The 57,177-nt window shown below is 55.0% G+C and carries 54 protein-coding genes and 1 tRNA gene (2 of these 55 cut by a window edge); 28 read left to right on the top strand and 27 right to left on the bottom strand.

The genetic code is table 11. The annotated features are described in order from the left end of the window. Both fabA and fabB read left to right on the top strand, forming a co-directional pair. Positions 1–471: the 3' portion of a bifunctional 3-hydroxydecanoyl-ACP dehydratase/trans-2-decenoyl-ACP isomerase gene (gene fabA / locus ACNQ6O_RS02980; RefSeq protein ID WP_418051750.1), read on the top strand. The gene continues 39 nt to the left of window position 1, outside the view; the window shows 471 of its 510 coding nt (coding positions 40–510); the start codon falls outside the window, past its left edge; the stop codon is at positions 469–471. An 11-nt stretch (positions 472–482) separates the two neighbouring features. Further along, on the top strand, positions 483–1,694 hold the full coding sequence (fabB, locus tag ACNQ6O_RS02975; RefSeq protein ID WP_418051749.1) for a beta-ketoacyl-ACP synthase I: 1,212 nt from the start codon (positions 483–485) through the stop codon (positions 1,692–1,694). Here the strand turns inward: fabB and ACNQ6O_RS02970 are convergent, their stop codons facing one another. Continuing rightward, positions 1,695–2,051 (bottom strand): helix-turn-helix domain-containing protein, encoded by a 357-nt coding sequence (locus ACNQ6O_RS02970; protein ID WP_418051748.1) that lies wholly within the window; start codon positions 2,049–2,051, stop codon positions 1,695–1,697. A gap of 320 nt (positions 2,052–2,371) precedes the next feature. Between ACNQ6O_RS02970 and sufB the strand changes: the two genes are divergently transcribed. The 7 genes from sufB to ACNQ6O_RS02935 are packed head-to-tail and all read left to right on the top strand — an operon-like array spanning position 2,372 to position 8,581. Next, a complete protein-coding gene (gene sufB, locus ACNQ6O_RS02965) occupies positions 2,372–3,820 on the top strand; it encodes a Fe-S cluster assembly protein SufB (RefSeq protein ID WP_418051747.1) in 1,449 nt (482 codons plus the stop codon). A gap of 51 nt (positions 3,821–3,871) precedes the next feature. Next, entirely contained in the window at positions 3,872–4,633 is a 762-nt protein-coding gene (gene sufC / locus ACNQ6O_RS02960; protein WP_418051746.1) for a Fe-S cluster assembly ATPase SufC, read from the top strand. 15 nt (positions 4,634–4,648) lie between these two features. Then, on the top strand, positions 4,649–5,935 hold the full coding sequence (gene sufD / locus ACNQ6O_RS02955) for a Fe-S cluster assembly protein SufD (protein ID WP_418051745.1): 1,287 nt from the start codon (positions 4,649–4,651) through the stop codon (positions 5,933–5,935). A 4-nt stretch (positions 5,936–5,939) separates the two neighbouring features. After that, positions 5,940–7,193, top strand: coding sequence for an aminotransferase class V-fold PLP-dependent enzyme (locus ACNQ6O_RS02950; RefSeq protein WP_418051744.1), 1,254 nt, complete (start codon positions 5,940–5,942; stop codon positions 7,191–7,193). A 12-nt stretch (positions 7,194–7,205) separates the two neighbouring features. Continuing rightward, positions 7,206–7,562, top strand: a complete 357-nt coding sequence (locus ACNQ6O_RS02945) for a HesB/IscA family protein (RefSeq protein WP_418051743.1) — start codon at positions 7,206–7,208, stop codon at positions 7,560–7,562. A gap of 18 nt (positions 7,563–7,580) precedes the next feature. Next, positions 7,581–8,123 carry a putative Fe-S cluster assembly protein SufT gene (sufT, locus tag ACNQ6O_RS02940; RefSeq protein ID WP_418052261.1) on the top strand — a complete coding sequence of 181 codons (543 nt, stop codon included), beginning with the start codon at positions 7,581–7,583 and terminating at the stop codon, positions 8,121–8,123. Further along, entirely contained in the window at positions 8,120–8,581 is a 462-nt protein-coding gene (locus tag ACNQ6O_RS02935; RefSeq protein WP_418051742.1) for a SufE family protein, read from the top strand. The genes sufT and ACNQ6O_RS02935 overlap by 4 nt, the downstream gene beginning before the upstream one ends. A gap of 2 nt (positions 8,582–8,583) precedes the next feature. Here the strand turns inward: ACNQ6O_RS02935 and ACNQ6O_RS02930 are convergent, their stop codons facing one another. Both ACNQ6O_RS02930 and ACNQ6O_RS02925 read right to left on the bottom strand, forming a co-directional pair. Further along, positions 8,584–9,795: a flagellar assembly protein T N-terminal domain-containing protein gene (locus tag ACNQ6O_RS02930; RefSeq protein WP_418051741.1), complete on the bottom strand. Its 1,212-nt coding sequence runs from the start codon at positions 9,793–9,795 to the stop codon at positions 8,584–8,586. Between the two features lie 33 nt (positions 9,796–9,828). Continuing rightward, positions 9,829–10,371 carry an LPP20 family lipoprotein gene (locus ACNQ6O_RS02925; RefSeq protein WP_418051740.1) on the bottom strand — a complete coding sequence of 181 codons (543 nt, stop codon included), beginning with the start codon at positions 10,369–10,371 and terminating at the stop codon, positions 9,829–9,831. A 244-nt stretch (positions 10,372–10,615) separates the two neighbouring features. On the opposite strand from ACNQ6O_RS02925, the gene traF reads away from it, so the two are divergent. The 4 genes from traF (at position 10,616) to trmL (ending at position 14,953) form a co-directional block, all read left to right on the top strand. Beyond that, positions 10,616–11,941 (top strand): conjugal transfer protein TraF, encoded by a 1,326-nt coding sequence (gene traF / locus ACNQ6O_RS02920; protein ID WP_418051739.1) that lies wholly within the window; start codon positions 10,616–10,618, stop codon positions 11,939–11,941. A 145-nt stretch (positions 11,942–12,086) separates the two neighbouring features. Then, the gene (locus ACNQ6O_RS02915; protein ID WP_418051738.1) at positions 12,087–13,190 is read left to right on the top strand and encodes a multifunctional CCA tRNA nucleotidyl transferase/2'3'-cyclic phosphodiesterase/2'nucleotidase/phosphatase; all 1,104 of its coding nucleotides are present in this window, start codon (positions 12,087–12,089) and stop codon (positions 13,188–13,190) included. A gap of 114 nt (positions 13,191–13,304) precedes the next feature. After that, positions 13,305–14,483, top strand: coding sequence for an acetyl-CoA C-acetyltransferase (locus ACNQ6O_RS02910; RefSeq protein WP_418051737.1), 1,179 nt, complete (start codon positions 13,305–13,307; stop codon positions 14,481–14,483). Positions 14,484–14,488: 5 nt separating this feature from the next. Continuing rightward, the gene (trmL, locus tag ACNQ6O_RS02905) at positions 14,489–14,953 is read left to right on the top strand and encodes a tRNA (uridine(34)/cytosine(34)/5-carboxymethylaminomethyluridine(34)-2'-O)-methyltransferase TrmL (RefSeq protein WP_418051736.1); all 465 of its coding nucleotides are present in this window, start codon (positions 14,489–14,491) and stop codon (positions 14,951–14,953) included. Between the two features lie 65 nt (positions 14,954–15,018). Here trmL and secB read toward each other — a convergent pair whose 3' ends face one another. Together secB and ACNQ6O_RS02895 are read right to left on the bottom strand one after the other, a co-directional pair. Next, entirely contained in the window at positions 15,019–15,516 is a 498-nt protein-coding gene (gene secB / locus ACNQ6O_RS02900; protein ID WP_418051735.1) for a protein-export chaperone SecB, read from the bottom strand. A 137-nt stretch (positions 15,517–15,653) separates the two neighbouring features. Further along, the gene (locus tag ACNQ6O_RS02895; RefSeq protein ID WP_418051734.1) at positions 15,654–16,070 is read right to left on the bottom strand and encodes a rhodanese-like domain-containing protein; all 417 of its coding nucleotides are present in this window, start codon (positions 16,068–16,070) and stop codon (positions 15,654–15,656) included. A gap of 162 nt (positions 16,071–16,232) precedes the next feature. Here ACNQ6O_RS02895 and gpmM point away from each other — a divergent pair, with 162 nt between their 5' ends. The 4 genes from gpmM (at position 16,233) to ACNQ6O_RS02875 (ending at position 21,246) form a co-directional block, all read left to right on the top strand. Next, the gene (gene gpmM / locus ACNQ6O_RS02890) at positions 16,233–17,780 is read left to right on the top strand and encodes a 2,3-bisphosphoglycerate-independent phosphoglycerate mutase (protein ID WP_418051733.1); all 1,548 of its coding nucleotides are present in this window, start codon (positions 16,233–16,235) and stop codon (positions 17,778–17,780) included. A 20-nt stretch (positions 17,781–17,800) separates the two neighbouring features. Next, complete coding sequence (locus ACNQ6O_RS02885) at positions 17,801–18,937, top strand: murein hydrolase activator EnvC family protein (protein WP_418051732.1); 1,137 nt, start codon at positions 17,801–17,803, stop codon at positions 18,935–18,937. Positions 18,938–19,033: 96 nt separating this feature from the next. Then, a complete protein-coding gene (locus tag ACNQ6O_RS02880) occupies positions 19,034–20,428 on the top strand; it encodes a S41 family peptidase (RefSeq protein ID WP_418051731.1) in 1,395 nt (464 codons plus the stop codon). Positions 20,429–20,463: 35 nt separating this feature from the next. Continuing rightward, positions 20,464–21,246, top strand: a complete 783-nt coding sequence (locus tag ACNQ6O_RS02875; protein ID WP_418052260.1) for a divergent polysaccharide deacetylase family protein — start codon at positions 20,464–20,466, stop codon at positions 21,244–21,246. Here ACNQ6O_RS02875 and hisF read toward each other — a convergent pair. From hisF to ACNQ6O_RS02850, 5 genes are all read right to left on the bottom strand, one after another. Next, entirely contained in the window at positions 21,243–22,016 is a 774-nt protein-coding gene (gene hisF / locus ACNQ6O_RS02870) for an imidazole glycerol phosphate synthase subunit HisF (RefSeq protein ID WP_418051730.1), read from the bottom strand. The two genes, ACNQ6O_RS02875 and hisF, sit on opposite strands and share 4 nt — an antisense overlap. A 9-nt stretch (positions 22,017–22,025) precedes the next feature. Beyond that, complete coding sequence (gene hisA, locus ACNQ6O_RS02865) at positions 22,026–22,763, bottom strand: 1-(5-phosphoribosyl)-5-[(5-phosphoribosylamino)methylideneamino]imidazole-4-carboxamide isomerase (protein WP_323751740.1); 738 nt, start codon at positions 22,761–22,763, stop codon at positions 22,026–22,028. A 20-nt stretch (positions 22,764–22,783) separates the two neighbouring features. Beyond that, positions 22,784–23,425, bottom strand: a complete 642-nt coding sequence (hisH, locus tag ACNQ6O_RS02860; protein ID WP_418051729.1) for an imidazole glycerol phosphate synthase subunit HisH — start codon at positions 23,423–23,425, stop codon at positions 22,784–22,786. A gap of 29 nt (positions 23,426–23,454) precedes the next feature. Next, a complete protein-coding gene (hisB, locus tag ACNQ6O_RS02855; RefSeq protein WP_114334469.1) occupies positions 23,455–24,048 on the bottom strand; it encodes an imidazoleglycerol-phosphate dehydratase HisB in 594 nt (197 codons plus the stop codon). A gap of 109 nt (positions 24,049–24,157) precedes the next feature. Then, positions 24,158–24,619, bottom strand: a complete 462-nt coding sequence (locus ACNQ6O_RS02850) for an SRPBCC family protein (protein ID WP_418051728.1) — start codon at positions 24,617–24,619, stop codon at positions 24,158–24,160. A gap of 192 nt (positions 24,620–24,811) precedes the next feature. Here ACNQ6O_RS02850 and ACNQ6O_RS02845 point away from each other — a divergent pair, with 192 nt between their 5' ends. From ACNQ6O_RS02845 to ACNQ6O_RS02830, 4 genes are all read left to right on the top strand, one after another. Next, a complete protein-coding gene (locus tag ACNQ6O_RS02845; RefSeq protein ID WP_418051727.1) occupies positions 24,812–27,031 on the top strand; it encodes an AsmA family protein in 2,220 nt (739 codons plus the stop codon). Next, on the top strand, positions 27,031–28,095 hold the full coding sequence (gene mutY / locus ACNQ6O_RS02840; protein ID WP_418051726.1) for an A/G-specific adenine glycosylase: 1,065 nt from the start codon (positions 27,031–27,033) through the stop codon (positions 28,093–28,095). Before ACNQ6O_RS02845 ends, mutY begins: the two co-directional genes overlap by 1 nt. A 49-nt stretch (positions 28,096–28,144) precedes the next feature. Next, the gene (locus ACNQ6O_RS02835; protein ID WP_418051725.1) at positions 28,145–28,417 is read left to right on the top strand and encodes an oxidative damage protection protein; all 273 of its coding nucleotides are present in this window, start codon (positions 28,145–28,147) and stop codon (positions 28,415–28,417) included. Positions 28,418–28,535: 118 nt separating this feature from the next. Further along, positions 28,536–28,611, top strand: a tRNA-Phe gene (locus ACNQ6O_RS02830). Positions 28,612–28,716: 105 nt separating this feature from the next. Here ACNQ6O_RS02830 and ACNQ6O_RS02825 read toward each other — a convergent pair. From ACNQ6O_RS02825 to ACNQ6O_RS02810, 4 genes are all read right to left on the bottom strand, one after another. After that, positions 28,717–29,622, bottom strand: a complete 906-nt coding sequence (locus ACNQ6O_RS02825; RefSeq protein WP_418051724.1) for a LysR substrate-binding domain-containing protein — start codon at positions 29,620–29,622, stop codon at positions 28,717–28,719. Positions 29,623–29,763: 141 nt separating this feature from the next. Then, entirely contained in the window at positions 29,764–31,260 is a 1,497-nt protein-coding gene (locus tag ACNQ6O_RS02820; protein ID WP_418051723.1) for a CoA-acylating methylmalonate-semialdehyde dehydrogenase, read from the bottom strand. Between the two features lie 76 nt (positions 31,261–31,336). Further along, positions 31,337–32,494, bottom strand: coding sequence for an iron-containing alcohol dehydrogenase (locus ACNQ6O_RS02815; RefSeq protein ID WP_417536927.1), 1,158 nt, complete (start codon positions 32,492–32,494; stop codon positions 31,337–31,339). 71 nt (positions 32,495–32,565) lie between these two features. After that, entirely contained in the window at positions 32,566–34,194 is a 1,629-nt protein-coding gene (locus ACNQ6O_RS02810; protein ID WP_418051722.1) for a BCCT family transporter, read from the bottom strand. Between the two features lie 341 nt (positions 34,195–34,535). On the opposite strand from ACNQ6O_RS02810, the gene ACNQ6O_RS02805 reads away from it, so the two are divergent. Next, entirely contained in the window at positions 34,536–37,049 is a 2,514-nt protein-coding gene (locus tag ACNQ6O_RS02805) for a CoA transferase (protein ID WP_418051721.1), read from the top strand. A gap of 62 nt (positions 37,050–37,111) precedes the next feature. On the opposite strand, the gene ACNQ6O_RS02800 is transcribed toward ACNQ6O_RS02805, so the two are convergent. The 8 genes from ACNQ6O_RS02800 to ACNQ6O_RS02765 all read right to left on the bottom strand — a co-directional run bounded on the left by ACNQ6O_RS02800 (position 37,112) and on the right by ACNQ6O_RS02765 (position 45,068). After that, complete coding sequence (locus tag ACNQ6O_RS02800; RefSeq protein ID WP_418051720.1) at positions 37,112–38,347, bottom strand: aromatic amino acid transporter; 1,236 nt, start codon at positions 38,345–38,347, stop codon at positions 37,112–37,114. Further along, positions 38,344–39,012, bottom strand: coding sequence for an alpha/beta hydrolase (locus tag ACNQ6O_RS02795; RefSeq protein WP_418051719.1), 669 nt, complete (start codon positions 39,010–39,012; stop codon positions 38,344–38,346). Before ACNQ6O_RS02795 ends, ACNQ6O_RS02800 begins: the two co-directional genes overlap by 4 nt. Before the next feature lie 103 nt (positions 39,013–39,115). Further along, complete coding sequence (locus tag ACNQ6O_RS02790) at positions 39,116–39,487, bottom strand: thiol-disulfide oxidoreductase DCC family protein (RefSeq protein WP_418051718.1); 372 nt, start codon at positions 39,485–39,487, stop codon at positions 39,116–39,118. Positions 39,488–39,513: 26 nt separating this feature from the next. Next, positions 39,514–40,710, bottom strand: coding sequence for a multidrug effflux MFS transporter (locus ACNQ6O_RS02785; RefSeq protein WP_418051717.1), 1,197 nt, complete (start codon positions 40,708–40,710; stop codon positions 39,514–39,516). Positions 40,711–40,787: 77 nt separating this feature from the next. Further along, the gene (locus tag ACNQ6O_RS02780; protein ID WP_418051716.1) at positions 40,788–41,219 is read right to left on the bottom strand and encodes a DUF4124 domain-containing protein; all 432 of its coding nucleotides are present in this window, start codon (positions 41,217–41,219) and stop codon (positions 40,788–40,790) included. A gap of 105 nt (positions 41,220–41,324) precedes the next feature. Further along, positions 41,325–42,533, bottom strand: a complete 1,209-nt coding sequence (glcF, locus tag ACNQ6O_RS02775; protein ID WP_418051715.1) for a glycolate oxidase subunit GlcF — start codon at positions 42,531–42,533, stop codon at positions 41,325–41,327. A 2-nt stretch (positions 42,534–42,535) separates the two neighbouring features. Next, positions 42,536–43,603: a glycolate oxidase subunit GlcE gene (gene glcE, locus ACNQ6O_RS02770; RefSeq protein WP_418051714.1), complete on the bottom strand. Its 1,068-nt coding sequence runs from the start codon at positions 43,601–43,603 to the stop codon at positions 42,536–42,538. Further along, positions 43,596–45,068 carry an FAD-linked oxidase C-terminal domain-containing protein gene (locus ACNQ6O_RS02765; protein ID WP_418051713.1) on the bottom strand — a complete coding sequence of 491 codons (1,473 nt, stop codon included), beginning with the start codon at positions 45,066–45,068 and terminating at the stop codon, positions 43,596–43,598. Before ACNQ6O_RS02765 ends, glcE begins: the two co-directional genes overlap by 8 nt. Positions 45,069–45,321: 253 nt before the next feature. Between ACNQ6O_RS02765 and ACNQ6O_RS02760 the strand changes: the two genes are divergently transcribed. The 5 genes from ACNQ6O_RS02760 (at position 45,322) to astE (ending at position 49,645) form a co-directional block, all read left to right on the top strand. Continuing rightward, positions 45,322–46,092 (top strand): ABC transporter ATP-binding protein, encoded by a 771-nt coding sequence (locus ACNQ6O_RS02760; protein ID WP_418051712.1) that lies wholly within the window; start codon positions 45,322–45,324, stop codon positions 46,090–46,092. Between the two features lie 88 nt (positions 46,093–46,180). Then, the gene (locus tag ACNQ6O_RS02755; RefSeq protein ID WP_418051711.1) at positions 46,181–46,927 is read left to right on the top strand and encodes a transporter substrate-binding domain-containing protein; all 747 of its coding nucleotides are present in this window, start codon (positions 46,181–46,183) and stop codon (positions 46,925–46,927) included. A 50-nt stretch (positions 46,928–46,977) separates the two neighbouring features. After that, on the top strand, positions 46,978–47,682 hold the full coding sequence (locus ACNQ6O_RS02750) for an ABC transporter permease (RefSeq protein WP_418051710.1): 705 nt from the start codon (positions 46,978–46,980) through the stop codon (positions 47,680–47,682). Positions 47,683–47,685: 3 nt separating this feature from the next. Further along, positions 47,686–48,408, top strand: a complete 723-nt coding sequence (locus ACNQ6O_RS02745; RefSeq protein WP_418051709.1) for an ABC transporter permease — start codon at positions 47,686–47,688, stop codon at positions 48,406–48,408. 184 nt (positions 48,409–48,592) lie between these two features. After that, positions 48,593–49,645, top strand: a complete 1,053-nt coding sequence (gene astE / locus ACNQ6O_RS02740; protein ID WP_418051708.1) for a succinylglutamate desuccinylase — start codon at positions 48,593–48,595, stop codon at positions 49,643–49,645. Positions 49,646–49,671: 26 nt separating this feature from the next. On the opposite strand, the gene ACNQ6O_RS02735 is transcribed toward astE, so the two are convergent. Together ACNQ6O_RS02735 and ACNQ6O_RS02730 are read right to left on the bottom strand one after the other, a co-directional pair. Next, the gene (locus ACNQ6O_RS02735; protein ID WP_418051707.1) at positions 49,672–52,698 is read right to left on the bottom strand and encodes an efflux RND transporter permease subunit; all 3,027 of its coding nucleotides are present in this window, start codon (positions 52,696–52,698) and stop codon (positions 49,672–49,674) included. Further along, positions 52,698–53,783, bottom strand: a complete 1,086-nt coding sequence (locus tag ACNQ6O_RS02730; RefSeq protein ID WP_418051706.1) for an efflux RND transporter periplasmic adaptor subunit — start codon at positions 53,781–53,783, stop codon at positions 52,698–52,700. The genes ACNQ6O_RS02735 and ACNQ6O_RS02730 overlap by 1 nt, the downstream gene beginning before the upstream one ends. A gap of 167 nt (positions 53,784–53,950) precedes the next feature. Between ACNQ6O_RS02730 and ACNQ6O_RS02725 the strand changes: the two genes are divergently transcribed. Continuing rightward, complete coding sequence (locus ACNQ6O_RS02725; protein WP_418051705.1) at positions 53,951–54,571, top strand: TetR/AcrR family transcriptional regulator; 621 nt, start codon at positions 53,951–53,953, stop codon at positions 54,569–54,571. A 7-nt stretch (positions 54,572–54,578) separates the two neighbouring features. Here ACNQ6O_RS02725 and astB read toward each other — a convergent pair whose 3' ends face one another. The 3 genes from astB to ACNQ6O_RS02710 form a co-directional block, all read right to left on the bottom strand. Then, positions 54,579–55,919 (bottom strand): N-succinylarginine dihydrolase, encoded by a 1,341-nt coding sequence (gene astB, locus ACNQ6O_RS02720; RefSeq protein WP_418051704.1) that lies wholly within the window; start codon positions 55,917–55,919, stop codon positions 54,579–54,581. After that, on the bottom strand, positions 55,900–56,997 hold the full coding sequence (gene astA, locus ACNQ6O_RS02715; protein WP_418051703.1) for an arginine N-succinyltransferase: 1,098 nt from the start codon (positions 56,995–56,997) through the stop codon (positions 55,900–55,902). Before astA ends, astB begins: the two co-directional genes overlap by 20 nt. Before the next feature lie 64 nt (positions 56,998–57,061). Then, on the bottom strand, positions 57,062–57,177 hold the 3' end of the coding sequence (locus ACNQ6O_RS02710; protein ID WP_418051702.1) for an aspartate aminotransferase family protein. The gene runs 1,099 nt beyond the window's last position; the window shows 116 of its 1,215 coding nt (coding positions 1,100–1,215); its start codon lies off the right edge, out of view; it ends in the stop codon at positions 57,062–57,064.

Here is a 57,177-nt window from a genome sequence, read left to right as displayed (position 1 = left end):
TGCGGTAAGGGCGAATTGTTCCCCGGCGACATGCGCCTGCCCCTCGACGAAATGTTGATGGTTGACCGCATCACCCACGTTGGCGCTGAAGACGGCCTGTATGGAAAAGGCAGTCTAGTGGCTGAGCTGGATATCAATCCGGATCTTTGGTTTTTCAAAGTTCACTTCCAAGGCGATCCGGTCATGCCTGGTTGTCTGGGGCTGGATGCCATGTGGCAGCTAGTCGGATTTTACCTCGCTTGGGGCGGCGGTGAAGGCAAAGGCCGGGCACTGGGCGCCGGTGAAGTGAAATTCTTTGGTCAGGTGCTACCTAGCAACAAAAAGGTCACCTATTATCTGGATATTAAGCGTCTGATTCGCCGCAAACTGACAATGGCGATTGCGGATGCCCGAATGGAAGTGGATGGTCGTGAAATTTACACCGCCAAAGATCTGCGGGTTGGCCTGTTCACCTCCACTGACGACTTTTAGGAGTTAGCAAGATGCGTCGTGTTGTAATCACTGGCATGGGAATAGTCTCCAGCCTTGGAACCAATCAAAAAGAAGTTGCGGAGTCTCTGCGTGAGTCCCGTTCCGGCATTGCCCTGAGCGAAGAAGCTAGGGACAACGGCTTGCGCAGCCACGTTTCAGGCCGTATCGACCTGAATCTATCCGAGCTGATTGATCGCAAGATCTGGCGCTTTATGTGCCCGGCGGCTGGTTATAGCTATCTGGCCACCAAGGAAGCCATTGAACAGGCAGGCCTGACTGACGAACAAATTCGCGCTAACACCACGGGGGCCGTGTTTGGCACCGGCGGCGCCTCTACCGTAGAGTTACTGGATGCCATCGACACCCATCGAGACAAAGGCATTCGCCGGGTTGGCCCGTACCGCGTTCCTCGCACCATGGGCAGCGCCATCAACGCGTCCATCACCACGGCCTTTGGTATTACTGGCATCAACTACGGCATCACGTCCGCTTGTGCTACCAGTGCTCACTGTATCGGCCACGCAGCCGATCAAATTGCGCTGGGTCGCCAGGATGTCATGCTCGCCGGTGGCGGCGAAGACATTCACTGGACTCTGAGCCTCATGTTCGATGCCATGGGTGCGCTATCCACCAAGTACAACGACACACCGGAACTGGCCTCTCGTACCTACGATGCAGACCGCGACGGCTTCGTAATCTCTGGCGGCGGCGGGACCTTGGTTCTGGAAGCGCTGGAACACGCAGAAGCACGCGGCGCAACTATCCTGGCCGAGCTGGTTGGTTTTGGTGCCACTTCCGACGGCGCCGACATGGTCGCACCGAGTGGCGAAGGCGCTATTCGCTGCATGCAACAGGCGATGGCCAATATCGATGGTGAGATTAACTACATCAACACCCACGGCACCAGCACACCTGCCGGTGATATCACGGAACTGCAAGCACTCAGAAAAACCTTTGGTGACAAGATTCCGCCCCTGAGCTCAACCAAACCTCTGTGCGGTCACGCTCTGGGCGCGGCGGGTGTACACGAAGCCATCTACTCTCTGATCATGCAAAGAGAAGGCTTTATCGCACCATCGGCCAACATCCAGAATCTGGACGAAGGTGCGGAAGGCTTCCCGATTGTCCGTGAGCGCATGGACAACCAGAATCTGGATTTGGTGATGAGTAACAGCTTCGGTTTTGGCGGCACGAACGCCACTCTGATTTTCAAAAAAGTCTGATCAGGACATTTTAAGCGAGCGATATTCAGCCGGCGGCGTTCCCATCCAGCGTTTGAACGCCCGGCTGAATGCGCTCAATTCCGAAAAACCAAGCTGTTCGGCAATCTCTACCAACGGCTTGGACTTATCCTTCATGTAAGTGATGGCCTGTTCTCGCCGAACCTGCTCCAGCAATGCCGCAAACGTTAGCCCTTCCTGCCGCAATTTTTTGTGCAACGTGTAACGACTCATATTCAATTGCCCCGCAACGGTTTCAACACCGACTTTCCCTCGCGCTAATTGAATCTTAATCAACGAACTGACACGCCCACCCAAAGATCTCATTGATGCTTCCGGCACCAGATTTTCAGATCTCATATTACTCCCTCCCGCTACCCGTTTAGATTTGAGCATAGTACATACTCGTCAGCGTACACATGTTAGCCGAAAAGGATCAATAAGACCTTTGAGCAAGATCAATAGAAAAGGCCCCGGAACCGTCATGCGCGCAGCTCACCTGTAGGGCTGCACGCACGATTAAGGTATAATCCTTACACGACCGATTTAATACCTGACTAAATTAGTCTGGTATTGTATAATCATTCGCCAGAAGCGATGGGAGGAGCCCTTTTACATTCGGCCCCCCGGCGAAACACAGGGCACCATGCCCCAGATGAGAGAATTACGGAGCGACGATCATGGCGACCACCGACAATGAGGTGAAAGAGCTGATCAAACGGGAATACGAACATGGTTTCGTAACCGAAATTGAATCAGACACCTTCGAACCCGGCCTCAATGAAGATGTAATCCGCCGCCTGTCAGAAATCAAGCAAGAACCTGAATTCATGCTTGAATGGCGCTTGAAGGCCTATCGTCGTTGGCTGGACATGGAAGAACCCGAATGGGCCCACGTCGATTTCCCGAAGGTGGACTACAACGCCATCTCCTACTATTCGGCGCCCAAGAAAAAAGAAGACATGCCTCAGAGCTTGGACGAAGTCGATCCGGAGCTGCTGCGCACCTATGAAAAACTGGGCATTCCGCTGCACGAACGCGCTAAATTAGCCGGCGTTGCGGTTGATGCGGTTTTCGACTCGGTTTCTGTAGCCACCACGTTCAAAGAACCCCTGGAAAAAGCCGGCGTTATTTTCTGCCCGATTTCCGAAGCGGTGCACAAGCATCCCGAGTTAATCAAAAAGTACTTGGGCAGTGTGGTTCCTGCCGGCGATAACTACTTCGCCGCGCTGAACTCTGCAGTCTTCTCCGATGGCTCCTTCGTGTACATTCCGAAAGGTGTCCGCTGCCCCATGGAGCTGTCCACCTATTTCCGGATCAATGCTGCTAACACCGGTCAGTTCGAGCGCACCCTGATCGTTGCCGAAGAAGGCAGTTACGTGAGCTACCTGGAAGGTTGTACCGCCCCCATGCGGGACGAAAATCAGCTGCACGCAGCCGTTGTCGAAATCGTTATCCTCGACGACGCCCAGGTTAAGTACTCCACCGTACAGAACTGGTACCCGGGCGATGAGCACGGTAAAGGCGGCATCTACAACTTCGTAACCAAGCGCGCCGCCTGTATTGGTAAAAACTCCAAGGTGTCCTGGACTCAGGTCGAAACCGGCTCTGCCATCACTTGGAAATACCCGAGCTGCGTACTACGTGGTGATAACAGTGTCGGCGAGTTCTACTCCGTCGCCCTGACCCACAACTACCAGCAGGCTGACACCGGCACCAAGATGATCCACCTTGGAAAAAACACCAAGAGCACGATCATTTCCAAAGGTATCTCTGCCGGCCGCAGCTCCAACGCATACCGCGGCTTGGTGAAATTCGGCCCTGCAGCCGATGGCGCGCGCAACTTTACCCAGTGTGATTCGCTGTTGATCGGCGACCGCTGTGGCGCTCACACCTTCCCGTACATCGAGAGCAAGAATAAGTCGGCCATCGTGGAACACGAAGCCACCACCTCCAAGGTCAGCGACGAGCAGATGTTCCTCTGCCGCCAGCGCGGTATCGACCCGGAGCAGGCCGTTTCCATGATTGTGAACGGCTTCTGTAAAGAGGTATTCAAAGAGCTTCCGATGGAGTTTGCGGTAGAAGCCGGCAAGCTACTGGAAGTTAGCCTCGAAGGCTCTGTTGGTTAAGTACGACGGCAAACACAAAGAATTCAGACGGTTAAAAGAGAGAAGCAACAAATGCTGAGCATTAAAAACCTGCACGCATCCGTTGAGGACAAAGAAATCCTCAAAGGCATTAACCTGGAGATCAAACCCGGGGAAGTTCATGCCATCATGGGCCCCAACGGTTCCGGTAAGAGCACCCTGTCACAGGTTCTGGCAGGCAATGAGGCATTTGAAGTCACCAGCGGTGAAGTCACCCTGAACGGTGAAAACCTGCTGGACCGCTCCATCGAAGAGCGTGCCCGAGACGGCGTTTTTCTCGCCTTCCAATACCCGGTAGAAATTCCCGGCGTGAGCAACCTTCAGTTCCTTCGCACCGCCGTTAACGCCATGCGCAAGCACCGCGGCGAAGAAGATATGAACGCTGCGGAATTCATGAAGCTGGCCAAAGAAGTGTCCAAGCAGGTCGATTTGGACCCGTCTTTCCTCAAGCGCGGTGTTAACGAAGACTTCTCCGGTGGTGAGAAAAAGCGTAACGAAATCATGCAAGCCTTGCTGCTTCAGCCGAAGCTGGCAATTCTGGACGAAACCGACTCCGGCCTCGATATCGACGCTCTGCAAGTCGTTTCCAACGGCGTTAACGCTCTGCGCGCTGAAGACCGCGCCATCCTGATGGTCACTCACTACCAGCGCTTGCTTAACCACATCGTGCCTGATTACGTGCACGTACTGGCGGGCGGCAGGATCGTTAAATCCGGCGGCCGTGAACTGGCACTTGAACTGGAAGAACGCGGTTACGGCTGGTTGGGAATCAAAGACGAAGACACCAGCAACTGATCAGGAGGCCGCGGAATGAAACAAGCACCAATGCTTTCCAGCGCCTTCCTGCACCCGGCTGGGCAGTCTCTGCCTGAGCCGTTGCTGGCGCTGCGCAAACAACGGGCAAGCCTTTTGGTCGACATGCCATTGCCAACCCGTAAAACCGAAAACTGGAAGTACTCCAGCAAGTATTTGAAGCTATCTGACGAGATGACCATTTCCTTGCCGGCTGAAGGCAAAACCGGCAACAGCTTGGCTGTACCCGGTTATAAAGTGGTCTTCCGTAACGGGATAATGATCCCTGAAGCCAGCGAGTACCCGGATCTCGACGGTATTACCATCCAAAGCTTCAGTGACCTGAACAACGAAGAAGCGGATGTTCTCGCCCTCCTGCTTGGCTGCACCCTTGACCACGATCAGGCGCAATTTGCCCGTTTGAACGGTGCACGCTTTGATGACGGCCTACTGGTACGCCTTGCGCCCGGTGCGGTTCTGGACCAGCCGCTGTTCATCATCCATGAAACAGCAGCAGACGCCAGCGGCTCCGCGTTCCCGCGTATTTATGTAGAAGCCGGAGCAAACAGCCAAATCACTCTGGTGGAAGAGTACACCTCCAGCGGCGAGGCCCCCGCGTTCGTCAACACCGTCACGGAAATCAGCCTCGCCGATGGCGCAAACGTCACCAGCGTTCGCCTGAATATGGAAGGCGAGTCGGTTCAGCACATCGGCGCGACCGGCGTTGTTCAAAACCGCGGTTCACGCTTTGAAAGCCACTGCGTTGGTTTTGGTGGCCCGCTACGCCGACACGACCTGCAAGTGCGTCTGGTTGGCGAAGAGGCCGAAACCAAACTCAATGGCGTTGTGGTTACCCAAGGCAAGCAGCACTACGACAACCACACCTCCATCGATCATGTAGCGGCCCATTGCAACAGTGAAGAGACCTACCGGAATATCGCGGCGGATCAATCCCACGCGATCTTCAACGGGCGCATTCATATTCACCAGGACGCGCAAAAGTCCTTCGCGGATATGAACAACAAAAACCTGTTGCTGAACAACGGTGCGGAAATCGACACCAAGCCGGAACTGGAAATTTACGCGGACGACGTAAAGTGTGCTCACGGCGCCACCATCGGCCAGTTGGACGAAGAATCCATTTTCTACCTGCTGTCTCGGGGCATTGGCCGCCGCGACGCAAACGTACTGCTCACCATGGCGTTCATCAACGAATTGGTTAGCCAGATACCGGTAGAAGCCGTGCGGGAAACAGCCCAAGTTCGGTTGAACGAATTCTTCGAGCAAACCTTCCAGGAGATCTGAAGGCATGAGCGATCTGTCCATGGCAAACAACACCGACACCAAGGCGTTTGACGTAGAACGCATCCGTCGCGACTTCCCGATCTTGGCCCAAGAGGTTAACGGGAAACCGTTGGTGTATCTGGACAACGGCGCCTCGGCCCAAAAACCGATCGCCGTGTTGGACGCCATGGACCGTTACTACCGGGAAATGCACTCCAACGTGCACCGGGGAGCTCATACCCTTGGCGACCGTGCCACAGCTGCCTTTGAAGGCGCTCGAGAAACGGTCCGGAGCTTTGTAAACGCGCCCAGCTCGCGCGAAATAATCTGGACCCGAGGCACCACCGAAGCCATCAACCTGGTCGCCAACGGCTTGGCTTCTCGCCTGAAAGAAGGCGACGAGATTCTGGTCAGCCACATGGAGCACCACGCCAACATCGTGCCTTGGCAAATGGTGGCTGAACGCACGGGTGCCAAAGTTGTGCCTGTTCAGGTGACCCCCGAGGGCGAACTGGATCTGGAATCATTCAACAATCTGTTGAATGAGCGCACTCGCATTCTGGCCATCACCCACGTATCCAACGTACTGGGCACGGTGAACCCGATTGCCTCGCTCATCAAGCAGGCCAAAGATCAGGGCGTACTGACCCTGATAGATGGCGCCCAAGCGGTTCCTCATTTCAAGCCTGACGTCCAGGCCTTGGATTGTGATTTCTACGTGTTCTCGTCCCACAAACTGTTCGGCCCAACCGGCATCGGTGTGCTTTACGGTCGCGCGGAATTGCTGGAACAGATGCCTCCCTATCAGGGCGGCGGCGAAATGATTGAACGGGTTTCATTCGAGCGGACTACCTGGAACGTTCTGCCTTACAAATTCGAGGCAGGCACGCCGGCCATTGCTGAAGCAGTAGGCCTGGCTGCGGCCATCCGTTATCTGGACAGCCTCGACAGAAAAGCCATGGAAGCGGCCGAGAACGCCCTTCTGGCCCGCGCCAACGAGCTGGTGAGTACGGTACCGGGCATGGAAATTATCGGCACTGCTGCAAACAAAGTACCGGTGATGTCATTCAAGATCGCCGGGCTACACCCCAGCGACATCGGCACCCTGCTGGACCAGCAAGGCATCGCCATTCGCACGGGCCACCACTGCGCCATGCCGCTTATGGATTTCTACGGAGTACCCGGTACAGCCCGGGCTTCATTTGCGTTTTACAATACGCTGGAAGAGGTCGAGCAATTGTTCGCCGGCCTTCAGAAAATTCAGCGCCTGTTTACCTGAGGAGGTGGAAACATGTCAGCCGAAGTCTTCACCCCGAACGATGTCAACGTGACCATGACGCCCACGGCCGTCAAACACGTTCGCAAACAACTGGATAAGAAACCTGACGCCAAGGGCATTCGCCTCGCCATAAGAAAGAGTGGCTGCTCCGGTTTCAAATATGAAACCGAGTGGGTAGAGGAAGCCGCGACCGACGATCGTATTTTCTCAATCGACGGTGTGGATGTTTACGTCAAGCAGGAACACCTCCCCCTGGTTAACGGCATTGAAATCGACTTTGTCACCGAGGGAGTCAACTCCCTGTTTCGTTTCCGCAACCCCAACGCTACCGCAGAATGTGGGTGTGGCGAGAGCTTTACGGTGTCTTAAACAGAGGCTTTATTGAGCATGCAAGAACGGGAAGTTGTCCTGACGAAGCGCGAAGTGGAAGCACGTTTGGTGCCCGCCGGAACTGAAATCATGATTCCGTCGGATACCTTTGTGACCATCACCCAATCACTGGGTGGCACATTCACCGTTGCGGTCAACGGCAACCTGGCTCGCATCGAAGGCCACGACGCAGATGCTCTGGGCAAACAACCGCTGGAAAGCAGCTTCGAAACACCGGCAGATGGCACGGTGAACGAGAACCAGGTCTGGGAAGCCATGCGCAGCGCCTATGACCCGGAAATCCCGGTAAATGTGGTCGATCTGGGGCTGATTTACGAGTGCAAAATTGAAAACGGCACTGAAGACGGCAACCAGGTCTACATCAAAATGACCCTGACTGCAGCCGGCTGCGGTATGGGCCCGGTGATAACCGAAGACGTGAAGCGCAAGGTAGAGCACGTGCCCAACGTCGATAAGGTGACGATGGAGCTTACGTTCGACCCGCCTTGGAACAACGACATGCTGACTGATGAAGCCAAACTTGAACTGGGTATGCTATGACCGCTAGCAAACAGCAATTTCTGGACAACCCTCTCGGCCAAAAAACCTCACTGGAAGACGTTCTGGACGCCTTTGAGTTTCTGGATGACTGGGAAGATCGTTACGCTTTCATCATCGATCTGGGCAAGCAATTACCCGAGTTTCCGGATGAGGCGCGTACCGAAGAGAACTACGTGCATGGCTGCCAAAGCCAGGTATGGGTTATTCACCAGTACGACGAAGACAGCGGCAAACTGTTCCTGCTGATAGATTCCGACGCCATGATCGTTCGCGGCTTGGCAGCCATCATTTTGGTGGCCCTGAACGCCAAATCACCCCGAGAACTGCTGGCGACCGATATTGACGAACTGTTCGAGCAACTCGACCTGATGCGTCACATCTCCCCCACTCGCGGCAACGGCCTGCGAGCTATGGTCAGCAAGATCCGGGACATTGCAGCGACCGAAGCCGCTGCCTGAGATCACCAGATGATCGCCAGATCATCCCGCTGCACATTGATCTGACTCCCGGTAGTCCCGAGGCTACCGGTACTGAAGTCCGGGTGAACACTGTCCAGCGTGATCGTCACCCCTGCATCAGCAAGTTCTGGCGTCCCCCCCAGTGAATCGAAATAACGCTGACTGCGATAGATGCTGAGTTCGTCGCCGGGGCGCAAGCCCGCGGTAGCACCGGATGCCAACGTGACCTTGTCATCAACCACACGGGTAATGCGAGCCATAAAGGGCTGACAGTTCAAAGCACTGCTGACAGTTGCCGCCATCTCATCGATCACGCCCGAAACTGCGGCCCCCCACTCGCTTTTCTCGAACCCGGCAGACGCAAAGCCTGCCGTGCCACGACCGCTTGGGCTCCAATTGGCAACGGTTTCGAAACGTTTACGGAATACAGGCGAGCCACTGAAACCGTCAAACACCATCACCTCTGCTTCGAAGCGCCGAGTCTTATCACCAAACCCCAGCCCTCGCTGCATTTTTTCAAAGACCGAACTTCCCCATGCGTCGGGATCCGACAGTCCCATATCGCGAATCACACCCGACACGACAAACTGGGCACCAAGCTCGCGAGCCAACTGCACCACATTGGTCAAATGGTTGCTGGCCATATTGGATTGTGTTGTCGGCGCATCCGGTAAATTGCTGAACAAACGAAGCGAGGTGGCACCGAGCACCTGAAGCGTGCCCTGCTTTTGCATTCGCGCGACCAACGCTTGGGGCAATTGCTCACCCGCATCATCCAGCCCAGGGTCACCACCTTGAGACGGCATTACAATCGGAAAGCCTGTCACCGCAACACGTTTACGCAACCCCGATGCCTCTCCAGCCTGGCAGGTGGCACCACCGCCTACGGTTTTATCGGAAAGTTCGGCACGGACGACCACTCGCAACAAGTTTCCACGGCGATACTCATCGACGATGGTCGCGTTACTGAGTTCCACATTCGACGACAGCTCGGTTTTGGATTCAGTAAGCTGCCCGTTTTCCACAGTATCCTGAGTGCTGATTCGCGTCTGATATTGCAGCGCCAAGTCTCGCATCGCTGCTTGCCGGGCTTCGGCACGGGCCTGATCCAGGTTATCCTCGCGAATGTTGGCATGACCAACACCCTCAAGTACCGTCGCGCCCGCCCAACCCGAGCAGATCACCATCAAACACAAAAACACGATGCGAGTCATAACGTTCCCAAAGCCTGCCGACGCGCAGCCGGCTTAATCCAGATAGTAAAGTGAATCAATTTTTTTACCTTCCGCCTTCTTGGTTGCCACGTCGTTTGTCGGCTCGTAATGACTGGGCATCGGGGTTGCGCAGACATCCCGCACTTGATCATCATCCACTTGAGACGCGCACTTCAGAAACCGTGTTTCAAGCTTCAACTCCATAACGGTTTCAACCACACCACCGGGATGCTCTTTTACGGACAACGTGCGGGCCCCACGAATGTAGCTGTCCACGTATGCGCGGAAGCTATCGTCCTTCAGCGCAAATTCATTCACCGTCGAATGACCATAGATAACCGTGCCGTATACTCGCTCCGCCAGATTGCGATAGGCATCCAGCTTCGAAGCTCTGAGCGCCATCAACCGCTGCTGAGGGTTTGAACGGCCTTGCTGAGCTTGCCCGTAAACACCAAAACCACTCACCTCGACCACCATTGACTCGAACTCATCCGAGGCATCTTGCTTACCTCCGGTTGCACAGCCAACGAACAGCATGGCCAGCAACACGGACAGAAAGCGCCATCTCAGTGTCATTATCTTGTCTCCGGAAAACAGGTTTCTCATAACCATGAAAAAATCACGCCATCATAGATAACTATATGATTAGAAAAGCCGTTCAAATAAAACTAAACTTTCCAGTCAACAAAACGGCAAGATTTTGCCTTAGTTTACGAATCAGGAACAAACCGTTACGACTTGCCAGCTGTTTATCGCGAACACCTAGCCTAATCTCCTTATTACCACGGCCCCCTAAACAACATACACAAGCAGGCTCCACATGAACGCTACACGCTTTAACAAACTCTCCCTGGCCATCGGCCTGTCCATCGCGACCACCTCCGCACTGGCCAGTCCCCAAGCCTTCATGTCGTCACGCTCCTTTGCCATGGCCGGAACCGGCGTCGCCGTAGCTTCGCCGTCTGCCGCGCCGGGCACCAATCCGGCCATGATGGCGTCACAGCAACACGACTGGGCGGATGATTTTGGATTGATGCTGCCGTCCTTTAACGTTCGCGCGGCAGACGAAGAAGAAACCATCGATCAAATTGACGATATTCAAGATGTTATTGATCAGTTTGAACAAGATGTCGCTGCACTCGAAAGCAATGTGAACAATGAGAACGCACAAGCTATTGGAACCACAGCAGGAGACCTTCGAGACCGACTGGTAAATTTCGATAAAGACACTGTGCGCATAAACGCAGGGCTTGGGTTGGGGCTAGCAGTCCCGGGCAGCACGATTTCGGTCGGTTTCATGACCAATGCAAACCTTACGGCCACCGTTCGAGGTGAACTTTCATCCAACGACAAAAACTTCCTCGAAGCCCTTGTAAACGCAGCCAATTCAGGTGCTTCCTCTGCCGCACAAGTGAAAGCTGAGGTGGAGAAACGTGAAGCCGAGGATGGCGGCGAGATCGAGTTTGACTCCCGCGGCCGAATCCTCGCCTCTGCAGTTGTTGAAGCTGGGGTCAGCATTGCCAAAACCTTCCAACTAAACAACGGCGAAAGCTTTCAGCTAGGCATAACCCCGAAATATGTTGAGCTGCGCACCTTCCAATACACAGAAACCGTTTCCGGCTTTGAAGACGACGAATTCGACGGTGACGATTACCAAACCGAAAAAAGCGGTTTCAACGTAGACGTCGGCGTGGCTTACGCCTTCGGTGAAAATCAGGAATGGAACGCAGGAGTCGTGGTGAAAAACCTGATCCCAATGGAACTGGACTCGGCACAAAGCCGTCCCGCGCTGGAAGACAAATACACACTGGAGCTCAACCCCATGCTCACCGCCGGCATAGCCCATAAAGGCAGCTTCCATGTCGTCACCGCCGAGCTGGACCTGACCAAAAAAGAAGCCTTCGGTTACGAAGACGACACCCAGTGGCTGGCTGTTGGTGCTGAATTTGATGTCTGGCGTTACGCCCAGTTGCGCGCAGGCGTTCGTCACAACCTGGCCAGCAACAGCGACAACGATGGCATTGAAGAGACCACCCAGTTCACCGCCGGCTTTGGCCTGAACGTACTGGGCGCTCGCCTGGATCTAGGCGCACTGTACAGCAGCGCTGATGTAGGTGCCGCTATCGAGCTTGGCGCTGCCTTCTAAGCAACCTTTGATCACTTCGGGGGCACGCAACCTGCCCCCGAACGTGTTCCCCTCCCTCCGATTTGCGTCACTTCCCTAACGCGCCGATAATCCCGCCTACGATTTCAGCCAAATACGGCACCTAATACCAACCAGGGCGAACAACATGGAAATCTACCTTGTGGGCGGCGCGGTGCGCGATAGACGACTGGGCATTCCGGTCAAAGATCGCGACTGGGTTGTGGTCGGCGCCACGCCGGAAGCCATGACACAAAAAGGCTACCGTCAGGTGGGAGCTGATTTTCCGGTCTTTCTGCACCCCAAAACCGGAGAAGAGTACGCCCTTGCCCGCACAGAGAGAAAACAAGGCCACGGCTACCACGGCTTTACCGTTTACAGCGCCCCAGACGTCACACTTGAAGAAGACCTGTTACGCCGTGACCTGACTATTAACGCCATGGCTGAGCGCGAAGATGGCACTTTGGTTGACCCATTCAATGGCCTAGCCGATCTGGAACAGAAAACCCTTCGGCACGTCTCTGAGGCTTTCGCCGAAGACCCACTGCGCATTTTGAGAACTGCCCGTTTCGCCGCCCGTTTTCACCCACTAGGTTTCACCATCTGCCCGGACACCACGGCACTGATGAGAGACATGATCCGCAGCGGTGAGCTAGAGCATCTGGTGCCGGAACGCGTGTGGCAGGAAGTTCAGCGTGCGCTGCACGAAAAGTCTCCCAATGTCTTTTTTCAGGTACTGCACGAGCTGGGTGCTCTGAGCTTTCTGGCACCCGAACTGGCCGACTCCGAACGCTTCGAGTCAGGCCTTAAGGCTTTGCAGTGCATAAGCGCCCAAAACAGCACGACCGCCCAGCGATTTGCGGCGTTGCTAAGCGGCCTACCTGAGCCAGAGGCCAGCGCCAGAGCAAAGGCCATGAAAAGTCCGAACGACTGTCGGGATCTCACCCGGCTTGTTTGCTTGTTCGCCGGCTGGCTTTCACAACACAACGACGGCGCCCTACCCCCTGAAGCCGTGCTGGACATGTTTGACCAAGCAGACCTGTGGCGCCGGCCTGAGCGCTTCGATCAGCTATTAGCTACCCTTGCCTGCACATCCCATCAAGCGCATGTGGAGCCACTGAACATCGCGGCCGACTCCGCGAAGGGTGTTAGCCCGCAAGATCTGCTGAAGCAAGGATTCAAGGGCAAAGAGCTGGGAAACGCCATTCGCAACGAGCGGCTTGTCCGGATCACGCAGGCCGTGGCGCCATAACTCGACTTTGGTGGTTTTGGCGCACTCGGGCTTTCCCGCTACAATACCTGCCAATACTTTTCATTCCCGGGCAGCCGACCGGCTGAACCTGCATCTATACAACGGAGAGTTTCCATGCGTGATGTTGTCATTGTTGCCGCAAAACGTACCGCCATCGGCAGTTTTGGTGGTGGCCTGTCGAGCGTTCGTGCTGACCAACTCGGCGCGGCTGTCATCAAAGCCCTGATGGAAGACACCGGCGTTGCCGGCGAGCAAATCAGCGAAGTCATCCTCGGGCAGGTCCTGACTGCCGGCAGCGGCCAGAACCCAGCCCGCCAAGCCAGCATCCATGCCGGGCTTCCAGTATCGGTACCGGCCATGACCATCAACAAGGTCTGCGGCTCTGGCTTGAAGGCGGTTCACATGGCAGTTCAGTCCATCCGCTGCGGCGATGCTGACATCATCATTGCCGGTGGTCAGGAAAACATGAGTCAGGCTCCCCACGTACTGCCCAACAGCCGTAACGGTCAGCGCATGGGCAACTGGAACATGGTCGATACCATGATCAACGACGGCCTTTGGGATGCCTTTAACGATTACCACATGGGCATCACCGCCGAGAACATTGTTGAGAAGTACGGCATCAGCCGTGAAGAGCAAGATGAATTCGCCGCGGCTTCCCAGCAAAAAGCCGTCGCCGCCCAGAACGACGGACGCTTTGACGGCCAGATCGTTCCGGTCAGCATACCGCAGCGCAAGGGTGACCCGATCGTTGTTGATAAAGATGAATGCCCTCGAGATGGTGTATCCGCCGAAGGTCTCGCCAAACTACGCCCAGCGTTCAAGAAAGACGGCTCGGTCACTGCCGGCAATGCGTCTTCGCTGAACGATGGCGCCGCCGCCGTCATGGTATGCAGTGCCGAGAAAGCCAAAGAACTGGGCTTGACGCCGCTGGCCACCATTAAAGCCCACGCCAATGCCGGCGTTGACCCTACTATTATGGGCACCGGCCCAATCCCTGCCAGCCAGCGTTGCCTGGAGCGTGCCGGCTGGACAGCGGCCGACCTTGATCTGGTCGAAGCCAACGAAGCGTTTGCGGCGCAAGCGATTTCCGTTAACCGCGATATGGGCTGGGATACCAGCAAGGTCAACGTAAACGGTGGCGCCATAGCCCTCGGCCACCCAATTGGCGCCTCCGGCTGCCGGATCCTGGTTACCCTGCTGCACGAAATGCAGCGCCGTAACGCCAAGAAAGGTCTGGCCACGCTGTGCATTGGCGGCGGCTTGGGCGTTGCCCTGGCTGTAGAGCGCTAAGACGGGTGTTACACGTTGTTTTGTATGAGCCGGAAATACCGCCGAACACCGGCAATATTATCCGGCTCTGCGCCAACACCGGCTGCCAGCTGCATCTGATCGAGCCTTTGGGGTTTTCCCTCGAAGACAAGCAGATGCGCCGGGCCGGGTTAGACTACAGCGAATACGCCACGGTAAAGATCCACAAGGATTACGAAAGCTTTCTGGAGGCTGAGCGCCCTGAGCGGCTGTTCGGGCTTACGACTAAAGGTACTCGCCATTACCATGAGGTAGCCTATCAGGACGGTGACTACCTGATGTTCGGCCCCGAGACTCGCGGCTTACCGGTGGATGTCCGTGAAGGCCTCGAAGAAAGCCATCGGCTTCGGGTTCCTATGCAGCCTGAGAGTCGCAGCTTGAACCTGTCCAACACGGCGGCTCTGGTCGTGTACGAAGCCTGGCGTCAGCTGGGGTTTCCCGGCGCAAGCTGAGTGTTTCGAGCAGACATAAAAAAACCGGCTTAAGCCGGTTTTTTTAGTTAGGAAGTGCACAACGCTTAGTGCGTTTGTTCTGCACCGGCCTCACCGGCCGTTTCTTCCTGCTTCTTCTTCAACGCCTGTGCGTAGATGGCATCAAAGTTTACCGGCGCCAGCATCAAGGCCGGGAAGCTGCCTTTACCCACAGCACCATCAATGGCTTCACGCGCATAAGGGAACAGAATCGTCGGGCAGTAAGCACCCAGCATCTGACCCAGCTGAGGCCCTTCAATACCGGCCACCATGAAGACACCGGCCTGCTGAATCTCAACGATGTAAGCAACCTTCTCGTCCAGCTTGGCTGTCACGGTCATCGACAGTACCACTTCATACTGATTGTCGCTGACTTTGGTGTGAGCGGTATTCAGGTCCAAGTTTACCTGCGGCTTCCACTGCTCCTGAAACACCATCGGTGCATTCGGTGATTCAAAAGAGAGGTCCTTCACATAAATACGCTGAAGGGCAAACTGGGGTTGATTCTGGTTTTCATTGCCTGCGGCTTGCTGATTCTCAGCCATGATCCGTCCTTTCGTTTTTATTTCGTAGCATGGGCAGAGCCCATTGTCCTAGTCACGCTTTGCCGGAACAGTCTACTGCCTGCCCCGGACAAGTAATGTGAAACAGTGCGATAGATCGCCGATCAGATCAAGCCCTATTACTTCTTAACCAAGGGCAAGTTGCTGGCTTTCCAGTCGGCAATGCCGCCGTTCAAGCGCACAACTTCTGAAAACCCGGCTTCTTTAAGTTGTTTGACCGCCATTGCAGAGTGCTGGCCCATCTTGTCCACCACCACAATCTGCTTTTCCTTGTGCTTGTTCAGTTCGTTCAAACGATCTTTCAAGCCACTCAAGGGAATGTTGATCGCACCGGTAATGCGCCCTTCGCCAAAGTCTTTGCGGTCACGAATGTCCAGTACCACGGCTTCATCCCGGTTAATCAAACTAACCGCGCCCTGCGCAGAAATTTTTGCGCCACCGCGACGAGATTCAAGAACCAGAATCGCCAGAATCAGCGCGACAAAAATTGACACCAGAATGTAGTGATTAACAACAAATTCAAACAAACGATCCATGGAGCGCTACCCTGAAAATTAGTTTGGCCGGATTATACACACCCACACCCGCTCAAAGAAGGCGGGCAACCCTGAGCGTTACCGCGTGGCCTGCACAAATGAAAACGGTTACAATCTACCCCACTTTTTATTCGTTAATTCTACAACTAACCGGACAATACGATGACCGCGACGCGCAAGCCCACTGCACTGATTATCCTCGACGGCTGGGGCCACCGTGACCCGGCTGATGACAACGCCATCTCGAACGCCAACACCCCGTTTTGGGACAAGCTCTGGCAGAACCAGCCGAAAACCCTGATCAACACCTCAGGTATGTTTGTCGGCCTGCCACAAGGCCAGATGGGCAACTCGGAAGTCGGCCACATGAACCTTGGCGCTGGCCGAGTGGTGTATCAGAGCCTGACGCGCATCGATAAAGACCTTGAAGACGGCGAGTTCCAAAACAACCCCGCCCTGTGCAGCGCCATCGACAAAGCCGCCAACAACGGCAAAGCCGTACACATTATGGGCCTGCTGTCTCCCGGCGGCGTACACAGCCACGAAGACCATATTCTGGCTGCCGCTGAACTGGCTGCCGCGCGCGGTGCGAAAGAAGTGTATATCCACGCGTTCCTCGATGGCCGCGACATGCCGCCACGCAGCGCCCGCCCTTCGCTGGAAAAAGCCGCTGCCAAGATGGAAAGCCTGGGCGTTGGCCGCGTTGCCAGCATCGTCGGACGCTACTTTGCGATGGACCGCGATAACCGCTGGGATCGCGTAGAAACTGCTTACAATGTGATGACTCTCGGCGAAGCCGAGTTCACTTGTGCCGACCCAGTCACCGCACTGGAGCAGGCCTACGAGCGCGGTGAGAACGACGAGTTTGTGAAAGCCACCCGCATTCATAAAGACGGCCAAGCGGAAGGCACTATCAACGACGGTGACGCCGTTCTGTTCATGAACTTCCGCGCCGACCGTGCTCGGGAAATGACCCGCACCTTCGTAGAGTCGGATTTCGACGGATTCGATCGCCGCAAGCACCCGGAACTGGCCGATTTCGTCATGCTGACCGAATATGCCGCTGACATTAAAACCTCTTGCGCCTACCCACCCGAGCAGTTAAGCAACGGCTTGGGCGAGTACATGGCAAAACTGGGCAAAACCCAGCTGCGCATCTCCGAAACCGAGAAATACGCGCACGTTACCTTCTTCTTCAATGGCGGCATGGAAACTCCATTCAAAGGTGAGGATCGCATTCTGGTGCCGTCTCCGAAAGTCGCCACCTACGACCTGCAACCTGAGATGAGCGCTCCGGAGGTCACAGACAAGCTGGTAGAAGCCATCAAGAGCGGTAAGTACGATCTGATCGTCTGCAACTACGCCAACGGCGACATGGTTGGCCACACAGGAAAACTGGACGCCGCCATCAAAGCGGCCGAGTGCCTCGACCAGTGTGTTCAGCGGGTAGTTGAAGCGCTGGACGAAGTGGGCGGTGAAGCACTCATCACAGCCGACCACGGCAACTGCGAACAGATGACCGACCCAAGCTCGGGCCAGGTACACACCTCTCACACCATTGGCCCCGTACCTTTGGTTTATACCGGCCCACGCGCCATCACTCTGAAAGACAACGGCAGCCTGAGCGACATCGCACCTACGCTGCTGACACTGATGGGTGATAAAGCGCCGGAAGAGATGACCGGCCAAAATCTGGCTGAAATAGGCTGATCGCTATAACGGCGAGTATTTTGAAACGTCTTATTGCCTTGGCGCTGGCCCTCTCCTTGGGGGCTGCACCGCTGCATGCCGAGCAAGACGTCACGCCCGAACAGGTTGATGCGCTGAAGAAGCGCATCGCCAACATCGACGAGTGGCTGGCCGATGCGGAAGAAGACCGCTCAAAGCTGGAACAACAGCTCGCCGCTACCGAGCGAAACATCAGCAAGCTCACACGGGAGCGCCGAGAGCTCCGTAATCAGGCTGCCGAGCAGAAGAGCCGCCTGCAAAAGCTGAAAAAACAAGAGCACGAACTCGCCAACACCCTGAACGTTCAGCGCCAAAGCCTGATGAAACAAATACGGGCCGCCTGGAGGGAAGGCGAGGCTCCCGCCCTGAAAATTCTGCTGAACGAAACCGAACCGGGCAATCTCGCCCGTACCATGACCTATTACGAGTATCTGAGCAAAGATACCGTCGAGCGGCTGGAAGCCTTTCAGAAAAGTCTCCGCGAATTAAAAGCAGCCCGCGCTGAAGTGCAGGCGACACGGGTAGAATTGGCCAAGACCGAAGCAGGTCTGGAGCAGCGCCAAAGCCGCTTGGCCGAGAGCCGAAAAGAGCGAAACAAAACGTTGGTCGCTTTGAAGAGCGACATCAAAGATCGCCGAAATGAAAAGAAGAGCCTAGAAGCCGACCAACAACGGCTCGAAAAGCTGCTTGAGGAAGTTCAGCAAGCCATTGCCAATATTCCCTCTCCCAACGAGTCGCGCCCCTTCAAATCACAACGCAGCAAACTTGGCTGGCCGGTACAGGGGAAAGTGGTCAGCCAATACGGTGCCCTGTACGCAGACGGCAAGCTGCGCCGAAACGGCATGATCATTAACACTCAGGAAGAGGCCGAGGTAACCGCGGTACACCATGGCCGGGTTGTCTTTGCCAACTGGCTTCGTGGCTTTGGCCTGATGACCATCATAGATCACGGCGATGGCTACATGACGCTATACGGCCATAGCAGCAGCCTGTTTACCACTCCGGGCGATTGGGTTACACCCGGTCAAACCATTGCCTTGTCTGGCCGCACCGGAGGCACCCAAGATCCAGCGCTCTATTTTGAAGTGCGCAAGAACGGCAAACCAGTGAATCCGCGTACCTGGCTGAACAAACTTTAAGCTGAGAACTGAAGGGCTGACAAACCTTCTTGTGAGCGCCATACTGTGGCAATCAACTTTCCCGTCCAACTATTGGAAACAAAACAGGATATGTGAATGAAACGGGTCCCAAGCTCTCTCCAGTTTTCACCATTACGTTCTCTAGCACTCGTGGCCACCTGTTTTTTCACTGCTCCTGGACTGGCGCTTGCTCAAGACAACGACACCCAGCCTCATCAGGTGATCCAAGGTCTGCAGGACGGGCAGCGGGTTGAACTCAAACTACCGGACCCGGAAAAGCAGCTTCCGCTGGAAGACCTGCGCAAGTTCACAGAAGTATTCGCCCGCATCAAAGGCGCTTACGTCGAAGAAGTGTCAGACAGCAAGCTGCTTGAAAGCGCAATCAAAGGCATGCTCTCCGACTTGGACCCTCACTCGACCTACCTCGCCCCGAAAGACTACGAAGAACTTGAAGAAAGCACCTCCGGAGAGTTTGGCGGTTTGGGTATTGAAGTGGGCATGGAGAACGGCTTCGTCAAAGTTATCTCCCCCATCGACGACACGCCAGCACAAAAAGCCGGGGTACAAGCTGGTGATTTGATCATCAAGCTCGACGAAAAGCCGGTGAAAGGTATGTCGTTGGAAGAAGCAGTCAACCTGATGCGCGGCAAACCCGGCACGGTACTCACCTTGACGATCATGCGTGAAGGCCTGAACGCGCCGATCGAGATTGACGTTACCCGCAACATCATCAAAGTCACCAGCGTTAAATCTCGCACACTGGAAAGTGGCTATGGCTACGTTCGCATTACCCAATTCCAGGCTGAAACCGGCCGCCAGTTCAGGCAAGCCCTGAGCAAACTGGAAGAGGATTACGGTAAGGATCTCAAGGGCCTCGTGATTGACCTGCGCAACAACCCGGGCGGCGTCCTTCAAGCGGCGGTTGAAGCTGCAGACGCACTGCTTGATAGCGGCCTGATCGTCTACACCGAGGGCCGTATTCAAAGCTCCCGCCTGAGATTCAGCGCCAAGAAAGGCGATCTGATGGAAGGCACTCCGATTGTCGTGCTGATTAACGGTGGTTCCGCCTCGGCCTCAGAAATTCTGGCCGGCGCCCTGCAAGATCACAAACGGGCTGTTGTTATGGGCACCCAATCCTTTGGCAAGGGCAGCGTGCAAACCATCATCCCTCTGGATGAGACCCATGCGATCAAGATGACCACTGCGCGCTACTTCACGCCAGATGGCCGTTCGATTCAAGCCAAAGGCATCACTCCGGACATTGAGGTTCGCCCGGCCGAGCTGACTGAACTGGACAGCCGTCCGTTCTTTACCGAGGCCGACTTGAGTGGTCACTTGGAAGGCGAGAATGAAGAGAAAGCCCGCCAAGAGCGTAAGAAGAATGAGAAAGCACGAAAGTCTTCAGAGAACCGGGATTACCAGCTTCGCTCTGCTCTGAATCTGTTGAAAGGAATGAGCATTTTGTCTGGCTCCAAGGACAGCACGCAGTGAATAAACGTCTGAGTGGCTTGTGGCTTGCAGCGGTTTTGGCTCTTGGCTCGAGTGTTGCGCATAGCGCAGCACCGGGAGAAGCTCTGCCGCCAACCATCGCCATCATCATTGATGACGTAGGCCACAACCTGCATGAAGGTCAACGATTGGTGCAACTGGACCAGCCGCTGACCTTGGCATTCCTACCTTATCGTCGCCACACCGTACGCCTTGCCAAAGAGGCATACTCGAACGATAAAGAGGTTATGCTGCACGCCCCTATGGCCAACACCCGAAATTTCGACCTGGGGCCGGGCGGGATAACGCCCGACATGGATGAGGCCACCGTGACCACCACGCTCCGTCGCGCATTGCAGTCCATCCCCCACGTAACAGGGGTGAACAACCACATGGGCAGCCTGTTAACCCAACAGATGCAGCCTATGGATTGGGTAATGAAAGAACTGAGCCGATACCCGGTCTATTTTGTGGATAGCCGCACCATCGCCAACTCTGTGGCTGGCAACGTGGCTAGCGCTTACCAAATCCCCAGCCTGACCCGGGACGTGTTTCTCGACCACGAGCAGACCGAAGCGTTTGTTGACCAGCAATTCCAACTCTTAATCAAAACCGCCAAAGAGAAAGGTACCGCCATCGGCATTGGCCACCCGCACACAGTGACGGTGGACTACCTCGAAAAACATTTACCGGAACTGGATGAGCAAGGCATTGCCATTGCTACGGTTAGAGGTATTTGGGCGATACGCAATGACAATCGGGAGATGTTCGCAGAAGGCGAAAAGCAGGCCATTCGACCTGCTTACGCCAAGAGCAATTAATCGCGGACTTCGATGCCCTGAGCTCTCATAAAGGCTTTAGCTTCAGGAATGGTGTGCTGCCCGAAGTGGAAGATAGACGCCGCCAATACGGCATCTGCCCCACCTCGGGTAACGCCATCCGCCAAGTGCTGAAGTTCACCTACCCCGCCGGAGGCAATCACCGGCACGGATACCGCATCACTGATCGCACGGGTTAAGCCTAGGTCGAAACCGATCTTGGTGCCGTCACGGTCCATACTGGTCAGCAACAGCTCACCCGCACCCATTTCGACCATTTTTACAGCCCATTCAACGGCATCCAAACCGGTCGGCTTACGGCCACCGTGGGTGAAGATTTCCCAACGGGGCTCTTCGCCTTCGCCGCTGACTTGTTTAGCATCAATAGCAACCACAATGCACTGGCGGCCAAAGCGCTCCGCAGCTTCGCGCACGAACTCCGGGTTAAATACCGCGGCGGTGTTGATCGACACTTTGTCGGCACCGGCGTTCAGCAGGTTACGAATGTCGTCTACAGTACGAACGCCACCACCTACAGTCAGCGGAATGAATACTTCCGCCGCCATACGCTCTACGGTTTCGTATGTGGTGTCACGGCTTTCGTGACTGGCCGTGATGTCCAGAAACGTGATTTCGTCTGCGCCCTGTTCGTTGTAGCGCCGTGCTACTTCGACGGGGTCGCCGGCGTCACGGATATCCACGAAATTTACGCCTTTAACCACGCGGCCTTTGTCGACATCCAGGCAGGGAATGATGCGTTTTGCCAGTGCCATGGTGCTTCCTCAGTTGTTCAAGCTGTCGCAGTAGGCTTGGGCTTCCGCCACATCCAGCGTGCCTTCGTAGATGGCACGTCCCGTAATAGCACCCAGAATGCCTTTGTCCGCCACGGTTGCCAAGCGCTTGAGGTCATCCATGTTGGTGACACCGCCGGATGCGATAACCGGAATACCACCCTGCTCTGCCAGAGCTGCCGTAGCTTCAACGTTCACACCCTGCATCATGCCGTCGCGGGCAATGTCGGTGTATACGATGGAGTCTACGCCGTCGTTTGCGAAACGTTTGGCCAGATCAACCGCCATAACTTCTGAAACTTCCGCCCAACCATCCGTTGCAACGCGGCCGTCTTTGGCGTCCAAACCCACAATGATGTGGCCGGGGAAGCGCTTGCACATTTCTGTAACAAATTCGGGTTCTTTAACCGCCTTGGTGCCGATGATGACCCACTGTACGCCAGCCTTCAGGTAGGCTTCGATGGTCTCGGCAGAACGGATACCACCACCGATCTGAATCGGCAGATCCGGGTATTTTTTGGCGATGGCTTTAACGATTTCACCATTAACAGGCTCGCCGGCAAAGGCGCCGTTAAGGTCTACCAAGTGCAGACGACGAGCGCCGGCTTCGACCCATTTCGTAGCCATGTCTACTGGGTCGTCTCCGAATACGGTGGAGTCGTCCATGCGGCCTTGGCGCAGTCTTACGCACTTGCCGTCTTTTAGATCAATTGCGGGGATAATCAGCATATCTTGTTCCCTGCCCGCGCTCAGCGGTTTCCGGTCCAATTTGTAAAGTTTTCCAGCAACTGCAGCCCCGCCCGAGCACTTTTCTCGGGGTGGAATTGCACTGCAAAGATGTTGTCTTTCGCTACCGCAGCCGCCAGATCCACACCGTAATGGGTGCGACCTGCCATATGGGCGTTGCCGTTGGCTTCGGCGTAATAGCTGTGTACGAAGTAGAAGCGGTCACCGTCTGGGATGTTGTGCCACAACGGGTGCTCAAGGGCTTGGTAAACCTGATTCCAGCCCATATGAGGCACTTTCAGGCGCTCACCATTTTCGGTCAGGTTGTCACCGAAATATCGCACCTCTGAGGGAAACAGGCCGATGCCTTCCACGCCGCCGTTTTCTTCACTTCTGGCCATCAGCGCTTGCATGCCAACGCAAATGCCCAGAAAGGGGCGGTCCTGAGAGACTTCTTTAACCAGCTTATCCACTTCCAAGCGGCGAATTTCAGCCATGCAGTCGCGGATCGCTCCAACGCCGGGCAGGATCACCCGGTCGGCTTCGCGTATCTGGGCAGCATTGTCGGTGACCAGTACGGTGCAATCCGGGGCAACATGCTCCACGGCTTTACGCGCGGAGTGCAGGTTGCCCATGCCGTAGTCGATGATGGCGACGGTCTTCATGGTAGTTCAGATTCCTGTTGGCAACCGGTTTACAGAGCGCCTTTGGTAGACGGCATGATACCGGCCATGCGCTCGTCCATCTCAATCGTCATGCGCAGGGCACGGCCGAATGCTTTGTACACGGTTTCAATCTGGTGGTGGGTGTTCTTACCCTTCAGATTGTCGATATGTACAGTTGTCATGGAGTGGTTCACGAACCCACGGAAGAATTCTTCAAACAAGTCTACGTCGAAGCCACCAACCACCGCGCGGGTGTAGGGTATGTTCATGCACAGGCCTGGACGGCCGGAAAGGTCGATCACAACGCGGGAAAGTGCTTCATCCAACGGCACGTAGGCGTGACCGTAGCGGCGAATCCCTTTCTTGTCGCCCACGGCCTGCTTAAACGCTTGGCCCAAGGTGATACCGATATCTTCCACTGTGTGATGGTCATCAATGTAGGTATCGCCTTTGCAGGTGATATCCAGGTCGATCAAACCATGGCGGGCGATCTGATCCATCATGTGGTCGAGAAAAGGCACGCCTGTGTCGAAACGAGCTTTGCCGGTACCGTCGAGATTGATCTCAACCGTGATCTGGGTTTCAAGGGTATTTCGCTCTACCCGAGCCTTACGTTCAGCCATGGAGACTCCGTTGTGAAAACTGGCTTGCTACCGAAAACTTTGATGTTTGCGGATTATACCGATTTACACAGCTGGAGTCCCGCAATGGGCACTATCGCTACGATTAGGCTTAGAACGCGTTTTTCAGGTTGTTCATGTAGGTGTCAACCAAGCTATTAAACTCGTGCTTGATGACAGGGCTGATAGCAAGCTTAAGCAGGCTTGGCAGGGGCAGCGTCAAGGCTGCGCTGGTCTGGAAGCGCAGGCTCGTAGTGCTCGCGTCTTTGGCGGTAATAACCCAGGAACCGCTCACCACACCGTTGCCTTCGCCCTTAACGGGCTCCCAGGTGATTTTCCCGGCATCTTTGTCTGCATAGTACTTACAGGCATAAATAGACTGGATGGCATGCTTATCAACACCCACTTTTTCCATTTCCCAGCGATAGGTGTTATCGCCCAGATCGACCAGCTTTTCTACTTTGGGAAAATGACTGACGGATTCGGGTACATCTGCCAGCAGGTCAAATACTTCGTCATAGCTTGCCTGAATTTCCAGTTCACGGTTCAGCTCAATTGAAACAGTGATAGCCACATCCGACTCCTTGTTATGCTTATTTGCGTGACAGAGCGTTTTCCCCGGCACGTTTCGGTGTATTTTGAACCAAGACTACCGCATTGTCATATTCCTGCACTGTTAATTTGCTAACCCTGCGTTATCCTTTGGGTAATTCATTCGTAATACATCAGGCAATTTCCCCACCGGGGAAGAAAAGGAAATCATGTAATGAAAGTCATCCGCTACGCGCTCTATGCCCTCATAGGCCTTGTCGTCCTAGCCGTCGCAGCCGTTGCTATCGCTGTGGCCGTCATCAATCCAAACGACTACAAACCGCAAATTGAGGCGGCCGTTGAGAAGCAAACCAACCTGGACCTGATTCTTGAAGGCGATATTGGCTGGTCATTCATTCCACTTGGCCTAGAGCTAAACAAAGTAGAGGCCACTCTGGAAGGTGAGCGTTTTGTGGCTCTGGAGCAGCTGATCGCCCAGATCGATTTTTGGTCACTGATTGCCATGTCACCTCAAGTGAACACCTTCGTTCTTAACGGCCTCGACGCTCACTTCGAAGTGAACGAGCAAGGCGAAGGCAACTGGGCGCGAATCATGGCGGAGAAGCCAGCCAGCGCCGAAGAACCTGAAAAAGCAGATACCACAGAAGTGCCTGCGGCCTCAGAAGAAACCGCAGAGACCAGCGAAGGCGGCGAAGCCCTTAACTTCAACGTCGAGAACGTTGAAATAAGTAACGCCCGTGTTCACTACAACGACCTGAGCACCGGGCAATCGGTTGTGCTGGAAGACTTCTCTGTGATGGCCAGCAACATCACTTTAGGTTCCGAGTTCCCGTTGGACATTCAATTTAAGGTAGAAACAGCACAACCGAAGTTGGCTGTAGATGGAAGCATCAGCGCCAAGCTGAAAGCCAATCAGGCCCTGAACGAATTCACCATGTCTGGCCTCAAAGCCGTATTCGACATGAACGGCGAACCGTTTGGCGGCAAGTCTGTCACGGCGGAACTGAGCGGCTCTCTGGCGGCCAACCTTGAAGATGAAACCGCGTCACTAAGCGATTTCACCGCCAGCCTGGCCAATCTGAAACTAAGCACCAACCTGAACGTAAAGGGCTTTGGTGACAAGCCGGCCCTAGATGGCAACGTGACCATTTCAGAGTTTTCTTTGAAGAAGCTGCTTAGCAACCTCGGCCAACCAGCCATTGAGACAGCTGATCCAGATGTACTGAAAGCCATCGCACTTTCTACCAACCTTGGCGGCAAGCCCGGCACGGTGGCATTGAGCGATTTGAAGATCACCTTGGACGACACCAAATTCAACGGTAACGGCAGCTATACCCTGAGCAACGGCGGCCTGATGTTCAACCTACAAGGCGACAAGCTGAACGCAGACCGCTACCTGCCTCCCGCCAGCGAGGAAGACGCTGCCGCGGCACCTGAATCCAAAGAAGAAAGCTCTACCGCAGGCACCGCATCGGCCAACCAGCCGGAAACCGATCTGCTGCCGCTGGAAACCCTGCGCTCGCTGCTTCTGGACATCAAGTTCGGCTTGGGCGAGTTGATCGTCAGCAACCTGACCATCAACGAAATCAAAGCCAGCACCACGGCTAAAGATGGCTTGCTGAAGGTCGACGAATTCAGCGGCAAACTTTATTACGGCACCTTCGGCGCCAACGTCACGATCGATGCTCGTACCGACAACCCGAAGTGGAACATCCGCTCAGACGTCAATAACGTGCAAACGCTACCGCTACTGACTCAGCTGGCAGAAGTGGACATGCTGTCCGGCGGCGCCAACCTGAAGCTGGCCGTAAACACAAACGGCAATCGCATCTCCGCACTGCGGAACAACGCCAAGGGTGAGATCAACTTCAACCTAGCCGAGGGCGAGTTCCGGAAAATGAACCTGACCCGCATGGCCTGCCAGGGTATCGCTTTGGTTAATCAGGAGCAGCTGTCTACTTCGAATTGGGGCACAACCACACCGTTCAATGACATGCGCGGCACCCTAAAGATCAACGGCAACACCTTGAACAACACGGAACTGGTCGCCGCCTTAGCCGGTATGCGCCTAGAAGGCGATGGCACTGTAGACCTCGAACAAAGCAAACTCGATTACGAAGTAGGGCTACGCATTGTAGGCGACGTCCACAGTGATCAGGCTTGCCGCACCACCGAGTATGTTCAAAACGTAGTTATTCCGGTCGAGTGCCGCGGCAACTTCGCCGAAGACTCAGCAGGCCTCTGCTCTTTTGACGGCTCCCGCTTCCGCGACACTTTGAAAGACATAGCCGCCAACGCTGCACGCGCTAAAGCGAAAGAAAAGGTGGATGAAGTCAAACAAAAAGCAAAAGACAAAGTCGACGAAAAGCTCAAAGAAAAGCTGGGCGAAGAAGGCAGCAAAGTGAAAGACGCGCTCAAAGGTCTATTCAACTAATGCCAGACCCGTTCGCCGACAAACTGCTCAACTGGTACGACAACCACGGCAGGCACAACCTGCCGTGGCATCATGACCGTAACGCCTACAGAGTCTGGGTTTCTGAAATCATGCTTCAGCAAACCCAGGTAGCCACCGTTATCCCCTACTTTGAAGCTTTCATGGCCAGCTTCCCGGACGTTCAGGCGCTTGCCTCGGCGCCCGAAGATGCAGTGCTCAGCCACTGGTCCGGCCTTGGCTACTATGCCCGGGCCCGCAACCTGCACAAAGCGGCCAAGCAAATCGTTGAAGCTTTCGACGGTGAGTTTCCGCAAGATCAGGAAGCACTGGAGTCGCTCACCGGCATCGGCCGCTCAACGGCAGCCGCCATTCTGGCTCAAGCCTTTGGCAAACGCGCGGCTATTCTGGACGGTAACGTAAAACGGGTTCTGGCCCGCTACCACGCCGTACCCGGCTGGCCGGGGCAAAGCGCTGTGCTCAAAAAGCTGTGGGAGCACGCCGAAAGCCACACACCTGACCACCGTGTGCGTGACTACACCCAAGGCATTATGGATCTGGGTGCCATGGTGTGTACGCGCAGCAAACCTAAATGCGACAACTGCCCCCTCAGCAGTGGGTGCGTCGCCTATGGCGAAGACCAAACCCTGCTGTACCCCGGTTCCAAGCCGAAAAAGCAGAAGCCGGAAAAAACCACCTGGATGCTGATCTTTGAAGATACCGAAGGCCGCATTCTGCTAGAAAGACGACCGCCCAGCGGCATTTGGGGCGGCCTCTGGAGCCTTCCAGAGCTAGACCCAGCCTACGGTGCTGAAGAGCTACAGGAAGCCTGCGAAAAGGAATTAGGGCTCGTGTGCAGCGATCCAGAGCTGATCAGTGGCTTTCGCCATACATTCAGCCACTATCACCTGCACATACAGCCAGCCCGTCTGCCGGTATCTGGCAGCGCCAGAGTCGCCGATTCAGAAAGCCAGCGTTGGCTACACCGCGACGAAGCACTAGCGCTAGGCCTGCCAGCGCCCATTCGCAGCCTGCTGACCGAGCCGGAGCAAAGCGCCCTGCTCTGATCCGATCTGTTATCATGCTCGCTGCAACAACCCCAACATAGGAGTCATCATGAGCCGCACTGTATTCTGCCGAAAGTACCAGAAGGAAATGGAAGGCCTGTCTATGCCTCCGATGCCCGGCCCCAAAGGCCAGGATATCCTTGAAAACATTTCCAAAGCCGCCTGGGAAGAATGGCAGAATCAGCAGACCATGCTGATCAATGAAAAACACCTGAATCTGATGGACGTGAATAACCGTAAATACCTGCAAGCGCAGATGGACCGTTTCTTTAATAACGAGCCATTCGACAAAGCCGAAGGTTACGTGCCACCCGAAAAGTAACTAATCTGGTCAAGGCCTGATCAACTGCGGAAATTTTAAGAAATTTTTGCCGGCCGGTCTTGACTCCTAAACCCTAAACCGGTTTAATAGCGCCCCGTTGGAGCACATAGCTCAACACGCCCGGATAGCTCAGTCGGTAGAGCAGAGGATTGAAAATCCTCGTGTCGGTGGTTCGATTCCGCCTCCGGGCACCACTAATTTCACGATCTAGCCCGCTTTTTAGCGGGCTTTTTCGTTTTTGTCTGCAGCTAAATCGCCTCCAGCCCCAGCCTCAACAAACGGCTCGGCGAGCTTCAGCGCTAACGCCCTTTTCCAGCCTCTTCCAACAGCCAGCTTCGAAAAATTTCCGCGTGAGGATGAAGATACTTGTTAGCGGGACGCACCAGATAAAACGCTTCCGCCGTTGGTACTTTTTGTGCGAACGGGGCGACTAACGTGCCCTTCTCCATCGACTCTTCCACTAAACACGTCCGCCCCAAAGCAATACCATCCCCATGCTCGGCCACCTTCATCGCAGTGATTAACGTATCAAACTGAATTTCCCCGGAAAACTGGACGTTAGATAAGCCAGCTTCATCAAGCCAGTGCCCCCACCCTTCCTCGTAACCAATGACGTGAAGCAACGTCTGCTTGCTCAGGTTTTCAAGAGCATCTAAGCCACCTGAATTGATATCACCCAGCGCACTTGCCACCTGTGGGCTGCAAACGGGAAACAACTCATCCCAACTCAGTCGGTCGGCATCGAAGCCAGGCCAATCACCTTTCCCGTAGCGGACTTCCATATCGGAATCGTGCGCGCTGTTGTCCAGCCAGATATTACTGGTGAAACGCACGCCAACGTCGGGATGCTTTTCGCGAAAACGACCAAACCGGGGAGCTATCCAAGCGGTAAAAAACACAAGATTCGTTCTTACTGTCAGTAGGCGAGTTTTGCCCTGACCAAAGATCTCATTCGTTGCCGTGGCAAGTCGTCTGATGCACTCATGCACCACCGGCAGGTACGCCTTGCCCGCGTCCGTCAATTCCAAACCCCGAGGTAAACGCCGAAACAGCTCCGTGCCAAGCTGAGACTCTAACCCTTTCACATGCTGACTGATCGCAGCCTGAGTCAAATTCAGCTCTGCCGCAGCCTGAGTCAGGTTCAGATGGCGTGCTGCAGCTTCAAAAGTCCGCAACCAGTTTAGCGGTGGGAGTCTCTTCTTCATGGAGCAAACTCTTTTTTATAGTTAGGAGTCCTATTTTGTTTCATCCCTCACTGTAATGCCAGGCACAAAAAAGGCGGTGGCTCATCTTGCAAGCACACCGCCCCAACCAACTTACTACTTATAACTTTTAGCCCTGAACACCTACTTCATGGTGGGCATCGAGAACTCGGCACCTTCCCGAACTCCGGCGGACGGCCAACGCTGAGTAATCGCTTTGCGACGAGTATAGAACCGCACTCCATCAGGGCCGTACGCGTGCAAATCACCAAACAGGGACCGCTTCCAACCGCCAAAGCTGTGGTACGCCACCGGCACCGGCAGAGGGACGTTAACTCCGACCATACCCACCATGATGTTGTCAGTGAAGTAGCGAGCCGCTTCGCCGTCACGGGTGAATATGCAGGTACCGTTGCCGTACTCATGAGCGTTAATCAGGTCCATGGCTTCCTGCATCGTATTCACTCGCATGACCTGCAGCACCGGCCCAAAAATTTCTTCCTGGTAGCTGGTCATCTCAGGGGTAACCTGATCAATCAGCGTACCACCAACGAAAAAGCCATTTTCGTGGCCAGCCACAACCTGGTCACGGCCATCCACAACAATACGCGCGCCCTGCTGCTCCGCGCTATTGATATAGCCCACGACTTTATCGCGGTGTTGGCTCGTAATCACCGGACCAAAGTCATTGCTGGGTTCGCTGTATGCTCCCACCTTCAGGGTTTTCATAGCCTCGGCCATCTTGGCAACCAAAGCATCGCCAGCCGCATCACCCACGGCAACCGCAACCGACAACGCCATGCAACGCTCGCCCGAGGAACCAAACGCAGCGCCCAACAATTGGTTCACCGCATTGTCCATGTCAGCATCGGGCATAACGATGGCGTGGTTCTTCGCGCCGCCCAATGCCTGACAACGCTTACCATGGGCACTGGCGGTGCTGTAGATGTATTCCGCAATTGGCGTTGAGCCGACAAAACTAACCGCCTGAATCCGGGAATCGGTCAACAAAGTATCTACCGCTTCCTTATCGCCGTTGACCACGTTCATCACGCCGTCAGGCAAGCCGGCTTCCTGCAGTAACTGAGCAATAAACAACGTTGAGCTAGGGTCACGCTCCGAAGGCTTCAAAACGAAACAGTTTCCGCAAACAATCGCCATGGGATACATCCACAGCGGCACCATGGCCGGGAAGTTAAACGGCGTTATACCCGCAACAACGCCCAGCGGCTGAAACTCACTCCAGGTATCAATGCCGGGACCAACCTTCGGACTATGCTCGCCTTTCAGCAACTCAGGAGCACCACAGGCGTATTCCACGTTCTCAATGCCACGCTGCAGCTCTCCCAGCGCATCGTGCTGGATTTTGCCGTGCTCTTCTCCGATAAGCCGCGCAATATGATCCGCGTTCTGCTCCAGCAGCTCCTTAAACCGGAACATGATACGAGCACGCTTGATCGCCGGGGTGTCGCGCCATGCAGGGTAGGCAGCTTCTGCTGCAGCAATGGCCTGCTCTACAGTGGCCTTAGAGGCCAAGGCGACTTGCCGCGTAGCCTCACCGGTAGAGGGGTTAAAAACCAACTGGGTGCGGCTTTCGTCGGCAATCATCTGCCCGCCAATCAAATGACCTATGGTATTCATGCTATATCCTCAAAAGGTATTCTCGCAGCCAGTGCGAGGTTTGTTGTTGTACAAAACTTTGATCGAGTTTCTTGCGTTACCAGAGTTTCTTGTAAAGCTCGATAATTTCTTCGGCGCTGGGAACTCGGGGATTGTTTCCGGGGGATCCGGATTGCAGTGCCTGCTCCGCCATGGTTGGCAATAGATGAAAAAACTCGCCGCGATCGATGCCGAACATTTCCGGAGTTGGCACCTCCAACTCATCATTCAAGGCATAAAGCTCCGCCATCAGTTTGCTGTTTGCCACGTCGGTGCTGTCTTGTTCCGACGCAACCCCCATGGCGCGCGCGCAGTCTGCATAACGTTCGGCAGCAGCCGGGATCGAGTACTCGGTGACAGCGGGGAGCAACATGGCGTTAGACAACCCGTGAGGGACATGGAAAGCCGCGCCGATAGGCCGACTCATCCCATGCACTAGAGCGACCGATGCATTGGAAAACGCAATTCCAGCCAAGGTGGAGCCCAACATGACGCGCTCGCGAGCCTTTTTATCAGAGCCATCATGAAACGCTCGCCGGAGGTTCGGGCCGATTAGCCGCATTGCCGCGATAGCTTGAGCATCGGTATATAAGCTCGCCTTACGACTGACGTATGCCTCCATCGCATGCGTTAACGCATCAATGCCGGTATCGGCAGTCGTACGCTTGGGCAAACTGAGGGTTAAATTGAAATCGACCAGCGCCGCCACAGGCATAAAGCCCACGCCCATGCACAGCATCTTTTCATCATTGGACTCGTCCGTGATGATCGTCACGCGGGTCACTTCTGAACCGGTACCAGCGGTTGTGGGTATAGCGATGATCGGTAAACCAAGTTCGTTGACAATGCGCGGGAATTTATAATCCCGCATAGTGCCGCCAAACTTGCCTAGAATACTGATAGCCTTTGCACTGTCGATCGGGCTGCCACCACCAAGAGCGATGATACTGTCGTAATCACCATCGCGAACTTTGGCAACGCCTGCTTGTATTGAGCTGACCGTGGGTTCCGGCACCGTGTCATCGAACACATCCGCTGACAACTCGCTAGCAGCCAGGCAACCCTGAATGGTTTCGGCATAACCCAGTTTAACCATCATTTTATCGGTGATAATTAATGGGCGGCTGCAGCCCAAGCTCGCCAAAACCTCCGGAAGTTGCTGCGAGGCTCCTTCACCGATTTGCAGGATACGAGGGAGAATGACTTGAGTAACCATAATTGCTCCATCTGTTTCTGAAATTGGGGCCTCACTAGCGGAAACGAGGCCCATGTTGTTTTTGTTAAGACTCAGAGAGAGCCCGAGACAGTTGCCACACCCGGCTTTTTGCCACGCGACTCAGCGGCACCTACCATTTGCGCGGGGTTAAACAACTTTCCCGGAAGAGCCTCCTCACGCAAAGACTTCAGCAGACCGTAGATCGCCATGATTAAAATGATTGAGAACGGCAAAGCGGCAACCACCGTGGCTGTTTGCAACGCCCCCAAACCACCAGCCACCAACAAAACTGCCGCAACCGAACCAATCGCTGCGCTCCAAAAAACCCGATAACGGGCCAACGGATTCTTATCCCCCATCGAGATCAAAGTGCACACAACCAAGGTGGCCGAGTCGGCAGAAGTCACAAAGTAAGTCACCAGCATGATGGTGCAGATACTGGCCATCAGCGTCACGACCAGATCGCTGCCACTCATCAACTCGATAGTCTTGAACAACGCCATGGTGGTATCCGCATTAACGGCCTCAACAACTCCACCGTTGCCAAACAACTCGATAAACATGGCGGTATTACCAAAGATGGTGATCCAGATAACTGCCAACAAAGTCGGAGCGATTAGCACGCCAAGAATAAACTCACGAACGGTACGGCCTTTAGATATGCGAGCAATGAAGATACCCACGAAAGGTGCCCAGGAGATCCACCACCCCCAGTAGAAAATAGTCCACCAACCCTGCCACTGGCTTTCTGGATCAGGGTCCACCCAAAAGCCCAATTCAACGGCATGAACAACGTAATCGCCAAAGTTAGTCACCAGCGATCCCAGCAAGTAGGCGGTAGGGCCAAACACCAAAAACAACCCGAGAATAACCATCGTCAAACGCATATTGAGCTCACTCAACAGGCGTATGCCACGGTTCAGCCCTGTAACGACCGAAATCGTTGCAATGATTGAAATTACTGCGATCAAAAGGATGGTATTGGTCGTTGAAACCTCAACGCCCAACAAATAGTTCATTCCGGTATTCATCTGTTGAGCGCCCATTCCCAGCGAGGTCGCGATCCCGAAGACCGTCCCAAACACGGCCAGCAAATCAGCGATGTGGCCAATTGGCCCGTAGATCCGCTCACCAAAAATGGGATAAAGGCTGGAGCGTATAGAAAGAGGCAAACCTTTACGGTAGCTGAAGTAGGAAAGGATCAGGCCACTCATGGCAAACACCGCCCAACCGTGCAATCCCCAATGAAAAATCGACACGCGCATGGCCACTTGTGCCGCTTCTGCCGTTAACTGCTGACTCTCTGAGATAAAAGGGTTGCCTTGAAAATAGGAAATGGGCTCAGCAATACTCCAGAACAGGATACCAATGCCGATACCGGCTCCAAATAACATGGAAAACCAGGAAAAGTTACTAAACTCTGGCCGATCAGAATCTTTACCCAACCGTACACTGCCGTACCGGGTAAACACCAAGCCAACGACCATAAACAAAATAATGCTGACTAAACCTATGTAATACCACGCTAACTCTTTAGCGATAAAATTCTTGGCAGCGCTGTACAGCGCATTGGCATACTCGGGGTCCGCGACAGTAAACAGAACAAAAATAAGCACAACTATCCCGGCACCGACTGACATGACTGGGTTCGTGCCAGTCAGCCACCCAGTCGAGCTTATTAACTCTTTTTTGTTATTCATTTTGTTACCTCTTTTGGCGTTCTCTAATTGTTATTGCTTACTCCGATCAGCAAGCTCTTGAGATGACCTATCACCCTGTATCTGGCGTGAAACATTTTCGTCAGATATCGCTGACGATTGAAACCAAAAAAAACCGCCCCTAAGACCTAAAATTTTTTATATCTAGCGTCCTCAACACGCAATTCACGCAAGCCCACCTATAAATAAAATATGGTCTCAGGGGCCTTTTTTATTGCTGGTTCAGTCGCTCTTTGTTCGCCCATCATTGCTAGCACCGAAACCTAGTCGGTTTCATGTCAGCACAACAAACGTAGATACATAGCGAATAAGGACGTAATCCAATGACAAAAAAGCTCCCCCTACCATTAGAAGGCGTACGCGTTGTTGATTTTGGCCAGCAAATCGCAGGCCCCGCTGTAGCCATGGTGCTGGCAGATTTCGGCGCCACTGTGGTGCACATCGATCCGCCAGAAGGCCCCCAGTGGGACCACCCGGCAAATGCGGTACTTAACCGGAACAAGAGCTGCCTGAAGCTGGACCTGAAGACCGAACGCGGGCTGGCACAAGCGCTCGCCCTGATCGAACAAGCCGATATCGTTATTGAAAGCTTCCGGCCGGACGTTATGAAAGAGCTGGGGGTGGATTTCACCCAGCTTCGTGCCGAACGCCCTGAATTGATCACTCTGTCGGTGCCAGGCTTTGCCAGCAACGATGAACTGCGCCGCGAATGGAAAGCGACAGAAGCTGTCGTCGCAGCAACGTGCGGTGCGTTTACCGACATGGGCTTTAACCGGGTACTGATGGGCATTAACCCAAGCTTCTCCCCTCTGCCTCTAGGCTCTGCCTACGCCGTTTCACTGGCGTCAAGTTCCGCAGTACTCGCGCTACTCGAGCGCGAAAAAACAGGTCGTGGGGACCACATCGAAGTGCCTGTCGCCGCTGCGTTGATGGAAGGCTTATCCTACAATTCTTACGTTATCGAAGGCCTACCCAACCGCTACAAAACTATGCGGGAAGATGAAATCGAGTATCGCAAAGCCAATAACATCGAGTTTGACCTGAGCTATGAAGACCTGCAGGAATACCTCGATCCTTTTTACCGCACATACGAGTGTGCAGATGGCCGCATGTTCTACTGCGTATGCCCGTCACACCGAAACCACGCCAAACGTGCATTAAAGCTTCTCGGCATTTATGACGAACTCAAAGCCGAAGGGTTGCCCGAAGTAAAGGATCTGCACGCCCCCGTTTCCGAGTGGGATGGAGAAACCTCTATTGGTGTTTACCCGTTACCTAAAAAATGGGCTGACATCATCTCGGAGAAAATGAAGAAGGCATTCCTGACCAAAACCTCCACAGAATGGGGCGTGTTGTTTGGTGAAGGCCAGATTCCCGGTGCACCGCACCGCACCACCCAAGAGTGGGTGAACGATGAACACACCAACGCTGCAGGCCTTATTGTTGAGGTAAACGATCCTGAATATGGTTTGATGAAGCAACCAGGACCAATTGCCTGGCTGGAGGAAATGGCGGCAGACATGCTGCAGCCACGCCCCCGCAAGCAGGTTTCCTTTGATGAAGCACTGGCAGAATTATCCGCTGTAGCGGCAAGTGAAACCGTGACTCGCCCCACGGGTCAATCCGTTCAGCCCGCTAGCGGCAAAGGCTGGCTCGACGGCCTGCGCATTTTGGACCTGACCAACGTTATTGCTGGCCCTCACTCTGCGGCGTTCCTTAGCCGGTTCGGTGCAGAAGTCATCAAGCTGGACACGGTCACGCCAATGTACGACCCCTTGATTGGCGTTTTGTTCACATTCCAAACCAATGTAAACAAGCAAAGCGCTTTGATTGACATCACCACCACTGAAGGTCGCGAAGCGTTTAACCGTCTGGTTCGCTCCGTCGACATGGTCGTCATCAACGCTCCTGAGCGACAGATGAAACCTTTGGGGCTAGACAATGAAAGCCTCCAAGCCATCAACCCGGGCGTATTGTTCTGTCGCCTTGACTGCTTGGGCGGCCCATTGCGTGGCCCTAAGACCGACTACATCGGTTACGACGACATCATTCAAGCAAACAGCGGCATCATGAGTCGCTTCGGCGGCCCAGCCACGCCAGAGGAACACGCGCACCTAGGCACCCTGGACGTAAACTGTGGCTTTGCGGCAGGCTTGGGAATGGCAATATCGCTCTATCACAAAGCGAAAACCGGCCAGCCCACGCGTTCGCGCACGTCGCTATCCGCGGTTACCAACATCGCTCAAATCTCGTTTGCCTTCGACTATGAAGGGCGCGCACCGTTCAATGAGCCATCAGGACGAGAGGCTTTGGGGCACCATGAACTGTCGCATTTTTATAAAACCAGCGAGGGCTGGCTGTACCTGGATTCGAACCGCTCTGAGCTGGACAAGCTCGAAGGGGTCGAAGGACTTCAAGGCATTAGTTCAGCAGCCAATATCAGCGATTTCCTGAACGATGCACTGAGCCAAGCACCGGCCAACTACTGGGTAGAAATATTGCAAGAAGCGGACATTGCCGCAGCTCAACCGAATGCAATTGAAGATCTTCGGGAGCAATACAGTCGTGAGGCCGATGGCACTCCTGGCACCGGTTTGGGAAGCTTTTCGTTCTCAACCTACCCGAACCACCCCAGTGGACATTGCATCACGCAAATTGACCACTACTCGGTTCGCCCCAGTGAAGCGTCTACTCGAGCGATTAAACCAGCAGAGCAATATGGTCATTCCACTCGCAACATTCTGGCGAGCATTGGCTACAGTGAAGAGGAAATCGAGTCGATGATTGAACGCGGTATCGCGGGGCTAAACTGGAGCAAGGAATATCTTCCAAGTTAAAGCTATCTAACAAAAGCTCCTGCAAAAAAACACCAGCCTCCCAATGAGGCTGGTGTTTTACATCACCCCAACTCAGCTTCCGGCAACACCCCCGCCAGCCCCATAAAATGGAACACGATGGTCGACACCCCAAAGACCAGCACCAGAATAATCGCGACCTTCGCTCCCGGCGCCATAAAGCCGGTAGCGCCACCTTCCAGCATTCTTGATTTTCGGGCCAACAGGGCCGGAACGATACAGGCCCACACCGCAGCCGCAGCACCGGCATAACCAATCGCCACCACGAACCCGAACGGGGCTAATAACGACAGCAGCAAGGGTGGAACAAAGGTGATGGCCCAGGTTTTGGTGCGGCCTTTGCGGTCATTCTTGAAGCCAAGCAAGTCGGCCATAAAATCAAAAGTGCCCAGTCCAACACCCACGAACGAAGACAAAATCGCGGCAGTCGAAAAGGTGCTGATGGTATTGGCAACCCGCTCGGAGTCGATGGCGAACCCGAGCGCCGCCAACAACACATCCACATCACCACCCTGCGCCACAACCGGCCCGAAATCCTCCCGGGGCAAGTTGCCAAAGATGCTCACCAGCCAAACCAGATAGAAGGTCAGAGCCACTGCAGTACCACCAAGAATGGCCTTTTGCGCCTTTCGCTCTTCGCCGTAATAGGCGCGCAGTGAAGCAACTGAGTGATGGTAACCAAACGAGGTTAATGCCACGGGCAACATGGACATTGCATAGGGCGCGTATTGGCCATTCAAGTTGGCTGTGTCGAACAGGATGCCGAGATCGATTCTCGCAGCAAGGCCAAACACCCCCAATACGAAACTCAACAGCATAAACGTAACCAGCACGACAGAGAGCCGGTCTACCGCTCGGGTTGAATGCCAAACGACCAGAGAAAAGAGCAGCACGAAAACCACCGACACTAGCTTGCTGTCGACCCCGGTCATGCTTTGAATAATCAAACCAGACGAGGTGATGTAGGCATACAGCAAAATCCCGCCAACGAAGTAAACCGTCAGGTTACTAAAGACATTCACCCGAGCACCGAGCAAGGATTTGGTGACGGTATTGAACGACGCCCGCAAATCAAAATGCTTGAAAGCCTCCAGCAGCATCCAGCCAGACAAAGTCATGACAACCATCGTCAGCACCAGAGCAAGGCTGGACCAAACTGTCCAGGCACCGGCACCGGAGCTGGGCAAACCCAGCATACCTGCGCCCACGCACACACTGGCAATAATACTTGCGCCGCCAATCAGGGACGGTACCGGTTTGGATGCAGGTCGATCGTTCACTTTGCTTCAGTCACCCGCTTTGCCAGAAAGCCGTCCAGGTCCCTCACCTCTTCCAGGCACAAGCTGTGCTCCATGCCATAGCTTTGGTACTCGGGCTCAAAACCAAGATCTTGCAAAGTCTGGTGGGCCGTTTGCCCCAAGCGCTCCATCACGATCTGGTCAAAGCGGCCGTGACCGATAAAGACGGGTAGCTTACGGTTCGCGTCGCTAAGCTCGATTGAGTCTGCGGTGGCAAAGTAGGTGGACAGCGCAAACAAACCGCCCAAACGTTCCGGGTAGCTCAGGGCCAATTCATACGCCACCGCACCGCCCTGAGAGAAACCGCCAAGGATGATGTTCTCACTGGCTATGCCTCGTTCCCGCTCGGCCGTGATCAATTCAGCCACCATACCCGCGGAAGCGCGAAGCTGCTCGGCGTCCACTTTACGATCGACATCCATCGCCAGAATATCGTACCAGGCAGGCATCACCATACCGCCGTTAATCGTAACGGGCAGCTCAGGTGCATGAGGGAAAATAAAACGCACGGGGGTTTCACGGGAGAAGGCAAACTCCGGCACAACCGGCTCAAAATCATGGCCGCTCGCACCGAGGCCATGCAGCCAAATAATGGTGTGTGCGGGCTCTGGGCCGGTATCGATCTGCAATACGTTCAACTCTGCCATGGGGTCTCCCGTCAATTAGGTAATTAGACCCCGCATCATACAGCTTCGATAATTTTCTACACCAGTGATCAGGCAGATTGAGGTAACAACGTGGCCCGGGACTTCAGCTGCCCAAACGCTCTGACAACCTGCGGGCAACCCAGCGATGGTATAACGCCGCCAAGCATGGACGAATAATCGGCAGCCCAATCAACCAAGCCAGTGGTTTCAGCACCGGCACCCGGGACATCAGCAATATGTAGGCATCCATTTCCTGATGAATCGTTCCCGAGCTGTCTTTCACATGCAGCTCTCTCAAGGCTTTGTCCGGGTCTACACCTTGAGCACGCAACTCTTCTTCACGCCCGGTGATGTCCAGCCACCCCACTGAGTCACCGCCTTGGCCGGCCAGCTTTTCATACCAGCGGCGGTCCCTGATGCAGGTCGGGCAAGCGCCATCGTAAAAAACCAATAATTTTTCTTTAGCCTGAGCCATAGAACCCTCCTTTAGAGCGCACATACTCAGCTGGTTGAAACCGCCAGCTCCCGAGCCACAGCGTTCGGCCCACCCCATGCCAGTATCACAGCCCCTATCGAACAAGCCAACATGCTCGCCACAATTGGCAACAGCGCCTCTCCGCTAACCGATGAAGACACCGCACTCACAATGCCCGCAATGGTAAACTGGGAGGCTCCCAGCATAGCGGAAGCCGTACCACCAAGGTGCGGAAAGAACTCCAATGCGTTGGCCATGTTATTGGGAACAATGCCGCCCTGGCAGCCAACTGCGGCAATAAAGCACGCCGCCACGGCCCAGAACGGGCCATCCAGCAAAACGACCAGAACCAATGCTAGGAACGCAGAACACTGCAACAACACTTGCGCCCTGAGCAAGACAACCGATGAGTACCTTCGAAGCAAAGGCCGGTTCGCCAAGTTCATCACCGCCATTAACACAATGTTCGCCGCGAATAACATGGCAAATGTGCTGTTCGATACGCCAAACCACTCTTGGTATATAAAAGAAGAGTGTGTAATGAAGAGCATCATGGAACTGAAGCAAAGCACCTGAATACCCACGAAACGCATGGTGGTTTTGTGACGAAGCACCAGTATGTAATTGGTCACTAGGGTCTTCACCGGTGTGAAGGTTCTTGGCCTTGGCTTAAGTCTCGGGAACAAGGCCAGCTTCAACACCAGCGCCAGGAAGACGCTGTACCCCGCCAACACCAAGAAGATCCAGTTCCAATGCCCTAGGGCGAGCATGGCAGCGCCCAAGGCCGGCGCCGCAGCTGGCGCTATAAACATGATCAAACCGATCAGCCCGAACAACCTTGCTGCGTCTTGTCCACCAACCTGATCGCGGACAATCGCCGGCACGGAAACGGCACAGAAAGCACCACCAAAGCCCTGCACCACACGCCAGAACACCATTTCACTCAACGCATCCGCCTGGGCCACCATCACCGAAGCCACCGCGAATACCGCCAAGCCAAACAGCAAAATGTGCCGGCGGCCATATCGATCAGACAGCGGGCCGCCCACCAGCTGAGCCAGCCCCATGGTGGCCACATAGGCACTCAGAGTCAGACCCACGCCTGCATGGGGAACAGCAAAATCCCGGGCAATACTCGGGAAGGCCGGCAAATAGGCATCCAGAGCCAAAGGCCCTAGGGCAACAGTCATGCCGAGCAATAAAGCGAGCTGAAAATGGGACAAGGTCTACCTCCTGTTATTAGGTAGATAGCTAACGGCAAACGGCGATAAATCGCAATGCGCGCTAACCGAGAGACTGTCTAGTCCAATACACAGTGATTACTGTATAACTGACTGACCTTTCTCCGCTTTTGCCTCAAGCTGTTACCCCGATCATTGTTGTAACCCGCCCTCAGCTGCACCTGAATCCGATCGAGTTGTACGCGATACTTTTCACACTGCGAGGCTTTACGCTGACCTTCCTGGGTCGCCTTGGCAAATCGTTGCCGGTTCTTCGATTTGAGCATGCGCTCAACCGATTCACGACTTTGTCGAACCTTTTCGGATTGGCGAATGTTAACGCTTAACGGCACGGTGACGGGCTCACGCACAGTAATTGCAGAGTGCTCCTTAATACTCGGGGGCGTATCGGAGAAATGAACAGAACCGCGGGCATCAATCCAGCGGTATATTTCAGCATGGGCTGGCACGGCGACCAGCAGGCACAGCAAAACTGCAGCAATCCTTCGCATAGGTTCACATCCTGTGAAGTCTTGTTTTTGAGCACCCCGCTCAAATTCCCGGCGGGGCCGAACAAGGCACTATACCGGAAACAACCACAGCACTCAGGCACACGGTTATCGATCCAGCAACTCGATCCAGTGGTTCACCGGCACCGGAGCTTTGCTCTCTAGATGCAGCTGGCACCCGATGTTCGCGGTGACAATGCGGTCGGGGTTATCCACCGTTAACGCCTTGAGTTTGTTATCCAGCAGTTTTTGACTCATCTCCGGCTGGGTAATCGAGTAGGTACCAGCCGAGCCGCAGCATAAATGTGAATCGCGAACAGCGGCCAACTCAATGCCAGCCTTGGTCAGCACCTGCTCCACCACGCCACCCTGTTTCATGGCGTGCTGTAACGTGCAGGGACAATGAAAAGCCACTTTCCCCTGCCCTTCAGGAACCTTCAAAGAGTCCAAATCTTCGTTTAACAAGAAAGCGCTTAGGTCCATGCACAGTTCGCTAACCCGCCGGGCTTTATTGGCATACACCGGATCTTCTCTCAATAAATGACCATAGTCCTGCACCATGGCTCCACAGCCAGACGCGGTCATAACAATCGCCTCCGCTCCTGCCTCTATAGCGGGCCACCAGGCATCAATATTACGACGCATCTGTTCTAATCCGCGCTCATGTTCGGACAGGTGATAATTCACTGCCCCACAACACCCGGCCTCCGAGGTTTCCACCAGTGTCACCCCCAGTTTGTCCAGCACCCGGGCGGCAGCCGCATTGGTATTTGGTGCGGCGGCAGGTTGAGCACAGCCCGCAAGCGCCAACACCAATCGCGGATGACTGGACGAAGGCCAGGGGTTCGCCTGCCGGCGCGGAGGTACTTTGCTGCGCAACTTGCCCGGCAACACCGGCCGGAACGTCTGCCCCATACGCAGCAGCGCGGCAAACAGCCGGCGCTCAGGCAGAACGCGCGTCAATGCCCAGCGTAACCATCTCTGGCTGGGAGGCCGCGGGAGCTCCTGTTCCAGCAAGCCGCGGCTAATGTCCACCAACCGACCGTATTGCACACCAGAGGGACAGGTGGTTTCGCAGCTACGACAGGTCAGGCAGCGGTCCAGGTGCTCGCGGGTTTTCTCGGTAACCTCGGCCCCTTCCAGAAACATCTTCATTAGATAGATCCGGCCTCTCGGGCCGTCTCGCTCATCGTTCAGCTCCTGATAGGTTGGGCAGGTAGCGGTACAGAAGCCGCAATGAACGCAGGCCCGAAGAATGTCTTCGGCCTCCTGACCTTCGGACGTGTTGGCAAAATGTTGAACCAGATTTGTTTGCATAATTACAACCAACTGTAGAGACGACCGGGGTTGAACAAGCCGTCGGGATCAAAGGACTGTTTCACACGACGCTGGATAATGTTCAGAGCCTCCGGCTGGCTGTGCAGCACTTCGCCGGTGCGATCCCCTCCTCGAAACACGCTGACCTGACCGCCAGCAGCGCGGGCAATAGGCTCTAGGCCACTAAGACCCGCGCCCCCCCGATACCAACGTTGCGCGCCGGCCCAATCCATCATCCACTGACCTTCCAAAGCTGGCAGGGTGGCAGCAGAACCCACTGAGAATCGCCACAGTGGGGCGTCCGTATCGGCGAAAAAGCTATGCTTCATATCCTGTATCTGCTGCCAAAAATGATCCCCCTGCTCCATCACCTCGCCTTGCCACTTGTCAGCGGTTGCTTCTACCGCCGATCGAGCCCCGGCCAACCGCAGATACACCTTACCATCCACCCAGCAAGCGCCGGTGATCGGTTTGGGCTCGCCCGCTCGATGGTTCATATAGCTCACCGCTTCATCCATGGCCATTTCCTGAACCAGAGTGGCGGTCGCGGCAGGTTTGGGCATCACCTTTAGACTGAGTTCGGTAATGACGCCTAGCGTACCCATCGCACCGGCCTGCAATCGCGAGACATCGTAACCGGCCACGTTCTTCATCACTTGACCACCGAAACGCAGATGCTCCCCTTTGCCATTCAGCAAGCGAACACCCAGCACCTGATCCCGGATTGACCCCGCCCATGGCCTGGCAGGCCCGGACAAGTTACACGCCAAGGTGCCGCCAATGGTGGATGCATCTCCGAAATGCGGCGGTTCAAAGTGCAGACACTGGCCCTGCTCCGCCAACACCGCCTCAATCTCTTTAAGAGTGGTGCCGGCTCGCACCGATAACACCAACTCCACGGGGTGATATTCCACAATGCCCGTGTGCTCGGCCAAACTCAGGGTGTCCGCGGCCGGGTCGGCCGCGCGTCCGAGGAACGCCTTCGTGCCGCCACCAACAATATTGAGCTTTCGGCCGTTACTACGAGTCTGCTGCAACTGATCCTGCAGAGCCTTGATCTGATCAGCCATGATGCGCTCCCGGCTGTTCGTGCCTGTGTTGTTTGTGTTCAAGGGAACGGTATTCCTGACAAAATTTCAGGGTCGGGACACCTTTGCCGGGATTTAGTATCCCCAAAGGGTCAAAGGCCGCTTTTACTTCATGGAACTGCTGTAGCTCCTGGTCGTTGAACTGCACCGCCATTTGCCGGATTTTCTCCACGCCCACACCGTGCTCACCGGTAATGCAGCCACCTACGGCTACGCACAGTTCAAGAATTTTACTGCCGAACGCTTCGGTTCTCTCGAACTCACCCGGCACATTGGCATCGAACAGAATCAACGGGTGCAGGTTGCCGTCGCCGGCATGGAACACGTTAGCCACCCGCAAGCCATACTCTTCCGACATCTTTTCCATTTCCAGCAGAACCTTGGCCAGATATCGGCGCGGGATGGTGCCGTCCATGCAGTAGTAATCGGGTGATATACGTCCTACCGCCGGAAACGCGGATTTACGCCCTTTCCACAGCAGAGCGCGTTCTTGGTCATTGTTCGAGGTACGAATAGACGTGGCACCCAACTTGCGGAATAGCGCTTCGGCCTCGGCGATGTGTTCGCTGACTTCTTCTTCGGTTCCATCCAACTCACACAACAACAAGGCTTTGGCATCCCTGGGATAACCTGCGCCGCAGAAGTCGTCGGCCGCAATAATGGCTGGGCTATCCATCATTTCCAGGCCGCCCGGGATAATGCCGTGGTTAATCACACCGCCTACGGCATCGCCAGCTTTTTCGATACTGTCGAAGCCAGCCATGATTACTCGGGCCACCTCGGGAATGGGCAACAGTTTTACCTTCACTTCAGTGACTATCCCCAACAAACCTTCGGAACCGGTAAGCAGGGCCAGCAAATCCATGCCGCAACTATCCAGCCCATCACTACCCAGCGTCACGCGCTCACCTTCCGCGGTAATCACCTCGGCACTGAGCAGGTTGTTCACCGTCAGCCCGTATTTAAGGCAATGCACACCACCGGCGTTCTCTGCGACGTTGCCGCCAATGGTGCACGCAATCTGCGAGGACGGGTCCGGCCCGTAATAAAGACCATAAGGTGCTGCCTGCTCACTGATTGCCAAGTTACGCACACCGGGCTGCAGGCGCGCCGTGCGACTGACCGGGTCAATCTCCAGAATCCGGTTGAACTTGGCCAGTGACAGCACCACTCCTTCTTTATGTGGCATCGCACCGGCACTCAACCCCGTGCCTGCACCCCGGGCCACCACCGGCACTTCATGCTCGTGGCAGATCCGCATGATCCGCTGAACCTGCTCGACCGTTTCCGGTAACACCACGATCATCGGCAGTTCTCGGTACATGGCCAATCCATCACATTCATACGGCTTTAGCGTTTCGTCATCGGTGATCACGAATTCCGAGTCTATAAAGGAACGAAACAGCTCCGCCAACTGCGCTTTGCTTGCCTTTGCTTTGCTCATCATCTGCTCTTTATTTGTTATGCGCGCCAGCCTAAACAGTAGCCGAAACCTGTTCGGGCACAAGCCGACAAAAGCCCAAGACCACCACACAAAAGCCGCCCCACGCCAAAACACTTGCATTGATGAACGAATCCGCCAAAATGTACGACACGTTATTGCCCCAACTTTCACGAAAATCCAACAAAATGGTGTTGATTTCCGCGGCGACAGTCCGTAAAACATGCGCCTTTGAACGACAGCCCCCAGGAGTCACCCCATGGCGGACGCAGCGCCTCTGATTTGTAGGGACATTCACAAAACCTTTAACGACCTCGAAGTTCTCAAGGGCATTTCCCTGGAGACCCGCAAGGGCGACGTCGTGTCTCTGATTGGCAGCTCCGGCTCTGGCAAGAGCACCTTCCTACGCTGCATCAACCTACTGGAAACCCCAACGTCGGGCGACATCATCGTTCACGGCGATCCCGTTCAGTTCAAACACAACCGGAAAGGCGAGCGGATACCCGCAAACAATCGTCAGGTGGAACTGATCCGTGCGCGACTGTCTATGGTGTTCCAAGGTTTTAACCTGTGGTCACACATGACCGTTCTGGAAAACATCATTGAAGCACCGGTCAACGTGCTCAAGGTTCCTAAGAAAGAAGCCATCGAGCGGGCCGAGGCGTATTTGAACAAAGTCGGCATCTACGAGCGTAAGGATTACTATCCGGCTCAGATGTCTGGCGGACAGCAGCAGCGAGCTGCCATCGCCCGTGCTTTGGCGATGGAACCTGAAGTTATGCTGTTTGACGAGCCCACTTCAGCGCTAGACCCTGAGCTGGTGGGTGAAGTATTAAAGGTAATGCAGAGCTTGGCCGAGGAAGGCCGCACCATGATCGTGGTGACTCACGAAATGGCCTTTGCAAGGGATGTGTCTAGTCAGGTCCTGTTCTTGCATCAGGGCGTGATTGAGGAGCAAGGTTCACCGGACAAGGTGTTTGATCACCCGGAATCCGAGCGGATGCAGCAATTTCTTGCTCCCAAGTTCTGAGCACCGGTGCTATCTTGAATCCGGGACTAGAATAAAAAACTTCTATAAAAAATAAAGCCTGAACGGCAAACGAGTGGAGAAGTGACACATGAAGAAATTATTGATTGCAGCAAGTTGCGCCATGGCCATGTTCGCAAGTGGCGCACAGGCCCAAGACCTTCGTATCGCCTTTGACGTGCCTTACGAGCCGTTTGAGTACAAAGATGACAACGGCGAACTGACTGGCTTTGAAGTAGAGCTGGCCACCGCCATGTGCAAAGAATTGGAAGCCAATTGCGAGTTCGTTATTCAGGCATGGGACGGCATGATTCCTGGCCTGATCGCCCGTAAATTTGACCTGATCATGTCGTCCATGTCGATCACCGAAGAGCGAGCGAAGCGCGTTCTGTTCTCTGACCCATACTACATCACCCCTGGTGGCTGGTTCGGCCCTGAGTCGTTCAACACCGATGTTACCGACATGAAGGCCATGAAAGGCAAGACTGTTGGCGTTCAGCGCGGTACCACCATGGACACTTACGTCACTGAAAACATGCATGGCGTGGTTTCCATCAAGCGCTACACCACGGCTGAAGACATGGTTCTGGACCTGGAAGGCCAGCGTATTGATGCGGCGTTCGTTGATTACCCGGTTGGCGAGCAAACCATTCTGAACCGTGACGGTTTCAAAGAGGTTGGTGAGGCTGTGAAGCTGGGCGAAGGTGTCGGTGTTGCCATGCGTAAGCGTGATGCCGAACTGGCGAAAGAAATCAATGCTGCTCTCAAGACTCTGAAAGAGAACGGCACGTACGACACCATCATGGCCAAGTACTTCAACTACGACATCAAGATTTAAACCACTCCGGGAGCAGCCTGCTGGCTGCTCCCAGCATCTCGGACTCTCTCATGCTTGACCTGAAAGGCTATGGCCCCGCCCTCGCAGAAGGTGCCGTGGTTACCATTGAGCTGGCATTTATGTCGTTGGCACTGGCGGTTATCCTTGGCCTGCTAGGCGCCTCAGCGAAGCTTTCTGGCAACCGTGCACTGACTGGCATCGCAACCGCTTACACCACCCTGATTCGCGGTGTTCCTGACTTGGTGATGATGCTGCTGTTCTATTACGGCGGTCAGGTTGCGGTAAACGCCCTTTCAGATTATTTGTGGGAAACTCGGGAAATCGATTTCTTTTTCCAGTTCGATCCTTTCATTTCCGGCGTAGTTACCATCGGCCTGATTTTCGGTGCCTATATGACGGAAACGTTCCGGGGTGCATTTCTCGCGGTGAATATTGGTCAGATTGAAGCGGCTAAAGCCTACGGCTTCACTCGCTGGCATACCTTCCGAAGAGTGATGATCCCGCAGATGATGCGCCATGCGTTGCCGGGTATTGGGAACAACTGGCAGGTGCTGCTGAAAACCACGGCACTGGTTTCAATCATTGGCCTAACGGACATGGTGCGTGTAGCCGAGGAAGCGGCAAAGGCCGAGCGGATGCCGTTCCATTTCTTCATTCCTGTTGCGGCGGTTTATCTGGCCCTGACGGCAGCTTCCGAGCTGTTCATCCGGTGGCTTGATAAGCGAGCCAATGTCGGCGTGGTTCAGGGGAACTAAACAATGCCTGATTTTATTGCCGATTGGCTGAACACCAACGAAATTTTCACCGCCATTACTCTGATGGAATACTGGGACGGGCTGGTTACTACCGTACACTTGGTTTTTCTGTCTTTGGTGATCGGGCTGATTGTGGCGGTGCCTTTGGCGATTCTTCGTACGGTGAGGAATCCTTTTGTCTCCGGCCCTATCTGGCTGTACACCTATTTGTTTCGCGGTACGCCACTGCTGATTCAGCTGTATATTATTTACTACGGTGTAGCGCAAATTCCGGGGATTCAGGAAACCTTCTGGTGGGAGATTTTCAAGGAGCCGCTCTACCCTGCTCTGCTGGCGTTTACGCTGAATACTGCGGCCTATACTACGGAGATTATTCGCGGTGCCATTATGTCTACGCCGAATGGTGAGATTGAGGCGGCGAAGGCTTACGGTATGAATTGGTTTTTGCGGATGCGGCGGATTATTCTTCCGAGTGCCGCGCGTCGGGCGGTGCAGGCGTATTCTAATGAGGTTATTTTTATGCTTCATGCGAGTGCCATTGCGAGTATCGTGACGATTGTGGATCTTACCGGGGCGGCGCGGAATATTTACTCTCGGTTTTATGCGCCGTTTGATGCGTTTATTTTTGTGGCGCTAATCTATTTGGTTTTGACGTTCATTCTGGTTTTTGCGTTTCGTAAACTGGAAAATTATTTGTTGCGGCATCAGCGGCCGGCTAACTCTTAGTACCGAAACTTGGGTGCCCGGCCAGTTAGCATGAGGGCTCTTCCGGGAACCGCTACGAGCACATCCATGTGCGCTTCTCTCAGGCCATCCTTGGCCTTCGACATTCCCGTAAGAGCCCTCACACTAACTGCCCCCGAACATTCTTCGGGGAGTCAGATTCCGCTACGCCGGTTATGGAGGGGTTATGAACGCTCAGACACACCTTTTCGGCACTTCTCCCGACTGGCTTTCTCACACCCTTTCTCACGCTTCCTCTGAGCTTCCTGAAGTCGCTACGCAGCTTGCCGACGGCACCCGTATTGTTCGAATAGCCACCGGCGTGCTTTGGCTAGCGCCTCCTGCCGAGAGGCAGAACCCGAACAGTGAGGCGTTGATCGTTTCTGCTGGGGTGCATGGCAACGAGACGGCGCCGATTGAGGTGTTGAACGGGCTGGTATCTGAGTTGCTCGCGGGTGAGTGGCAACTGGCTTGTCCGCTGCTGCTGATACTCGGTAATCCGCCAGCCATGGCTGGCGGAAAACGGTTTTTGGATGTGAACATGAACCGGTTGTTTAACGGGGCTCATGGGAAAGCCGAGTATGCGCATTTACCGGAAGCTGTACGGGCCCGATTTATTGAAGAGGTCTGCCGGGAGTTTGCTACGAAGCACTCCGACTTCGCTTTGAGTCATTACGACTTACACACCGCGATTCGGCCGTCGAAGCAGGAACGGTTTGCGTTGTATCCGTTTGTGCCGGGGCGTTCGGTTCCGCGAGAGCAGTGCGCGTTTTTGCGGGAAGCAGAGGTGCAAGCGTTGTTGCTTCAGCATAAAGCGTCGACAGTGTTTTCTTCGTTTTCTGCCAGCCAGCTGAAGGCCGAGAGCTTTACGGTTGAGTTGGGGAAGGTTCGGCCGTTTGGTCAGAATGATTTGCAACGTTTTAAGGGCATTGAGCGGGCGTTGCGGCGGCGGCTTTGTGGCGCGCCTGCGCCTTCAGCTGCACCACCATTGGAGCAACTGACGGTGTTTGAGGTGGTGCATGAGGTTCTTAATACTGGCCCTGCTTTCCAGTTTCATGTGCCGGATGATGTGTCGAATTTTACGTTGTACCCGCCGGGCACGGTTATTTGGGAAGATGGCGATTGCTGTTACAGGGTGGGCGCTGAGCCGGAGGCGATTGTGTTCCCTAATCGGGAGGTGCCGGTGGGACAGCGGGTTGGTTTGATGGTTAGGGCGTTAAGTGAATTTCAGGCCGGGTAGTTCGTTCGCTACCCGGCCTGAATTTTTTATGCCGGGGCGTTTTCGGGTTCGGCCACCGGTAATTTGATCAGTTTGGTGCATACCGCCGGGATCACCAGCAAGGTGAGCACGGTTGAGGCCAACAAACCTGAGATGATCGCCCAAGCCATGGGTGGCCACAGGGTAGAACTGGAGAGCGCCAGTGGCAGCAGTCCGGCTACTGTGGTGGCGGTGGTCAGCAGGATTGGCCGGGTTCGGCGTTCTACCGCAGTTCGAACTGCATCCCTAATCGCCCTGCCCTTCTCAAGTTCCCGATCCATTACATCCAGCAGAACGATAGCGTTGTTAACCACGATACCCACCAGAGCAATGACCCCCAGCAGGGATTGGAATCCGAAGGGTGAGCCAGACAACACCAGCCCGGGGAATATGCCCACTGTCGCCAAGGGTACTGTCAGCAGGATGATGCCAACGCGCCGGAACGAGTTGAACTGCAGCAACAGGAAGAACAGCAACAACAGCATGCCGATAGGCGCAGCGGTAAGCAGCGCGCTGTTGGCGTTGTTAGAGCCTTCGGCATCGCCGCCCATTTCCATCCGGGTTCCTGGTGGCAAGGGGCTCTGTTCCAGCGCTGCATGCAGGCCGTCCAGCGCTTGGCTGAAGCTGTAACCCTTTTGCAGGTTGGCCGTCACAGCATTTACACGCACACCGTTGCGCAGGTATCGGGCTGCCGGCTCCCAAGTAGTTTCAACCGTCGCCACCGCAGAAAGCGGTATGGCATCGCCGCGGTTGTTGTAGATGTTCACTGACAACAAGCGCGACAACGACAACAAGGTGCCTTCTCGTGAGCGAAGCACGATGGGTATCGGGTCTTCTTCCTGGCGATAGCGTTCTGCCATGGCACCAAAGCTCTGGCCGTATAGGCTTTGTGCAACGTCGGCACGAGTCAGGCCGTAACGGGCCGCTGTGGCATCGTCAACGTTGATGGCGATACTGGGCACACCGATATCCAGGTCATGGCGAACGTCTACGGTGCCTTCCACATCGCGAAGAATCGAATAGATCTGCTCAGTCGCCAAGACTCGAGCGTCGTCATCAGCGTGATAGACACGCACTTCAACGGGAGCAGTACGTGGAGGCCCCTGCCCCAGGATCCCTACCGAGATATCCAGCTCCGGCAGGTTTTGGGCAACCTCTTCCCGAATCTTTCGGACCAGATCGGTGGTGTCTGCCAAGGTGGGCGTTCGCACTACCAAACGCGCTCGGTTCGGTGACTGCGGCGCTCGCTGCAGGTTGTAGTAGAAGCTCGGGCCGGTGAAGCCGACAAAGCGGTGCACTTCCAGCGCTTCGGGCTGCGTACGGATAGCTCGTTCGAGGTTTTCCGCCACTTCCGCCGTGCGAGCCTGATCGGTGCCTTCGGGCATGTACATTTCGACAATCACCCGAGGCCGGTCAGCGTTCGGGAAGAATTGCTGGGCCATAAACGGCGTCAAACCCACGCTGATGGTAACGAGCACCGCGCCCAAGACGATCAGTTTACTCGGATGCCGAAACACCAGCCCACCGAGAAAACGAGCGAACCCGACCAAGCGATCTTCTCCCACCTTCTTGCGCGCCTTGAGAAAGCGAGTGGCCAGTAGAGGAACCGCTGAAATCGCCAGCAGATAACTGACGGACAGCGTAAGCATGATCATGACCGGGACACCGCGCGTGAAGTCGGCAGCGCCACCTTTCGCCATCAACAATGGGGCGAAGGCCGCCAGCGTGGTGCCGGTGGATGCGCCAAGCGGGCCAGCCAGCTCGCCAACCGCCTTCTTCAAGGCATCTAACCGGCGCATGCCTGCATCCAGATAACCCTGAATGCTTTCCACGATTACGATGGCGTTGTCGATAAGAATACCCAGCGAAATGACCATGCCAATCACAGCAATCTGGTGCAGCACCCCGCCGCCGAGGTCGTACAGGCCGACACTGATCATCGCCACCATCGGCAGAATGGAGGCAACCAGCAAACCCATTCGTATGCCCATGCCGGTAAACACTACGGCAACGATAATCAGCACTGAGAACACCAAGCTCCAAGCCAAATTATCCAGCCGGTCTGAGACTTTGTCGGGCTGGAAAAACATTTCCCGAAGTTCGTAGGGTTCGAAGTTCGGCCGAACCTCGCTCAGCCTGTCGCGAATTCTCTCACCAAAGCGAATGGCATCGGTGTTGCCCTCTTCCATGATGAGGGATACCAAGACAACCCGCTCACCATCAAACCAGGTTTCCGGCTGCCGTGGCTCAACTGGCCCGCGCCATACCTCGGCAGCCGCGGCTAAAGGCACCTGCGAGCCATCAGGCAATTCGATAGGCGTGGCCCGAATGGCTTCGATGTCGCTGAATTCCGAGTTCGGTAAAACAGACAGTCGCTTGCCATCAACTACAACAAAACCACCGGGCGTGGTTTGGTTTCGTTGAGACAGGGTTTGGAGCACCCGCTGGGGCGAAATGCCCAACCGGAACAGTGCTGCGTCGTCCAAAGCCAAGGTGATCTGCTCGTCCACATCGCCTTCAAGCTCAATGCGGGAAACACCCGGAATATCTGAAAGGTTTTGCTTCAGCCGCTCCGCCGCTTTCGACAGCTCTGTCACGGATGGAGAACCACCTACCGCCAGCACCACCGCGGGAATATCAATGAGCCGGTCGTCCAGACTCATCTGGCCAACCCCATCGGGAAAATCCTGCTTAGCGCGCTCCATTGCCTGGCGCACACGGTCCCACGCGGCATCGGTATCGTAGATACGGTCTAGCAGTTTGATTCGCGCCAAGGCAACACCGGTACGCGCGGTGCCCTGACTGAAATCGACCTCTTCGACCTGGCGCAACTCATCGGTCAACGGCCGAAGCACTAGCCGCTCAACCGCTTCGGCACTGGCACCCGGGTAACTCACCGAAATCATACCGGCACGATACGGGAAGGAAGGGTCTTCCTGCCGGGGCATGGTGCTGTAGGCCGCAATCCCCAACAGGCAAAGCATGGTAACCACCATGCCCAACAAGCGCTGATAATTGAGAAGGCTACGCGTCATCAGCGGATCTCCACGGTGTCGCCATCCACCAAACGTGTCATGCCGGCATACACCACCTGATCACCGGGCTGAAGCTCGCCGGGATGCACCATCACTCGCTCACCAATCACCCGGTCGACTTTAACGGGCACTCGGTGAGCCACATTCTCGCTAACCCGATACACGCTGGTGCCAGTGGCATCGCGCACAACCGCCAGCATCGGCACGGTAACCGCAGATTCCCGAACTGGCGTAACGCCCACTTCAACAGGCTCACCAGATGACAATGAATTCGCCGGCAAGCTCACCAGTACCGGATGCAGTTCGCCTCGAATGGAACTGCCTTGGGCAATTTCGATAACGGTACCGGTTTCGGGAGCGCGGTTACGATCCTGAACCTGCCAGACCGGCAGTTCCATACCCACACGCACATGGCTCAGCAAATGCGCTGGCACCCGTATCTCAACCTCCCGCCCCAGCGGTGATGACAAGCGCATAACAGGTTGTCCGGCCGACACAAATTCGTCGCGCTCAACCAGCAAAGCTTCCAACTGCCCGGCAAACGGGGCCTTCAAGACACTTTCTTCCAAAAGATGCGTTGCTTCCGACAACGCCGCTTCGGCGGTGGCCATGCTGGCCCTCAGCGAATCCCGACGTGCAGCAATCTGCTCCAGGTTTTGCTCCGATACCACACCTCGCTTATGCAGGCGCGCAGAACGCTCCCACTCCCGCTGCGCTTGATTGAATTGTGTTTTCAGTTCTTGCAACTTAGCCGCAGCAGAGTCCTGGGCCGGTTGCAAAGCGGGGTTGTACAGTTTGGCCAGCGTGTCGCCGGGATTCACCATCTGCCCCAGCTCTACCGGCCGCTCTTTTAGCGTACCGCTGACCTGAAACGTGAGCGTGGCGCGTTGGGCAGCACGAACAATGCCCGAGAAGCGCAGCGGAATTTCCTCTACTTGCCCGCCGGTCACATCGGCAACTCGAACCGACACCACGGCCGACTTTTCTGCGGCTTCACTGCTCCCGCCACGACACCCTGACAAGGTCATCATCACTAACACGAGGGTCACGACGGTAAATGGGAGAGATTGTTTAATGGGAGACATGAAAGACAGCCCCTTTCCCTGAATGATTGGTGATGGGCGTGCCGATCCGTTAGTTACAAGCCGCCCTATTGTGGCGACATAATGTCACTCTTTGACAATTTGTCAATAATAGGTTTTCATCCACACCATCCACTGCGCAGTCACACCCCGAGGAAACCGGAAGCCCTATGAATGAGCCGTTGAAATCACGCCGGGAAAAAGAAAAGCAGGCAAGATACGACGCCATACTGGATGCGGCCGAAACCGTCTTCTCTGAGAAGGGGTACGACCGCACCTCCATGGACGATATTGCCCGCACTGCCAGCCTAAGCCGAGCACTGCTGTACGTGTACTTCAAGGATAAAGCGGCCATTCAGATGGGCATCATGCAGCGGGCGGGGCAAAATCTGGTGGAGCGTTTCAAAGCTTCTCACTGCCCCACCGACACCGGGATGGCGCAGATTCGGGCCATGGGTGACGCTTACTATCAGTTCTATCGGGAAGAACCGGATTACTTTGCGGCGCTCACCAAAGCCTCCACTGTGATTGCCGACGTGGACGAAGCTCAGGCTAGTGAGATGCTGAGTTCCCGGGATGAGTTAATTGGACTGATGGTCGCCGCCCTCCAAAAAGGCCTGGAAGACGGAACCATGTGCAAAGATCGGATTATTGACCCCACCCAGACCGCTTTGTATTTAAGAGGCGCATTACACGGCGTGATCATGCTCTGCGAAGGCGAAAGCATGCCTTCAGACACCTTGATTCAGCACACCATGGACATGCTATCCCACTCGATCGCCAATCCATGAGCGAGTTCTAGCGCTGAAAATCATAGATAGGGCCGAGATGGAGAATTCCGGTGAGTTCGTCCAGCGCCTGCCGAACTTCGTTCAGCAACTTCGGATCCGCTAGGTCTTCTTGAACAAGCCTGTCGCGATAATGGGTTTCCACCCAACTCGTCAGCCGCTGATAAAGTTCGTCGGTTAGCACAACACCTTGATTGATCGCGTGGCGCTCCTCGTCGTTGAGCACCACCCGTAAGCGAAGGCAAGCCGGCCCACCGCCGTTGCGCATGGATTGTTTCACATCCATTACTTCGACCGAGGTAATCGGTCCGTCGGACGCCACCAGCTCATCCAGATATCGGCTGACCGAGGCAATCTCCCGACACTCTCCCGGCACGACCAACAGCATGCCGTCCGGACTGTTCAGCAACTGACTGTTGAACAAATACGAAGACACTGCGTCTTCCAAAGGCACCTGCTGCCCCGACACCTTGATGGCTTCCAGCTCGGTACCCGCCAGCCGTTCACGAATATCCGCTAGCACCCGGGTCTCATCCAGAAACGCCAGTTCGTGGTAGAACAGACAATTGCCATTCCCCACCGCAATCACGTCGTTATGAAACACGCCGGCATCAATCGCCGCAGGGTTTTGTTGGGCAAACACGGTGTTCCGGTCAGCCAAACCGTGCAACCGCGCCACGGCCTGAGACGCCTCTAGCGTTTGGCGCGCAGGGTACTTTACCGGAGCCGGCGCTTGTTGATTAAACGCTTGCTGCCCGTAAACGAACAGCTCAACGCCCGGCTCTCCATAGTGACTGCAGAGTCGGGTATGGTTTGCTGCGCCTTCGTCACCAAAGTGGCTGACGGAAGGCAACGCTGAATGATGAGCAAAGTACTGCTCGTCCCGGAAGATAGCCTTCAATGCCCGACCGGTAACCTCGTGTTCAATCGAGCGATGGAATTTGGCGCTGAGGTTGGCAGGCGTGAAATGGACCCGATGATCTGCCGTATCGGCACTGGGTGAAACCGTTGCAGCGTTTGCCGTCCACATGGTAGATGCCGACGACACCGCAGCCAAAATAGCCGGGTTCTGTTTTACCGCAGCGTGAAGAATCTGCTCGTCACTGCCCTCGAAACCCAGGGCGCGCAAAGTCGGCACGTGGGGCCGTTCGTGGGGCGGCAAAACACCTTGCATATAACCCCGATCGGCCAGCGCTTTCATCTTCGCCAAGCCCTGCAGGGCCGCCTGCTTTGGGTTAGAGACCGCATTCACATTCGATTTGGACGCGACATTCCCCCAAGACAGCCCGGCGTAATTGTGGGTTGGCCCCACCAACCCATCAAAGTTAGCCTCAACTGCGTGTTTTGCCATCATTAACCCCTATCGAGTCTTCCAGATGAATAGGCGAAAGGCCGCCGTCTTTCAGGGGCGCCAAACGAACGGTATCACCGTCTTTTAAATGCAAGGCTTCAGCCATCGCCTGCGGAATGGTTACGGTATCTTGCCCAATGCAGCTCATTGGCAGAGTGGTCAGCCGGAAGTTACTGAACGAACGGTTAGACACCATCACCCGGTGTTCGGCCGGCACATCGAGGTCAATGGGTGAATTATCCACAACCACATCCCGATTCAAGGAGTCGCGCACGGTTCGAATGGTGTGCAAAAAGGCTTCAACCACCGGGCCGCCGTCAAAGATATCGACCAGTCCATTAAAGTTGAAACCTTCGGCTTCGAGCATTTTGAGTGCCGGGCGGGTGTTGTCGTGCACTTGGCTAATCACACTTCTGGCGGAGTCGGGCAACAGCGATAGGTAAATGGGGTATTGCGGCATCAACTCTGCAATGAAGGACTTGTTACCCAACCCCGAAAGCCGGTCTGCCTCTGCAAACTCCATGTCAAAGAACTTGCTGCCCAGGGCGTTCCAAAGGGGGCTCTGCCCATCCTTATCCGACACCCCGCGCATTTCTGCAAACACTTTGTCCGAAAAGAACTCCCGGAAATCATCCAGAAACATAAAGCGGCTGCGGGACAGCAACAGCCCATTGCCGCCACCTTTATAACCATCCGCCAGCAACAGTGAACAGATTTCGGTGGCGTCGGTCATGTCGCTGGAAAGATGAAGGGTGGGTGTACGAACATGCACACCCAACTCACGGGAAGCGTTGACGGTAAGGCTCAGGCGGTAGTTGTAGAACACCTCATCCTGACCTACCCGAGCTTCGATACCGCTGATGCCAACCATCCGCTCGGTTTCGGTATCCTCAAGAGCAAACAGATACAGAGCCTCTTCCGGCTTACATCGTTTGCTGAAAGAGTCTGTCGCCCAGTCGATTTTACGTTGAAGCAATTCTCGGTCGGCCGGCAGGGTGGTTAGCCCCTTGCCAGCACTCTGGGCCATGGCGTACAGATCTTCGAGATCCGTGGATTGCAACGGCCGAACAATCAGCATACTGCTCCCTCTCTCTGTCACTTCAGAGTGTGGGTGGCCCTGGCGTCAAGCCACCGGTTTCTTATTATTTCGCCAGTTTTTTCACCGCAGCTTCGAAACGCTGAAGCGCTTCTTCGATATCGGTCTCAGGGATGATCAGCGATGGTGCCAAACGCACAACGTTTGCCCCCGCCATCAGCA

It is taken from the genome of Marinobacter sp. SBS5, from assembly GCF_048285575.1.
In the GTDB taxonomy this organism is placed as follows: Bacteria; Pseudomonadota; Gammaproteobacteria; order Pseudomonadales; family Oleiphilaceae; genus Marinobacter.
The sequence above is the reverse complement of the archived record's forward strand: the minus strand, read 5'-3'. Positions and strand labels throughout refer to the sequence as shown.

What these genes read in the sequence shown, in the direction of transcription:
- fabB (WP_418051749.1), top strand. Translation starts at nt 483, where the DNA reads ATGCGTCGTGTTGTAATCACTGGCATGGGAATAGTCTCCAGCCTTGGA.
- ACNQ6O_RS02970 (WP_418051748.1), bottom strand. Translation starts at nt 2,051, where the DNA reads ATGAGATCTGAAAATCTGGTGCCGGAAGCATCAATGAGATCTTTGGGT.
- sufB (WP_418051747.1), top strand. Translation starts at nt 2,372, where the DNA reads ATGGCGACCACCGACAATGAGGTGAAAGAGCTGATCAAACGGGAATAC.
- sufC (WP_418051746.1), top strand. Translation starts at nt 3,872, where the DNA reads ATGCTGAGCATTAAAAACCTGCACGCATCCGTTGAGGACAAAGAAATC.
- sufD (WP_418051745.1), top strand. Translation starts at nt 4,649, where the DNA reads ATGAAACAAGCACCAATGCTTTCCAGCGCCTTCCTGCACCCGGCTGGG.
- ACNQ6O_RS02950 (WP_418051744.1), top strand. Translation starts at nt 5,940, where the DNA reads ATGAGCGATCTGTCCATGGCAAACAACACCGACACCAAGGCGTTTGAC.
- ACNQ6O_RS02945 (WP_418051743.1), top strand. Translation starts at nt 7,206, where the DNA reads ATGTCAGCCGAAGTCTTCACCCCGAACGATGTCAACGTGACCATGACG.
- sufT (WP_418052261.1), top strand. Translation starts at nt 7,581, where the DNA reads ATGCAAGAACGGGAAGTTGTCCTGACGAAGCGCGAAGTGGAAGCACGT.
- ACNQ6O_RS02935 (WP_418051742.1), top strand. Translation starts at nt 8,120, where the DNA reads ATGACCGCTAGCAAACAGCAATTTCTGGACAACCCTCTCGGCCAAAAA.
- ACNQ6O_RS02930 (WP_418051741.1), bottom strand. Translation starts at nt 9,795, where the DNA reads ATGACTCGCATCGTGTTTTTGTGTTTGATGGTGATCTGCTCGGGTTGG.
- ACNQ6O_RS02925 (WP_418051740.1), bottom strand. Translation starts at nt 10,371, where the DNA reads ATGACACTGAGATGGCGCTTTCTGTCCGTGTTGCTGGCCATGCTGTTC.
- traF (WP_418051739.1), top strand. Translation starts at nt 10,616, where the DNA reads ATGAACGCTACACGCTTTAACAAACTCTCCCTGGCCATCGGCCTGTCC.
- ACNQ6O_RS02915 (WP_418051738.1), top strand. Translation starts at nt 12,087, where the DNA reads ATGGAAATCTACCTTGTGGGCGGCGCGGTGCGCGATAGACGACTGGGC.
- ACNQ6O_RS02910 (WP_418051737.1), top strand. Translation starts at nt 13,305, where the DNA reads ATGCGTGATGTTGTCATTGTTGCCGCAAAACGTACCGCCATCGGCAGT.
- secB (WP_418051735.1), bottom strand. Translation starts at nt 15,516, where the DNA reads ATGGCTGAGAATCAGCAAGCCGCAGGCAATGAAAACCAGAATCAACCC.
- ACNQ6O_RS02895 (WP_418051734.1), bottom strand. Translation starts at nt 16,070, where the DNA reads ATGGATCGTTTGTTTGAATTTGTTGTTAATCACTACATTCTGGTGTCA.
- gpmM (WP_418051733.1), top strand. Translation starts at nt 16,233, where the DNA reads ATGACCGCGACGCGCAAGCCCACTGCACTGATTATCCTCGACGGCTGG.
- ACNQ6O_RS02880 (WP_418051731.1), top strand. Translation starts at nt 19,034, where the DNA reads ATGAAACGGGTCCCAAGCTCTCTCCAGTTTTCACCATTACGTTCTCTA.
- hisF (WP_418051730.1), bottom strand. Translation starts at nt 22,016, where the DNA reads ATGGCACTGGCAAAACGCATCATTCCCTGCCTGGATGTCGACAAAGGC.
- hisA (WP_323751740.1), bottom strand. Translation starts at nt 22,763, where the DNA reads ATGCTGATTATCCCCGCAATTGATCTAAAAGACGGCAAGTGCGTAAGA.
- hisH (WP_418051729.1), bottom strand. Translation starts at nt 23,425, where the DNA reads ATGAAGACCGTCGCCATCATCGACTACGGCATGGGCAACCTGCACTCC.
- hisB (WP_114334469.1), bottom strand. Translation starts at nt 24,048, where the DNA reads ATGGCTGAACGTAAGGCTCGGGTAGAGCGAAATACCCTTGAAACCCAG.
- ACNQ6O_RS02845 (WP_418051727.1), top strand. Translation starts at nt 24,812, where the DNA reads ATGAAAGTCATCCGCTACGCGCTCTATGCCCTCATAGGCCTTGTCGTC.
- mutY (WP_418051726.1), top strand. Translation starts at nt 27,031, where the DNA reads ATGCCAGACCCGTTCGCCGACAAACTGCTCAACTGGTACGACAACCAC.
- ACNQ6O_RS02835 (WP_418051725.1), top strand. Translation starts at nt 28,145, where the DNA reads ATGAGCCGCACTGTATTCTGCCGAAAGTACCAGAAGGAAATGGAAGGC.
- ACNQ6O_RS02825 (WP_418051724.1), bottom strand. Translation starts at nt 29,622, where the DNA reads ATGAAGAAGAGACTCCCACCGCTAAACTGGTTGCGGACTTTTGAAGCT.
- ACNQ6O_RS02820 (WP_418051723.1), bottom strand. Translation starts at nt 31,260, where the DNA reads ATGAATACCATAGGTCATTTGATTGGCGGGCAGATGATTGCCGACGAA.
- ACNQ6O_RS02815 (WP_417536927.1), bottom strand. Translation starts at nt 32,494, where the DNA reads ATGGTTACTCAAGTCATTCTCCCTCGTATCCTGCAAATCGGTGAAGGA.
- ACNQ6O_RS02810 (WP_418051722.1), bottom strand. Translation starts at nt 34,194, where the DNA reads ATGAATAACAAAAAAGAGTTAATAAGCTCGACTGGGTGGCTGACTGGC.
- ACNQ6O_RS02805 (WP_418051721.1), top strand. Translation starts at nt 34,536, where the DNA reads ATGACAAAAAAGCTCCCCCTACCATTAGAAGGCGTACGCGTTGTTGAT.
- ACNQ6O_RS02795 (WP_418051719.1), bottom strand. Translation starts at nt 39,012, where the DNA reads ATGGCAGAGTTGAACGTATTGCAGATCGATACCGGCCCAGAGCCCGCA.
- ACNQ6O_RS02790 (WP_418051718.1), bottom strand. Translation starts at nt 39,487, where the DNA reads ATGGCTCAGGCTAAAGAAAAATTATTGGTTTTTTACGATGGCGCTTGC.
- ACNQ6O_RS02780 (WP_418051716.1), bottom strand. Translation starts at nt 41,219, where the DNA reads ATGCGAAGGATTGCTGCAGTTTTGCTGTGCCTGCTGGTCGCCGTGCCA.
- glcF (WP_418051715.1), bottom strand. Translation starts at nt 42,533, where the DNA reads ATGCAAACAAATCTGGTTCAACATTTTGCCAACACGTCCGAAGGTCAG.
- glcE (WP_418051714.1), bottom strand. Translation starts at nt 43,603, where the DNA reads ATGGCTGATCAGATCAAGGCTCTGCAGGATCAGTTGCAGCAGACTCGT.
- ACNQ6O_RS02765 (WP_418051713.1), bottom strand. Translation starts at nt 45,068, where the DNA reads ATGATGAGCAAAGCAAAGGCAAGCAAAGCGCAGTTGGCGGAGCTGTTT.
- ACNQ6O_RS02760 (WP_418051712.1), top strand. Translation starts at nt 45,322, where the DNA reads ATGGCGGACGCAGCGCCTCTGATTTGTAGGGACATTCACAAAACCTTT.
- ACNQ6O_RS02755 (WP_418051711.1), top strand. Translation starts at nt 46,181, where the DNA reads ATGAAGAAATTATTGATTGCAGCAAGTTGCGCCATGGCCATGTTCGCA.
- ACNQ6O_RS02750 (WP_418051710.1), top strand. Translation starts at nt 46,978, where the DNA reads ATGCTTGACCTGAAAGGCTATGGCCCCGCCCTCGCAGAAGGTGCCGTG.
- ACNQ6O_RS02745 (WP_418051709.1), top strand. Translation starts at nt 47,686, where the DNA reads ATGCCTGATTTTATTGCCGATTGGCTGAACACCAACGAAATTTTCACC.
- astE (WP_418051708.1), top strand. Translation starts at nt 48,593, where the DNA reads ATGAACGCTCAGACACACCTTTTCGGCACTTCTCCCGACTGGCTTTCT.
- ACNQ6O_RS02735 (WP_418051707.1), bottom strand. Translation starts at nt 52,698, where the DNA reads ATGACGCGTAGCCTTCTCAATTATCAGCGCTTGTTGGGCATGGTGGTT.
- ACNQ6O_RS02730 (WP_418051706.1), bottom strand. Translation starts at nt 53,783, where the DNA reads ATGTCTCCCATTAAACAATCTCTCCCATTTACCGTCGTGACCCTCGTG.
- ACNQ6O_RS02725 (WP_418051705.1), top strand. Translation starts at nt 53,951, where the DNA reads ATGAATGAGCCGTTGAAATCACGCCGGGAAAAAGAAAAGCAGGCAAGA.
- astB (WP_418051704.1), bottom strand. Translation starts at nt 55,919, where the DNA reads ATGGCAAAACACGCAGTTGAGGCTAACTTTGATGGGTTGGTGGGGCCA.
- astA (WP_418051703.1), bottom strand. Translation starts at nt 56,997, where the DNA reads ATGCTGATTGTTCGGCCGTTGCAATCCACGGATCTCGAAGATCTGTAC.